Here is a 51624-nt window from a genome sequence, read left to right as displayed (position 1 = left end):
TCTGTGTGTTCACCGTTGTCTACCTGATGGGGACCATTTAAATGGCTAATTCACATCATTCTCATGACGATGCCAGTCACGGCAGCTTCAAGTCGTACATGGTCGGTTTCGTCCTGTCGATCATCCTGACCGCGATCCCTTTCGGTCTGGTGATGTTCCCGACGATCTCGAAGGTTGCGACCCTGTGGGTCGTCCTGATCTTCGCAGTCGTGCAGGTTCTGGTTCACCTGGTGTACTTCCTGCACCTGGATCGTTCCGCGGCCCAGCGCAACAACGTGATTGCGTTTGCATTCGCCACGTTGGTGATCTTGCTGCTGGTGGGTCTGAGTGTCTGGATCATGTTCAGCATTCACACCTTCATGATGGCGAAGTGAGGAAAACCTGATGTCACTGAAGCACTTTATCCAAATCACCAAACCGGGGATCATTTTCGGTAACGTGCTTTCGGTGGCTGGTGGCTTTTTCCTCGCATCCAAGGGACATGTCGATTTCGGCCTGTTCCTGATCGCGATGATCGGTACTTCGCTGGTGGTGGCCTCCGGTTGTGTGTTCAACAACTGCATCGACCGCGATATCGACCTGAAGATGGAACGCACCAAGAACCGTGTTCTGGTTCAGGGCCTGGTTTCGGTGAAACTGGCCCTGGCCTACGCCACGGTCCTGGGTGTCGTCGGTGTTGGCCTGCTGTACTTCAAGGCCAACCCACTGGCGGCCCTGTTCGCAGTGATCGGTTTTGTGATTTACGTCGGCTTCTACAGCCTGTACCTGAAGCGCAAATCCGTTCACGGCACGCTGGTCGGCAGTCTGTCGGGCGCGATGCCTCCGGTCATCGGCTACGTTGCCGTCAGCAACAGCTTTGACCTCGCAGCGCTGACCTTGCTCGTCATGTTCAGCCTGTGGCAGATGCCCCACTCGTACGCCATCGCGATCTTCCGTTTCAATGACTACCTGGCTGCTTCGATTCCGGTTCTTCCGGTCAAGCGCGGTATCCGGGTGGCCAAGCGGCATATCCTGATCTACATCCTGGCGTTCTTGCTGGCGACCTTGATGCTGACCTTCGGCGGTTACGCCGGGCTCAACTATCTGGCCGTCGCGGCTGCTATGGGCATGTACTGGTTGTACATGGCCTGGACAGGGTACAAAGCCAAAGATGACACCGTTTGGGCACGCAAGCTGTTCGTGTTCTCCATCTTCACCATCACGGCCTTGAGCGTGGCGATGTCGCTGGACTTTCAGGTAACCAAAGAGCTGCTGGTGACATACGCAGCCCCTTGATCGCCTGAACTGAAACACAGAAAACCCCGTGACGCTTACGAGCCACGGGGTTTTTTGTTGGGTGCGAGTTAACGGCTTGTAGGAATATTCGCTTAGTGGAGGCGGTAAAATCCGCAATTTGGGCTTTTCAGGCTCTAATCAGCCCATGACAAAGCCCACTGCTTTGCCGCATCATGTCTTTGTTTTGTACAAGGATCGTATCGAAATGCATCCGATCCAGTCGTAGAGATACAACAAACAGAATTATGACTGAGCACATCACTCCAGACATTCGGCCCAAAGATGATTCGATGCCGCTCGTATCGATCATTGCGCCCTGCTACAACGCAGAAAAGTATCTGGACGTTGCTCTGGCGAGCATCTTCGCCCAAGACTATCCGAACGTCGAAGTCATCATCGTCGATGACGGGTCCACCGATAACAGCGTGCCGATGCTCCGGGCGCTGCAAGGTCAATACGATTTCCAGCTTTACTCCCAGGCCAATCAGGGCGTCAGTGCGGCGCTGAATCACGGGTTGCGGTATGCCCGCGGTGAGTATGTGTGCACACCTGATCTGGACGACATCATGCTGCCGTCGTCCGTACGCCTGCGTGCCGATTACCTGAATCAACACCCGGAAGTGGGCTGTGTCGGCGCGCTGATCATTTACATGGACTCAGAAGGCAACGACACCAAGTCGCAGAAGCTGGCCGGTATTCAGAAACTCAGCTTCGACGAGATCCTGGGTGATGCGCTCGTCGTGGGTGCCCCCGTTTCGCTGTACCGGATGGACGCGTTGAAGACCGTGGACTTCTACGATCCCGAAATCAGGGTGCAGGATTTTCAGATGACCCTGAAAATCGCCAGCAAGGGTTATGAGGTACACGTGCTGCCGGTGAGCGTCACGCGGTATCGACGCCACCCGAACAACCTGTCGCGCCGCTACAAAGTCCTGTTTGACGCCGACATGCGCACCATTGCGCCTTATCGCTCGCACCCGGCCTACAACCGCGGGCTGACCGCGATCATCAACAAGGCATTGAAATATGCCGTGGTCAGCGACAAGAAGTACGCCTGGACGCTGCTCCGCTCGATCCCGTTGAGGCAGTTCAACCGAACCACTTTTCGCCGCTTCAAGCGTCTTCTGTTGCATCGCCAGAGCAGTTGATCCGCCCTTGTCGTGCCCGCTTCAGCTCACGGACCCCGCATGAAATTCTTCGAACTCCTGAAAACCCGTAAAACTCGAAAGCACTTGCGCAGCCTCGACAAACTCGAGCGCGCTCCGGAAAAGATTCGCCTTCGTTATCCGCACTATGTCGTGGGCACGGGCACCTACGGCATTCCGGAAGTCTTCGAGTTCGGCGACGACACTATCCTGCGGATCGGTTCCTACACCTCGATTGCGGCGGGCGTTAAGATTCTGCTCGGCGGTGAACACCGCACCGACTGGCTGACCACCTATCCATTCCCGGCCATGATGAAGGGGCTGGAGGACATCAAGGATTACGCGCCCAGCAAAGGCGACGTCGTCATCGGCAGCGATTGCTGGATCTGCGCCGACGCCACCATCCTGTCCGGTGTGACCGTTGGACACGGCGCGATCGTTGCCGCAGGCGCGGTGGTCACCCGCGATGTCCCGCCCTTCGCCGTCGTGGGCGGTAACCCCTGCAAGTTCATTCGCTGGCGTTTCGAAGAAGACGTGCGTGAACAACTGCTCGAAGCGGCCTGGTGGGACTGGCCGATGGAAGAAGTGAAGTCGGTTGCCCGACACCTGTGCGGACCTGATCTGGATGCCTTCCTCTCATACGCCAAGGCGCGCAAGGCCGCGTGAAGGGTTGAAAGACGAAGACCTTTTCTCCCCGGGAGGGTACAGGTGTTCCGGGTTTAAAGCTTCGGCACCGCGTCGCCCGTAGAACCGGTGTCATCCTTGTTCGGGGTCGCTTCCTTGGCGGGCCCCAGCACGATGGCCAGATGCCTCAAGTCGTCTATTTCCACGCTGACGCTTTTGCCCGACGGGCTGGCTGCCAGCGTGCCCAAGGCGAACACGGTAAAAAATCGCACCTCGTCCGCGTGGCTGAGCAACTCGCTGATGTAGCGACTGGAGCGGTAAGCCTGCATCTGGGCGGGCGAAACATACAACGTCACCTGCTTGCCCTGCAGCCGATCGAAGAACTTGAACTTGAACCCCGTGCCATAGCGCTCCACCAGACCCCCGCCGTACAGCACGCGTCGCTCATCCTCCAGCTTGGCAAACTTTATGTGGCGGAACCAGGAACGCAGCGTCACCTCGCCCTGACCCGGAATGCGCAACGTCAGCAACGCGAACTCTTCCTTGCTGAGTGTGGCCTGGGCCTGTCGGAAACTGTCGACCAGACGCTCCAGGTTGTTGGTACGGGATTCGGTGGGCTGTTTGGTGATCGAGGTGGTTGAAGAGGGTGTCGCGCTCGTGGGTTTTTCTTCAGGCGATGGTTCGGGTTTGTCCGGGGAGGAGGCCGGCCGGGTTCTTTCCTTTAGCGCTGGGTCGAACACGTCGATGTAATCGTCCAGCTTGCGCTTGACCTTGCGCAGCGCGGTTTGCGCCTCGGTTTCCTCCGGGGCGGGCTTGTCCTCGGGCAAGTCAGCCTCGTCGACCCACTCGCAATCGGCATGGTGCTCGTAATTGGGGTTGGCCCGGAAGTGCGCCGCCACAAAAGTCGGATGCTCCTGTGGCTTCACGTCATAGCGCACACCCGTGATCTTCACGCCCTGCGCCCGACATGGCTCTGACGAACACAGGAAGTTGAACCGCGCGCGCGGTGGCTCCTGAGAGAAGTATTCTCGACGCGCCGCCACGATCGACAGCTCCTGCTGCAACTCGACACAGAACGCGCGGGTGATGCTTTTGCGGGTCTTCATGACAGCGGCCGGGTCCTATGCCGAGGGTTCATGCCGGGATGATGCTGAATCGCCAGTGATTAGCACAACCCCAACACGACATTACTGTCCCGGAACCGCCAGCCATTCGCCCACCACCTTCTGATAAGCACCGGTTGCCTTGCTCAGATGCAACCACTGATCGACGTAGCTTTTCCAGGTGACATCGTCACGCGGCAGCAAATACGCCTTTTCGCCATATTGCATGTAACGGGAAGGGTTGACCGTGCACAGCCCCGGCGTGCGCTTCTGCTGGTAGAGCGCTTCCGACGCATCGGTGATCATCACGTCGGCCTTCTTGTCCAGCAACTGCTGGAAGATCGTCTTGTTGTCATGAAAGGACAGCGAAGCCTTGGGCAAGTAAGCCTTGGCAAATGCCTCGTTCGTGCCGCCCTGAGGCTCAATCAAGCGCACGTCGGGCTGGTTGATCTGCTCGACGGTCTGGTACTTCGACTCATCTTCACACCGCACCAGCGGCACTTTGCCGTCGATGTCCAGCGTGCTACTGAAGAACGCCTTCTTCTGACGTTCCAGCGTCACCGAAATACCACCGACCGCGATGTCACACTTGCCCGCCGTGAAGTCCGGCATCAGGTTTTTCCAGGTCGTCGGCACCCACTGCACCTTTACGCCAAGACTCTGAGCCAGCGATTGCGCCAGCTCGATATCGATGCCCTCGTATTGCCCATCCGGCTTGAGGAACGAATACGGCTTGTAATCGCCCGTGGTACAGACCGCGAGCTCACCTTTCTGCTGGACCGCGTCCAGGTGTGACGCCGTCTCGGCGGCCTGAGCGTGAGTGACGCTGGCCAATCCCAGCAACAGGCTGGCGGTTAAGCATGTCTTCATCGTGTTGATCCCTGTGAGTTCGCTCCGCGAGCGGCTTTGACTTTAGCCCGATGATGGCGATACAACGCCACCCCGGCGGCCAATACAACCACACCGATGAAAATCGGCAAGCGGTAAGGCTTCAGATTCCCCAGTAGATGCTCCAGCGCCTCGCCGGCCCAATAACCCGCCATCACGAACAGCGTCGCCCACACAGCGGCGCCCAGTAGATTGATCAGCGCGAAGCGGACGGGGGAGAGGCGACTCGCACCGATCACCAGCGGGCCGATGAGGCGCATGCCGTAGAGAAACCGCACCGAGAAGACCGACGCGGTGGGGTAGCGCTTGATCAAGTCGGAAACCCGGTCGATGGCCGATTGCTGTCGGTGCAGCTTAGGCAGGATCCGGGGGCCAAAGTAACGCCCGGTCCAGAACAGAATCTGATCTCCCAGCATGCCGCCCAGCGTGGCGATGAGGATGACGTGCGGCAATTGAAGGGCCGTCTGGTGAGCCGCCAACCCTCCCAGGATCAGCATGGTTTCGCCTTCCAGCAGGCAGCCGATAAATACAGCCCAATAGCCGTAGTTCGCCAGCAGATAATTGATGTCGACGTGTTCGAACATGAGCTCCAGCGGCCTCAAAAGGGGATTAGCCGCAGGGTCATCCGGCGGAAGGCATGCCGTTCGACCAAAGCTGTACGCCAACAGTTCTATCGCGCTTCAACGTCGCGCAGGGTCACTCGCTGTACTCGGCTTCCAGGGCCGCCAGGTCTTTCTCGATCACCTTCATCAGCATTTCCCACTCACCCTGAGTGCGTTTCAGCGCCTCCCCTTCGCGGGAGTAGAGGAAGTCGATAATGTTGGCGGTTTCCTTGGCCTTGGTGGTCGGGCGGAAGGCGTCCATGCTCAGCACGCGCGCCAGCATGTCCAGTTCCGTGGCGTGGTTGACCCACTGCCAGTCGTCCTTGATCACCACCTTGTCGATGAGGATGCACTGCTTCTTGAAGCTGCGCAGGCTCGCGCCAAACGGGCTGGCCGCCAGCAACGAGGTAATGCGCGACCCTTCGCTGTTGGCCTTGTCCACCGCATTTGGGCCGAAGAACCACTCGTTGAAACTCAACTCGATTTCGCGAAAGGCGACATTGGCATCCCAGATGATGCCCAGCGCCTTGTTGTGAATGATCTCGTTCTTCCACGCTCGGTAGGCCTTGAACGCCAGGCCCACCAGGCCTATCGCCGCGAGCGCCTGCACCAGCGCGGAACACGAATTGATGACGTCATACGCTCGTGCCGACCCTGAAAAGCCGGCACCCGTGTAGGACTCGTAGAACACCGCGCCTGTCATCGCTGCAAGAGCGAACAAGGCGCAATAAAACCCGAACGCATAGGGATCTTTCATTGTTGTTTTTATCCGATCAGCGAGGTTAAACGTTTGGTCCATTCGCTCTGGATCAGTCAATTTTCAGGCTAGTTGAGAACTGGGGTTTTGCAGGGCAAGGGGATGAAAAAGGGCGTGTGGTTGAATTCGGGCTTACGGCTTTTGATGCTGGCTGAAAGCTTCGCGCTCTGCTGATCAACTCAATTAGCTCTTGATTCTGCCCGGAGGCCGTAGGAGCGCGCTTGCCCATGATCTGCCGGGAACGCCCGAGTATCGGCAAGCCGAACTCCCACGGCCTTTGCCCAGAATCAAAAGCATGACCGTCGCGCGATCCCGCTTCTGCCCGGAGGGCGCAGAAGCAAGCTTGCCTGCTATCTGCCAGGAACCTCAGATCGTCGGCAAGCCGAACTCCTACGGGCTTCGCCCAGAATCAAAGCAGGGCCGTGACGCGATCCCGCTTCTGCCCGGAGGGCGGAGACGCGCGCCTGCCCGCGATCTGCCGGGAACCCCATATGGTCGCCAAGCCGAACTCCCAAGACCTTCGCCCAGAATCAAAAGCATGACCGTGGCGCGATCCCGCCTCTGCCCTGAGGGCGTAGGAGCGTGGCTTGTCCCGCGATCTGCCGGGAACCGGCAGCAAAACCAATCCACTTGTTCCTTCCAGGCAGACCTAGATCCAAAGGTATTTGTAGGACGTTTCTGAATTTCCACCGCCGGGTTTTCGACGAATAATGCCCACGTTAGCCTCCCCACCGTCGTTGTGATCAGCGACCGGATTTGACGATCTGAGACTAAGGCGCACAGCGCTCCAACTATGCTTTGAGCTATTACGCTTGCAGCACGTGTTATGGCAGCTGTGCGTCGGAGACCTTCGGGTCTGCCGGTAGCCTTAGGCCGGTTCGTCAACCTTCGCACAGCTGCTACCCATTGTTTGACGACACTGGAGTCAGCGTTAACTAAGGAGCTTCACCCGTGCAGGTATCGCATCAACCCAAATCCCCACCCCCATCGCTAACCCGGAAAGGGAAACGAGGCGATGACCGACTGCTTCGAACCTCAAATCTTCATCCGCCACCACCGCCAACTCCGCGCTCTCCAACTCGAAAGCCAAGCCTGGTTCTGCCTCCAGGACACCGCCCGCCTCATGGGCAAACCCCTCGACGAACGCGCCACCTACAAACTCGATCCAGACCAGCGCCGCACTGCCTGGCTAAACAGCAACGGCCAATGGAGCAAACAACTCCTCATCAGCGAATCCGGCCGCTTCGCCATACTGGTCCACCACTACGTCCCCGAAAACCGAGCGTTGAGGCATTGACTGACCCACGAGGTATTGCCGGCGTTGCGCGACAAGGCCGAGCCGCATTCGCCCAGTGTGAACGCTATGAAATCGGCAGGATGTTCGGTGGGGTTTCGGCAGCTGCTGTAGAGGAGTAACCACGTTTGAGCTCGTTGATGTCTACGGAGCCGGTATCCACGCTGAGTTGCTCGACCCCCATGAATATCCCCATTTCTCGGCTAGAGTAAGCGCTTGAGAGGATCAGCTCGTTCCTAGGTCCACGGTAGCTATTCACTGCTTCTGCTACCGCGCCCAACGCACTATGCAATTCAGGTTGCTTTGTTCTCATGGCTTTCTGAACAAAGTATTCCCTCCCATGGCCTCATATTTTTCTGAAGGTCCCAGCAAAGAAACACCAACCAATTGATGTGCCCGATCCACCAACTCAATTACCCGAAGCACGAAGTTTTCGAAGTGGTAACGATAGATACCTGTGTACTCAGACAGAGGTTGAGAGAGCCGACGGGCGGTTGGGGTACGTCTAAGAACGGTGGATTGAATGAGCACTGTTGGCGTCGCTTTTAAATAGGTAGAGCCTTTAATAACAAGTACGATGAAACAAAAGACGTGCGACAGTTCACTCATGCTTTTATCGTAAAGCGCGCTTTCAGCGCTCTGCTGTGTGGAAGAAAAACTGTGAGGGGGGCCGGACAAATTACACGATTTTAATGATCCAGATCAGGACGATGCCAAGGGTCAATGTGGGTCATCAGGTTTAATACACGATGCCGGCGCATTACATTTTCGCGAGCGGCCACGGCGATGGCATGGCCTTGTTCCACAGTGATGAACGCGTCCACTTCGATATGTGCATCCACCACAATCATGTCCCCCATTTTTCGCGTGCGCAGGTCGTGCACGCCTCTGATACCGGGCGTTTGCTGCAGGGTGTCGAGGATCGTCGCAACTTCCTGCTCGTCTGCGGCACGATCCATCAGGTCATGCAACGATCCCCAGGCAAAGCCCCAGCCCATTTTGGCAATCATGCCGCCCACCACCAGGGCCGCGATGGGGTCAAGGATGGGATACCCCGCCAGGTTGCCAGCGATGCCCAACCCGACCACCAGCGAGGAGGCGGCATCGGAGCGCGCGTGCCAGGCGTTGGCCACCAACAGGCTGGACTTGACCTTCCTGGCCACTGAGAGCATGAAGCGAAACAAGGCCTCCTTGGCGACCAAGGCGGCGAATGCGACCCACAGCGCGGCTGAATGCACCGTCGGGATGTCGGCGGGAGTCTCAAGCTTGAGCACCGCAGAACCGATCATGCCCATACCCACCGCCAGCAGCAGCAGGCCCAGCACCATAGAGGCGGCCGTGTCGAAGCGCAGATGCCCGTACGGGTGGCGTTCGTCTGCGGCTTCTTTGCTCTTATGGCTGGCGAAGAGCACGACAAAGTCCGCCACGAGGTCGGACAGCGAATGAATGCCATCGGCAATAAGCCCTTGGGACTTGGAAAACACTCCCACGACAATCTGAACCAGCGAGAGCATGAGGTTGACCCCTACGCTCACCCATGTGCAGCGCGAAGCCGCCGCAGCGCGCTCGCCCGGGCTGAAAGCCTCATCTTCCGGGTCGTCAAAGGCCTCTTGTCTTTCCATCTTCCTGCTTCCTGTTGGGAATAATACTTATCACGCCGGATCACAGCATGATGACGGCACGGTATTTAATTCGTGGGGGCAGGGTAAAGTTCAAGTTGAAAGTGTGCAACACGTATTGACCACTGCTGGACAGCCAACTTTTTTATCAGCGCTCAATTATAAAAATGTAAATACCAATGTTTCCCATCACTTATTCCGTTGCGTTAAACCATTCCCCGTATTCGCTTGCAAACTATCAAGGGCGCTTGCGCAATTGATGCTTATTCAGTTTCAACACTCGTTTGCAACTTCCCTCCAACAACTGAAATCTCCCGGAGTTCCTGACCCTCCCTGACGATGAACAAGGCGTCCATACGGCGCTGGCGGGCAAGGTTCACCCCTTGCGTTTCACCCAGCACCATCAAGGCTGTTGCCCAAGCGTCAGCGAGCATGCAACTGCTGGCAATCACGCTGACGGAGGCCAGATTATTGCTCGCAGGTAAACCACTGACGGGGTTCATGGTGTGTGCATAAGAGCGGCCCGCCACATCGACCCAATGGCGATAGTCGCCTGAAGTTGCAACGGCCGCGTCGGCCAGCTCCATCACACCCATGACGTCGCGCATACCCCGGCACGGTTTCTCCACCGCGATCACCCATGGCGTGTGGTCTGGTTTAACCCCGCTCGCTCGCATTTCGCCATCGATGCCGACCAGGTAACGGGTGATGCCCGCTTCGTTGAGGCAGCGGGCCATTTCGTCCACCGCGAACCCCTTGGCGATCCCATTGAGGTCGAGGACCAAGGGTTGATGTTTACACACCCGGTTGCGTTCTAGGTCGACGACAAGTTCTGCTCTGCTCACCCGCATTACAGACCTGGGCAATGGCTCGAGGGTCTCAGCGGTTATCGTCGGCGCGTTCGGCCCGAAGCCCCAGGCGCTGGACAGATCACCCACCGCGATGTCGAAGGCACCCTCGGACTCGTGCCTGACCCGTTCGGCGCAGGCCAGGACACACGCCAATTGACGAGGAACGTCTACCCAGTGTTGCAGGTCTGCTGCGTTCAATTGGTTGAGATTGGAGTGCGGTCGCCACGTGGACATCTGCTCATCCACCTGGGTCACGGCCTGCGACAGACGGCGGGCGATGACTGCAGTGTCGAAGCCAGCCGGGCCATAAAAAACGGCTGTGTAACGGGTGCCCATGGTTTCGCCATTGAGGCTGTAGCGCTGCGCTTCAATACACATCTTCACGGTATCGTCCTTGGGCCTTGAGAATCAGAACGCTGAGGTTCAGCGGGCCGAGTATTTCATCGACTGCGTGCATCACACCCTTGGCCATTTCACGGCCCCCGCACACCATGATCTGAGCGTTTTTACCGATTAGATGGCGCAAATGCGCAGCATCACCGATCAACGTGTCCTGCACGTAGTGGCACTCGTTGGCTTGCGAAAATGCTGCGCGCAGGGCCGTCAGACGGTTATCGGCCAAGTAGTTCTTGAGCTCGGGTTCGTAGAGGAAATCGGATGCGGGATGCCGGCCTCCCCAATACAAGTGCATGGGTGCGCGCGCGGTGTTGTGTCGTATGAAGCCGGCCAAGGGCCCAATCCCGGTTCCCGCGCCGATCAGGATGAGGGGATGCGCTCCCGACGCTGGCCGGAATTGCGGGTTAGGCTGAATGAAGGCTTGCACTGGCTCGCCCACTTGCAAGGCGTGAAGGTAGCCCGAGCAGACGCCCTGTTCATGCTTGCGCACGCAAATCTCCAGCACGCCATCTTCGGTGTTGCTGGCCAGGGAGTAAAAACGTGGCACTGATTGACCAAGCGGCAGAATACCCAGTAGGTCCCCGACCTGATAGCGCGGCAGGGCGGCCCCGTCGCTTTGGCCATCGGATCGGAATCGCAGAATATGAGTGGGGGCTCCCACCTGTGCGCCATACGCCGCACGCTCCACTAATATCAAGCAGCGCGTGGCGGGCCCCTGAACCTTATGCTGCAAGCGGATTGGCTGCCCTAATGCCTCACCGAGTGCATCGCCCCATCGGGTGAACGCCTGGGCCGATTGACGATTGATTCGCTCTAATTCCAGCAGCGGTGAGCCGCCTGCGCCGACCAATGCCTGCTGCACGTCTTCGGCAAACTGGCAAAAGCCGGGGAATTGTCGGTCGCCAAAGCCCAGCACCGCAAAACTAATGCCCGGCATGAAGCCCGAGCGAGCCAGACGAGGTAAAAACTGGTTGGCGCACGCAGGAGCGCCGCCCTCGCCATGGGTGGCTGTCAGCACGATAACCAATCGAGCAGCACGATAGTCGTTGGCTAACTGATTCATTGGCGCGCTGTGCACCCTGTAACCAGCCTGAATAAGGGCCTGGTGCAAGGTATGGGCGAACCCCCAGGTGGTATTGTTCTCGCTGCCCACTAACAGCACGCAGTCCGCAGAGTCCGCCGCACTGTTAATCAATGAGGCTGGCAGGGCTGAGCGCCGTCGCCACCATATGAGCATCCCGGTCACGCTCATCAGCGGCACACTCAAGGCGCAAATGCCCAGGATCAAACCCACCCACCACAGGCCGTCGCCTGTGTGCAGAAGATAAATCCATTCATATACCCGCTGGCTCGCAGTATGGGCCTGGTAAGCGAGCAGCGCTCCGTGAGTTCGGTCAACGTAACCGTCCCCGTCAGCCGTTTCCAAGGTAAACATGGCCTGCGGGTCGCTGGAGAGTGGGTAGATCAGTTCTCGCAGATCGTTGAGGTCGAGCTGCTGCAAGGCCGCCAGATGCTCGACCGGTAACACCGGCCCATTATCGATTGGCGCAGGCATGGGCAGTTCGTTCTGTATGCCATCGCTGATCACCCCGCACGTCACAGCGTAGAGGTACACCCCTGTCACACTGGTGAGCAGGAGACCTACGATTGCCAGGCGCCCGACTTCGCTGTGCCACCGCTGATTGAAGCTACCGCGCAATGGCCGCAACAGCTTGCGCCAGCCACCTTGGCGACGGGCCAGCAGTAAGGCGCCGGACACTGATAACACCAACATGAATACCGCGCCCAGGCAGGCCACGAAACGTCCCGCCGAACCCATGAGCAGCGAACGGTGCAGATCCTTGACCACGCGCAAAAACGGTGAGGGAACGTCTGCGGCCAACGCAGAGCCGGTCGAGGGATCTACTTGATCGGCGCCGCTTTTCCCGTCGCGGGTGTAGGAAACGATCACAGCACCGGAGGGCTTGCGCTGGATTTGCTCCACACCGGTAAAGTGCTCGGCTACGCGTCCGGCCAATTGCGCAACATTGATTTGCCCGGCGCTGTACTGAGGCGCACCCAAGCGCTCCAGCGCCGGAGTGGTCGAAAGGATCACTCCGCTGATCGACAACACCATGACCAACAAGGCGGCGATCAGACCTGGCAATGAATGGAACTGGCGCAGCATATTCAGCCTCCGGGCACTGGCGGGTTACAAGTCGTAGACGAAAGACTTCACATAAACGGTGCCGCTGGACGTTTTTCCTGCGCCGTCCCTGGTCAATGGAACGGTGATCTCTGATCGCCCCTCGCGCTGGCTTTCCACCGCGCTGTCGATACGGACCTGGTAACCGGCGTCGATTAATGTGTCTGCCAATTCCACGCTGACCTTCAACGTGCGCCCACTGCCCACGCTAGCGCCCGTTACGCCATCGAACTCGCTGTGCACCAGCCCGCCGGCACGCGCCCAGTCTGAGAGGTGGCGGTAATACTTGGCCTTCTTGCCTGCCACCCACAAGGTTCTCTGGTAATGACCGCCGGCATCGACGACGTAGATCGCGAGGTAGGCATCATTGCCGCCATAATCCTTTAGTTGCGTGGTCATGGTCACTTCACGCGCCAAGGCAAGGCCCGGCAGTGCCAAGGCACCCACCAGGCAGGCAGCGGCGATTGTCTTATTCATGGTGGCCTCCTGTTCTATCGTTGAGACCAGAGACTGAACCTTGAACCTGACAACCACCTGAATATTCAGATTCTCCTCATGTAGACCGTTCAAGGTGCTCTGCACATCGACATAAGGGAGTTGCCATGAGGGTATTACTGGTTGAGGACGCGGCGGGGCTGGGTGAGGCTGTCCGTGAACAGATTGCCGACGATGGTCATGCCGTGGACTGGGTACAACGTCTAACCCATGCCCGCAGCAGCATGGGCACCACACCCTACGACCTCATACTGCTCGACCTCATGCTGCCGGACGGCAGTGGCCTGGACTTCCTGCGGCAGCAACGCATGGCTGGCGTTGCCACCCCGGTGATTATCCTCACGGCGCAGGATCGCATTTCCGATCGCATCGACGGCTTGAACGCCGGTGCTGATGATTACCTGGTCAAGCCGTTCGACTTATTTGAACTCTCGGCAAGGGTGGCGGCGGTAGCAAGACGCTACAGCGGCAATCCGAACCCGCAAATAAACGTCGCAGGGCTGCAGATTGACATGAGCGCGCGCACAGTCTCGCGTCAGGGTGACAGCATTGAGCTCACCGCCCGCGAGTGGGCCTTGTTTGAAGCGTTCATCCAGCGGCCCAGTGCATTGCTGTCCAAGACACAGCTTGAGGAGCGGCTTTACGCGTTTGGTGCGGAAATCGAGAGCAACACCATCGAGGTCTACATCAGTCGGTTGCGCAAGAAGCTCGGCCGCGATTTCATTGAGACCGTGCGTGGCATGGGTTACCGGCTCATTCCGACATGAAATCTTCGACGAGCCTGCAAAAGCGGCTTAGCCTTGGGCTGACCTTAGGGATCACCTTGTTATGGCTGGGAGCAACCTTGGCCACTTGGTGGGTGGTGCGCCACGAGCTGGATGAGGTGTTCGATAGCGCGTTAGAAGAAACGGCCCGGCGTATTCTGCCACTGGCTGCGCAGACCGCAGGCCACGAGCACATAGACTTGCCGTCACTGCCCGAGGAGGGGCCCGGCGTGCGAACGGAAAATCTGGCCTACCTGGTGCGCGACGGGAATGGACACGTCGTGATGCAGTCCCATGACGCTGATCGGGAAGACTTCAACCCGCAGCCGGTTGAAGGCTTCACCAACACGACTCACCACCGACGTTATTCGGCCGTGATGCCGGACGGCAGATTCACTATCGAAGTCGCACAACCGCTGTCTCATCGTGATGAAGCTGCGCGCGAAGCCTTGCTGGCCCTGCTGCTGCCGTTGCTGGCGCTGGTGCCGATCAGTTGGCTTGGTACGCTGTTGATTGTGCGAGTGAGCCTGCGCAGCGTGTTGGCCTACCGCCGAGCGATCGAAGCACGGGGTGCCGGGGACTTATCCCCCGTGCGTGCTGCCAAGTTGCCGGCCGAATTTGATCCGCTTGCCGAAGCGGTCAATCATTTGCTTCAGCGCATGCGCAAAGCGCTGGAAGCCGAACGCAGCTTCACCGCCAACAGCGCCCACGAATTACGCACCCCGTTGGCGGCAACGCTTGCTCAGGTACAACGGCTGCGTCACGAAGCGCCGCAAGCCTTGCAGACACGAATAGGGAAAATAGAAGGCTCGCTGCACGACCTTGCCAGGCTGTCCGAAAAGCTCATGCAGTTAGCCAAGGCTGAAGGCGGCGGCTTGTTATCGCAGGCCCCGAAAGACCTCATCCCGTTACTGGCGCACAGCGTAGAAGAGTGGAACGGGAGTCACGGCCAGCGGATCATGCTGACGCTACCGGCCCGGCACAGTCTGTACTCGGCCATCGACCCCGACGCCTTCGGCATTCTGTTGCGCAATTTGATAGAGAACGGACTTAAATACGGGGCCCAAGATCAGGCCATACAGGTCAGCCTTGATGACGAGGCCGTGCTGCGTGTTACCAACAGTGGGGCCGTTGTACCGGACGTCGTGCTGCAGCATCTCACTGAGCGGTTTGTGCGCGGCAACACGGATGTCAGCGGCTCGGGGTTGGGCCTTGCGATCGTCAATACGATCGTTCAGGGCGTCAAAGGCAGCCTTATGCTGGTATCGCCCGCACCAGGCAAGGTCGACGGGTTCGAGGCCATGGTGCGACTGCCCTTGGTCGAGTGCTCTTCGCCGTAGGGTGATGAGTCTGTCCGTCATCGGTGCAAAACAGAAGACCAATACCCGAATTGTCAACGAGCGAGCACGTATGGCTTGTCCGTCGGGAAGCAGGTTTTTATCTGCAAGGCGGTAAGGTGCATATCCGTAAGGTCCCATTCTTGCGTCAGAAACAGCAGGGGAACTGCACTCAGTGGGAGTGGGCGGTGAGGGGCGGGGATGGAACCCCAGAGACCAAAAAGCCCGCAGTTAGCGGGCTCAAGGGTGTGTTTCGTAGACGCTGATAGTCGTCTATGTACTGCAGATGGTGCCCCGAGGGAGACTCGAAAAACAATGAATTTGCTGGGCTGCGAGTGCATTGTTTTTCGAGCCATACACGCCACCATACAAAAAATGTGGCGCTGTGCTGAGGGTCACGCAACGCTCCTTGCATCCATCTGGGCCTGAACCCATGCCTCGATCTCCGACTGTACGAAATAAACCGGAGCCTGGCGAGTGGTCCCTTCTTTGATCGGGCGCGGGAAGGTTTTGTCGGCGGCGATCTTGCGGGTGAGAGTACTCCGGCTCACGCCAAGGAGTTCGCAAGCGGCGTCAAAACGGATGCGCGCGCGTGGGCTTACGGGAATGTTGGCTTTGCTCATGGTGTCTCTCCCAGCTCATTTTCAGTGGACGCCTGACGCGTCAGATTTTGCGTATGCATGGAAACTGTCGCGTCACGGCTCTGCGTAACGCTGGTCTTGCGATAGCACTCCGTTGGAAAGCCATACTCGGCACAGGCGCATACTTCGCCGCAGCGTTCTTTCACTTCGTGGACCGTCAGCACGCCGCAGCGCACGCCAATGTCTTGAACATCGGCGCCGTCCAGATATCCTCCCTCGAACGCCACGCCGAGCATTTCATTGCTGAACTTGCGAAGGATCTCGATCATGGTCTTAGCATCCTTCAGCTCCCGGCGAGCCTCATCACCTGCATCAGCCTCAGCCTGTGCGCCTTGCCGATAACCTTCCAGCTCAGTGAGAAGGCTTTGTGCACAGGCGTGAAACTGACGGCGGGAAAGCTCGCTGGACATCGCCAGCTTCAGCGGCATACCGATGACCCCTCTGGTGATTTCGCTCATCACGCCTCCAGGTCCCAACACAGTTTTGGATTGATCGGCGGCGTGCATTCCAGGCTGACCAAGTTGATCAGCGTGAAGTGACCTCGGTCATTCGGTAGCCATGCGCCCGTGTCGATGTGGTAAACGTTGCCCAGCACCGCCGGCTGGCGGGTAGGTGTGTGGCCAACCATCACTGCGCGCACGTCGCTGACACCGTTGTAGTTATCCGATGTGATTCTGGTACGCGACCACTGGGCAGCGGCCTGCAGATGATCCACTTCACTCGGCCCAGCGTTTTCCAAAGCCCAGGTGAACTCCTTCCAGCTCTGATAGGCGCAGTCGGCGTGAACAATCCCTACCACCCCGGCGGGGTTCATGACCTCGATCACCAGCGGCAGATCGGCCAGCAGATCGGCAAAGCTGCCCATCTCGCTCGAGCTTCGGCCATAGAGCCATGCGCCGCCGTTGGCCAAGTGCATGTCACGCATGCCGCCGCCCGGATCGAAGCGCCGGGACTCAATCACCATTTGTTCGTGGTTACCGCGCACGGCGTGAAACCACGGCTTGGCCAGCCAGACGTCCACCTCATCGGATTCAGGCCCGCGGTCGACCAGATCGCCGACCGAGAACAGGCGATCAACCGCCTGGTCGAACTGGATGGAATCAAGCGCTGCCTGGAGCTTGGTGAAATGGCCGTGGATGTCACCGACAGCGAAGTCGCGGCCGGTGGCGTTGATGTCGAAGCGCTGAATCATGCTCATGGTTGACTCCCGATCGCGGCAAGCGCGGCCACCAGTTCATCGGTGCGGCCATAGAAACGCCCGGTGTCCTCGTTTACGAAACGCTCTAGCACTTCGGCAACCGCCGGGCTCGCGGACAGTCCTGAAAAATCCTGCGCCACGTTTTCCGCGTCCGCGTTTTGTGGCGCGTGAATGAATGGCGTTTCTTTGATCGCCAATATCTTCACCGGGCGGATGCCGTTGCAGCCTGAAACCCAGTTAGTGTCCGGGATGGCCCACGGGTACATGCTCATAAGCCAGGCCGTAGCGGCGTTTTCCTTCTGCGTGCTTGACCAGTACCGGGTCTGCTTGAAGGCTTGCGGAGCCCCAGCGGCCATGCGGTGGTTCCAATCTGGGAGCTGCAGCAGGTTGGAGCGGATCACCTGCAGCTCTTCAATGGCCGGGATATGCCAGCCCCAGGAACCGCGGATGTTCATGCCCAGCACCTTCGCGGCAATCGTACAGCCCTCTTTGCTCATCGCCAGGGTGTTGGTCATGCCATCGAAACGGGAGGTGGCATCACGAATGCGCGGGCGCGGGCCGGAGTGATCCCACCAGTGGGCGGCGGTCTCGTACTCCTGCCCTGAGTCGATCAGCGCGTATTCGGCTCCGCCGAAGTAGATCCGACCAGCGTAGAAGCCGCCAACGAATGGCTGGCCGATCGCAGGAAGGGCAGCCGCGGAAATTGCGCGGCGCTTGATCATGGCTGTTCTCCTGATTCGACCGTGGCCCGCAGGCGAAGACTGATGCCGCAGGCGTTAGCCAGCCTGGTGAGTTCTGCCACTGTCGTGGCCTCGCTTTGCAAGGCCTGGCCGAACCGAACAAGGCGGTGACCCAGACTTTGAAACTCTGTGAGCTTCCCACCTGGTTGACCTGCTTGTGGGGTGGCACCCGAGATCTGCTGAGTCATAGCTGAAACACCTCTTCATCCTGTCGTTGGGTAGGGACGCTCGCGGGTGCTGGTCGCTCCTTATTGTGATCCTGCGTCACATTTGGCTGGCGCAATTGGCCGTCAGGCAGGCATGAAATGCCGGTTCCGGGAATGATCCAGCACGTAACCTGGCGGTGGGCATCATGCTGAACGTCGATCACTTGCTGGGGTTGGTCCGCATACACCGACGCCACGAAAACGAGCAGCAGGAGGGTGAGAATCAGTCCGCGCATGGCGTCTTCTCCTTGTCACCGAAGGCCAAGTCCACGATGAAGAACGAAGTGATAAAGCAGGATGCCGCCAAGAATGGATGGTCGGTGGCGATCAGGGCATAGATCTGGAAAGCGCTGCTCAACGCGCTGATCCAGCAGTACTGACGGATGCGCGCGGCTGCCTCACCTTTGATCACGCCAGCGAATATCCCGACCCATGCGAAGGCGTTGAAGAACACCAGCACGTAAAACCCGAATGTAGCTGCTGTGTAGCTGCCGATCAGAAGGCACAGGCTGAGAGCAGTGCTGATTGCGGTTGAGGTGATGGTGCGGATCATTGGTCAATCCCCTGTGCTGCGCGGAAGCCGGAAAGGAAGATCAGGTAGTCAGCGTGGGTTCGCTCGTCGACGAACCCGCGCCGGCCCTGCTCCAGTTCATCAGCACTCGCACCGATTGGGTTGATGCTGGCAAAGAGGTTGCGAGGGTCGAGGTTGGCGGCAGCTTCCTTGATCCGGGCATCAATGCAGAACTCTTCACTGCCAAGACTGGTTTCAAGCACATCGCGGTCGCTGGCGCCGGCAATGATCGCGACACCGGTGCCGACAGCAACCGGGGCGCCCAACAAAATGTGCTGTAGGAGCGGAGCAAGCGTCTCGCCCGGTTTGGCCCGCAGTACCAATGTCACACGCTCAATTGCTTGCATGGGCCACCTCGACAGGACCGGCAGCCCGCACCAACGCCTCAAGCAACAGATCTTGACGGTTTTGTTTGTCCAGGTACTGGCGGATGGCGCGAACAAAGATGGTGTTCATTGAAGTGTCAGCAGCATCTGCGGCCGCATCAACTTCCTCCCGCAAGCCTTCTGGCAGCCGCACGACGAATTTTGGAGCGAGACGTGAATCAGAAGTTTTCGACATGGTAATTCCTCGGGTGGAGGGCGCATTTGCTGCGCCGCCCCCTTTACTGTTTGTCTTGCGCTTTGCCGGCCAGCAGCACGATCAGCAGGAGCGTGACCAGAATCAGGTCACCCACCATCGAAAGCAGACGGCTGGCCGAATCAACGAACACCACACCACCGGCCAGCCCGAAGGCTGCCCAGCGGCGGGCGCGGTCGCTGAACCGGCGAAACATTTACAGGTAGTCTTTCAGCGAAAGGCCCATGAGCTTCGCCGCCTTTTCCAGCACAGTCATTTCCTTGTCGTCGATGTCGCCCGAGGCCTCGGCGATGGTCAGCATCACGTTGATTACGATCTGCGCCTCCTCCGGCGAATGAGCCAGGTCTTTCAGCTCCTTCTCGGCGTTCATACGCAGGATGCGGTGCCCACCGTCATGGAAGTCTTTCTCGGCGCGATCCATGGTATTGGAGAGTTCCGGGCCGAAGCCTTTGAGCTGGGGCGTGTTGGCGATCAGCTTCTCCGCCTTCTTCAGCTCGTCCTCGCTGATTTCGCCGTCGGCAGCAGCCACGTAGAAGGCGCCGTAGACGATCGCCTGCATCAGGTCGCGGTTTTGAATGACGCCCATCGCTGCGCGGGCTTCACGGCCTTTCTTGCCAAACAGTTTTCTGAACATAGGTAAATCCTCTTTTTCAGGCCGAACGAATCCCGGCCGCGTTGTTGGCTTTCGCAAAAATCAGTTGGGGTATGGGTCAGTCGACGCTGATCACCGGACTGCGCTCGCGCACAAGCGCACGCCGCTGATCACGCGAGGAATACGCCATCGTGAGAATCCTGATCGTGGTTCTGCTGTGGGGAAGGGGTCATGTTGCAGGAGAAGCCGATTAGCCCAAGTCGCATTGCTTCAGCGACGAGTGCTGCTCGCTTGAAGACGCCCAGCTTGTGCATGGCAGACTCAATGCGGCCTTTGATGGATCGAGGAGAAACGCCATCGCGCTTAGCGACTTCTTTGTCGGTGTCGCCGTTGGCGATCGCTAGGAGACACTGAAGCTCGCGCTCGGCGAGTATGCTTCCCAGCTTTCCGAAGAGAGAACCGTACGTGACAAATTCCATGATGTGAAGCTCCAGATCTCGTAGAAGATGGAGCTATAGTGCTGGCGGGATTTATTGGTGTCAATCCTTGCGGGATTATTTTTTTACAAGCCGGGTATTCTGGCATCCACTACCCGACCAATGATCTCCCAGTTTTCATCCATTTCAACCGTCTTGAAACTCGTATTGAGCGGCACTAGATAGTCCCACCCGGCATCGTGAACATACTGTTTGAAGGTCGCCTCACCGTCTGAATGCTGAGCGACATAATACTTGCCGCTCACAACCTCAAACCCTTCCGGCTGCACCAAAATTCGTGTCCCTTCCGGGAAGCTAGGATTACTAGCAGCTGTCATCGAAGCGCCTTTTACTTCGAGCCAGAATCCGTGATTACCGGCATTCTCCGTCGATTCGTAATATTCCTCCGCTCGTTCCGGCACCAGGTTCGTAGGCGATTCAGCGCGCGCTCCGGCGGCCACCCAACTGATCATTGGATAGCTCCTGACAGGTCTCCAAGGCATTGTCGCCGGCGTGATGTTTGAAATTTCGTTTGGATCGGCTTGATAGATCCGGCGAGCTTCCCTGGTGGCCATCTGGACGCCCTGCAGCGAGATCGACAAGGCATCGATCATCTCGGCTAACCGCGTGCTGAAAGCAGAGACGGGGACTCCAAAGAGAACAGCTGCCCTGGAAGCGAACTCCAAATTCAGTGCATTACGCCCATTAAGGTAATGACTGAACGATCCTTGGTTCATACCAAGCATTTCGCCGGCTTTTTCTTGCGTAAGTCCGAGCTCGTCCTTCTTCGCCATGTAGATGGCTTTGAGAGCGGCGCATTCGGCGAGTTGTTCTTCAGTAAGCGGTCGTTTTTTCATGATCAAACCATATGTCTGGCGGGACTAAAAAACCAATGCCGCTGCCATTGACATTGAAAAATCCCGCAAGCACTATTTAAAAAGGTCATAAATCTGGAGACAGCCAAGTGCATCGCATTCCACTTGCTGAATTTGCGGCGAAGCGACATGCCTGGACCGCTACACGCCTTGGCATGAGCCAAGGAGCTTTGAGCAAGGCGATTCGCGAGGGTCGCTCAATTTACGTCGTTGACCAAGGTGAAGCCGGTATTTCCGCTGTTGAGGAGAAGCCTTTCCCAGGTCAGCGCCGGAGCGGTAGCCCCGAACCGCAAAACAATAATAATCCCTTAGGCACTGAGCCATCAGCGCCAGATGTACCTGTTCGCCTATCCAGTAGCCATCAGGCGGCGCCATGACTGCCTGCCAATCCCTATTTTTATTGTCCGGCTGACTTTTCGCAGGCAATAAAAAACCCGGCTTCGCAGGCCGGGTCTTCTTCCCAGTTCGTTCGCAGCGAATGGGTTTAACACTTCTTCGTTCCAGGAGAACGATATGTCACGTCCAGAAAATACCACCGGAATTAACCTCGCGCAACATTTGATGACCGTCGAGAGTTGTTTTGGCAACACGCCAATCGACAACCGCGGGCTCATGGTTTTCAACGTCGCGGGCGGCACCAACATTGAAGACGCGCTTGAGACTGCGAAGACTTTGTCTTCTGGGTTGGGGCAGATCTGCGATCACCTGCACGACTCGCTGAACATGGGAGAAATGGCCTATTGCGACGGCGTGAAGACGCTGGCGTTCATCGCAGAAGCGGTAAGCGCACTCGTCTGGTCGGTTCAGCGTGGGATGAAGCCAAGGGCAGAAGGGGAGGTTCGCCAATGACCTCGCCAATGTGGAGTCAACTGCTGGTGGATGTTGAGCGCGAATACCCGGCGGCATCCAAGCCTGGCGCGAAGCTCACAACGGATCAAGTTGAAGGATTGCAGGCGGTCGAGAACGCCGCCGAATCCTTCGGCATCACTATCGGTCACGGTCTTGCTGCTGTCGGCGAATTGCTGGCGCATGCAGCGCTTCACAAGGAGCTCACTGACGAGCTGGCGCTAAGCGCGGGATGGCTTATCAACTCCTTAGCACTGCTAAGCATGACGATGACTGAAACCGGTGCCGCGGCTACCTACAAGCTGGCGAACATCCCACATCAAGGGGGCGGAAAATGAACAGGCCACTCCCAACGATGCAAGAACTGGCAGCCGAGGCCGAGTTTCAAATGCTCGCGGCCATTGATGTCCTCAACTGGTTGTCAGTCCTGGCGGGCGCCATCCAGCTCGACCATCTGCATAACAGCGGTCGCGGGGCAAGCTATCTCGCTCAGCTCGCTCAGTATTTGTCGGACACCGACTCAGGCGGCGTGCGCTTGGCAATGGAACAATTCAAGGAGTTGAGCGAGTCCGCGCCACAAAACGCCGAGGTGCCGAATCCTGGCGCGGAAGCGGAGGGCGCGCAATGAAGCATCTGATCCCGTTCAACTTCAAAGGCGCCGACATTCGCGTAATCACCGATAGCCAGGGTGAGCCGTGGTTCGTGGCTGGTGATGTTTCGACTGTCCTCGAGTACAGCGAAGCATCTGCGATGACACGTCACCTCGATGAGGACGAAAAGGGTCTGTCAATTGTGCAGACCCTTGGCGGCGATCAGGAAATGGTCGTCATCAGCGAGTCTGGTCTTTATTCCGCCGTACTTCTGAGCCGGAAACCTCAAGCGAAGCCATTCAAGCGGTGGGTGACAGGCGAGGTTTTGCCATCAATCCGAAAGACCGGCAGCTACCAACGCCCAATGACGCCGGGTGAGCAACTGCTGGCAAACGCCCAGGCAGTGATCACCATCGAGCGGCAGCAGGCTCAACAGCAGGTCGCCTTGGAGCGCATCGAGCGCCGCGTTGAAGATCTGAGCCAAACGACGGTTTGGGACCACTGCCCACAGAACTGCCAATCGTTGACCCGCATCAAGGAAACGATGCTCAAACGCCATGGACTGTCCGGGGCCGTGGTCGACTTCGTGCTGAAGCAGTGGCCAAGCCAGCCGAATCCTGCCGGCATGGTGCGTAACGGTCACGAAGAGGCGCTTGGTTCGCAGTACTTGGTTTGGTCGAAAAGCCATGTCACGGCTGCGTTTCACCGATTCGTTTCCGAATCGACGATGGTCACCGCCACCCAGGCAACCCACCCGTATTTTGAGGGCCGGTTCCGCCTGGTCCAGAAGGCCAAATCATGAGTAACGTAGTGGACTTTACCCCTCCTGTAGTTGAAGTGATCGACGAAGAGAACTACGAAAAGCACGCCGACGCGGCGTTGCTGCTCAAGTGCTTCGAGGTCGTAAAAGACACACTGGATGTGATCAACGAGCCCGAGTACTCGATTGAGAAGGAGGACGACACCCATATCGATCTGATTCGGGCCTTCTATGCGCTCAAAGTGCTGTTTAAGCGCAAGACCGGTCATGACGCCGCTCAAGTTGCCAAGGACCACTGGGAGGCGATGGGGCGCTATTTGCTGGAGGGAGGGCCTAAACCAGACCAGTTCATTCCGGTCATCAGATTTCCGGTCGAGGCCTTGCCGCCCGAGGCGTTCACTCACTTGTCTCTCCAGGAGCTTGCGTGCGCGGCCTTCAACTACAGCGACCGAGTGCAGCGTCTGATTCTCGATCACTCTCCTCAGGCTCTGGCAATGGATGAGGCGCGGGTCTTCTCGATTGACGCCACCACCGCGCTGCGCCAGTTGGTCCTTCGTCTCTCGGGAGGTTCGCTGGAGGCCATGGCCGCGCAGATCAATCGCAAGCATGGGGAGACTCTGCAATGACCTTCCCCAATAACATCACCGCTGTCCGACCAGAAACCAGCGGTCCATTCGTGATCGCTGGCCCGTGGCCAAGCTATTCGGCCTACAAGGATCTCCCGGAGCAGGCCCGCTGGATGCTCTACCGCGATGCCAAGCTGCATCGGATCGCCTTGGAAGATGCAGGTTTTCAGTTGAGCGAGAGCTATGACCAGTTCATCAAGCGAGTAACAGAGGAGCTCGACATCTGATGGCCCGTGCAAGAAACATCAAGCCTGGGCTCATGGAAAACGAGCTCTTGGCTGACCTGAGCCACGGACATCGGCTGCTGTTTATCTACCTTTGGATGCTTGCGGATCGTGACGGGCGGATTGAGGACCGACCCAAGCGCATCAAGGGCCAAGCATTTCCGTATGACGATGAAATGGACATCGACGGGATGCTATCTGACCTCGCAAATGCTGGTTTCATCCTTCGTTACAGCACTGCCGAGGTCAGTGCAATTCAGGTGCTGAACTTTGCCAAGCACCAGACTCCACACGTCCGAGAGAAGGCCGGGACATTGCCTGCCCCGGTGCTTGATCAGGTAGAGGAAGTGCCAAGCACTATCCAAGGCAGTGCAGAGCATGACCAAGGTAGTGCCATGGCATCGCCAAGATCGCCTGATTCTCTGATTGAGGATTCTCTGATTGAGGATTCTCTGATTCCTGATTCTCTGATTGGGGACGCAGATCAAAAACCTCTTGGCGTTTCTGACGAAACACCGGCCGAGGATGACCTTGTTGAATCAGGTGATCAGGAGGCTGGCTCACAAACCGCCAAACCCGCAAAGGCCTACTCGGATGAGTTCGAGGCGTTCTGGCGTGAATACCCACGTCGGCATCGTGCATCGCCGAAGCCGGACGCCTGGAAGAAGTGGCGGGCCCGCCTCAAGGCTGGGGTTTCGCCTCAAGACCTGATCACCGCAGCTACCAACTACCGACTTGAGCAGGAAGCGTTCGGCAAGCTGGGCACCGAGTTCGTGAAGCAGCCTTCCACGTTCTTGGGTGCTGGTGAGCACTGGACACCGTATGTCGGCACTCAACCCGCGCTCAAATCTCAAGGCGCGCAGGCAAGCGCCGTGCTGTCCGTCCCAAAGCATTCGCAGGAGATGTACCCCAATGACAATTTCTAAATTCAGCCCTGCGCCGCGCGTTGCCGAAAGCCGGATGCGTTCCTGCGGGGTTCCTGGCCACAACCAGTTCATGCAAGGCTTGGTCGAGCAGTTTGATGGAACCTGGAAGCTCAGCACCTGCTCGGCGTGCCGCTGGCAGGCATTGCACAACACGCCGAAGGATCAAGAAACCCACCTGAGCGCGGTGGCGGATGACATGGCCGAGGACCTGAACGCCGCTTTGCTGGCTACCGGGATAACGCCGCGCTTCCGCACATGCAGCTTCGACAGCTACGTCACCGGCGAGGATGCTGCCAAGCAGCGCGTACTCAACATCTGCCGCAAGTACGCGGAAGGTTTCGAAAAGCATTTCAAGGATGGCCGGGCGCTGATGCTCATGGGGGAGATTGGTTGCGGCAAGACGCATCTGGCGTGCGCGATCCTGCAGCACGTTGTCCGGTATGAGGGGCGAACTGGTCTGATCGTCACCGCTGAATCGATCACCCAGGCTGTGACCGATAGCTTCCGCAGCAATGCTGGTCCGTCGAAGTCCGAGCTGATTGCCGACCTGGCCAGCGTCGATCTGCTGGTGATCGACGAGGTGGGGTTTCATACCCCGAAGCCCGGCAAGGACTTCACGCCCAGCCTGTTGCACGAAGTGATCGACGCCCGCTATCAGCGTGTACTTCCGACCATCGTGGTGAGCAATCAGACGCCGGACAAGCTTCAGGATTTCATCGGCCCTCGTGCTGCTGACCGTTTGCGGGAGAATGGCGGGTTGCTGGCGCCGTTCACCTGGTCATCGGCACGGTCGGGAGGTGCGGCATGATGGATTATCCAGACATTGCCGAGTCAACTTACCGCGAAGTGCCTCATTCGGCGCTGTATAGCCACGATGCTGAATACGCCCTGATCGGTAGCATGATTCACCAGCCTGATCTGATCGACGATGCAGGGGCCAGACTGACAGCGGGTGATTTCCATCATCCGGCCTGCGCTGAGCTTTTCGAGATCATGCTCGCGATGCGCTCGAAGTCGCTGCAGATCGACGTCGTGACGCTTTCCGATACCCGATCACACCTGGCCGACGGCCAAAGCACTCTGGGCGTGGCTGCCCATATCGCACATAACACGCCCAGCGCAGCGAACTTCACTGCCTACAGCAAGATCGTCAAGCAGCGGTCGGTCGCCCGCCGAGTGATCGCCGCCGCGCAGATCATGAGCGAGCGGCTGCACGATGGTGACGCGCTCGATGAGGTGCTGAGCCAAGGACAGCAAGCTTGGATGGCGCTCGAAGCCGAGGGGCTTGATGCTCGGCGCCGTTATCGGTTCATTGGTGAGATCCTGCCGGAAGCCGTGGACGGCATCGACCGGCGCTTCAACCGGGAGGTCAGTCTCGGTTTCGACACCGGCCTGGCCTCGCTGGATGAGTTCATTCCCGGTCTTTGCCCTGGGCATATGGTCGTGGTCGCGGGTACTCCCGGAAGCGGGAAAACCACGCTGGGACTGAACATTGCCGAGCGCGTGGCGCTGGTCAAGGAAGTGCCGGCGCTGGTGTTCTCGATGGAAATGACCGATGTCGAACTGACGAACCGGTCACTCGCATCGGTCGGCAGCGTCCAGCTCAAACATATCGCCGAAGGTCACTCTATGGCCGATGGGGAATGGCCGGGCCTGACGAAGGCTGTCGGCCAACTCAACGACGCGCCGCTGATTTTCTGTGATGACTCGACGTTGACCCTGCGAGATATCCGCCAGATCTGCCGTACTGTGAAGCGTGAGCATGGGTTGGGCATCGTCGCCATCGACTACATCGGCCTCATCAACGGCGAGAACAAATCATCCAGCCGGTACGAGCAAGTTACCGACATCTCAAAAGGGCTTAAACGCCTTGCCAAAGAGCTGGGTGTGCCGCTGTTGGTGTTGGCGCAGTTGAACCGAGGGCCAGCCAGTCGAGCCAACAAGCGCCCGACCAAAAGCGACCTGCGCGATTCAGGCCAGATCGAGGCTGACAGCGATGTCGTGGTGCTGGTGCATCGGGATAACGAGTCGGAAGCCGGGCAGGCAGGTGTCACCGAATTGATCGTCGACAAGAACCGCCACGGCCCGACTGGCTCGTGCCGCGTGCAGCACCAAGGTGCATATCACCGGTTCGTTGAGTTGATCCCCGGCTCCTTCACCGACGAAGACGTCGAAATGAATCGTCCGTCCACCGGGCGCAAATACGGCAAGGGGAGGCCTGACCATGCGGCTTTTTGACTGGCTGAAACCATCGCGCACGCCCGTAGAGCTGACGCGGGACTACGTGAATATCAATACCTCGGCGCCGGCGCAGATTCTGGATGGTGGCAACGCAGTGGTCCTCGATCAGGGGCAGACCTTCGTAAAGCTTGCGGAGGCGAAGTACCCGGAAGCGCAGCGCATCGCCGACTCGTTGCGCGAATTCCCGGATGACTGGGCATGGCGCCACAAGGGCTATGAGCTCGAGCACGTCCCCACTGGGTTCTGCATGTGGGTGGCGAACAAAGACTACGGCCTGGCCGAGCTTACCAGCCACGGCGGAAAGCATGAGTTCAACAAGGCAGAGCAGCTGACCATATGGCCTGCCGTTGAGGCTTGGCTTGCGCGCGGCAAGGTCGGCTTCACTGGTCGACTGCCCAAGGTACAGATCACCGGCAAGCGCGGCACATACTGGTGCGTTGCTGACGGCCACCCATGGGCTGGCGTTGGGGATTCCCCTGCGCAGGCCTATGAATCTTGGGCGAAAGCGGTGTCTGTCGAGCATCGCCGGACCAACCCCGACAAAAAACTGGCTGTGTGGAGTGCACCGCAATGAGTAACGTAACTGTGGCACTGCCGCGCAAGAGCCTGACCCAGGTGGAATGCAAATTCCTCAAGGTGGGCAATCGGATGCTGCTGGAGCAGACCAACGGGCGAATCGCCTCGGCGGCTCTGATGGACATCGTTGCGGACTGGCATGGCACACCCGGCCATATCGGGTTCGAGGCCTACGCGAAAGCGTGGGTACTTGAGGGCAACGCCAAAAACAAACACGCCGACAAGATGCTTCGCGACCTGCTTGGCCTGAACAACGAACCAGATCCGAGGAAAGCGGCATGAAAAAACGTACCTACACCGACAAGCCGCTGGGTGACACCGAATACCTGTTGGAACAGTGGGGAAGCTGGCGGATGTCGGGGATGGGCGTGCCGCGCTATGTCTCTCCACTGGCAGCGCTCAAGAACCAATGCTGCCCTGAGCCAAGCGCCATGAGCTACGTGATTACCGACGATGCTGCAATGGTCGTCGATTCGATCATTGCCCGTCTCATCAAGCGCAATCAGCAGATGGGTGAATTCATCTGGTGGTACTTCGGCGCCAAGTGGACGATGGTTCGCATCGGCGAGGCTCACAAGATGTCTGAGCGCTCAGCCCGTGAAGTCGTGAGGCAAGGTGTGGCGTGGGTTGATGCTGCTTTGGAGACTTTTCGCGAGGTAGCGTAAAAAGTTCTTTCAGGCCGGATAAACACCTGTTTTCATGGCACGGTGTTCAACGCATTCAGCGCGACACCCCAGACAAAGACCCGACCATTGCGTCGGGTTTTTTGTGTCTCGAATTTGCCTGCGAGCGTGATTCTCGCGGCCTGGCTTGCTCGTGATGAGCTGGCCGACCCGCTTTGGCGGGATTTTGGAAGGTGGCGCCCAGTGGTGGGCAATCCGGTTTGAACCCGGAGCTATCGGTAACGGTAAGAGTTCGACTCTTTCACCTTCCGCCAATCACCTGATGGGTGCGTGGAGCCATAGTCAGGGTGGGCCTTCGGGCAGGGCCTGGACGCGGTATAGCCGGAAGTCACGCGTACGGAAAGAACACCGGCAGTTGAAGCGCCTCATTCCTCTTGTGTGCTGGGGGCGGCTTTGGCGGACTGATGGAAAGACATCACTCATTTCGAGCCTCGGCATTTGCCGGGGCTTTTTCGTTACTGGAGCACACGATGCAGAGCCATGACTACGTGCCGGGTGTCTCCGGCTGGAAGATCGAAGACGGTCGTTTCGAGATCAATGCTGCCACCATTAAGGTGGGTGGCTTGTCCCCAGAGCCGCAGTTCATCACGATCACCGCTGCTGAATGGAATGAAAGCGATATCCCGCATATTGCACTGGAGCGCTGCAGATTCATCCGTGACGCGATAAATGCTATCCCGGATCAGTATCGGGGCAACGCTGAATTTTCGACTGAAGACCGTTCGTTTGAAGGTAACGGGTCGGACTTGCGAACCTTGCTTACGTACCGCCGCGCAGAAACATCCGAAGAAGCAGCAGCGCGAGTCGAGCGTGCCAAGGTCGCTGGTACCAGGGTCGTTCACAAGAATGGCTGCATGACAATCATTCATGACGGGGTCGTGCGCGTGCGGCTCGGCAATCTGGAGCAACCTTTCGTGGTTGAGGATGACCAGTTGTTCATCAGTGAGGCTGCGGTAGAAAACGGCACCGTGACCAACAACAAGGTATCGCCGCAGTGGTCGATCAAGCTGGAGGTACGCAACGGACAATACGTCGCTGCCGGCATCGGTATCGGATCGCAGTTGCTGACTTCGGCAGACAAATTCGCCGTTAAGGATGAGCAGCCGAAGTCTGAAATCGAGCAGGCCATCGCAGAGGGCAACGCGCAGAAGATCCTCGACTTGATTGCCGGAACCATCAGCGAGACAGAGCTTGGGAAAAGCATGATCGCCGAAGGTGAGCCTTTTGCCGATCGAGTGCGTGCCGTTATCCGCGACGAGCTTCGCGCAGGCGGCTTACTGCATCGCATCTGATCTAAGCCCCGAACAACCATCCCCGTTGCAAGCGGGTTTCTATTTCCGCTCCCTCCAAGGGAGGACAGTCGGATGCAACTCATGCCCGATAAAAACCCTGAGTTCTGGGCCGCAGTCTGGCTGGCGTTAAGCAATCCACTATGGCAGGGCGCAATCATGGCCTTCGTTATCTCGCTGCTTCGCATCATTTGGGAAGCCAAAGAGACCAGTGTTCGCCGGGTGCTCGCTGAGGCGCTGATCTGCGGCGGCTTGAGTCTGTCTGCCAGCACGTTGATCGACTGGATGGGATGGCCCGCGAATCTGTCCATCGTTGCAGGTAGTGCGATCGGGTTCATCGGCGTCAGCGCGGTTCGTGAGCTGATCATTCGATTCATTAGCCGCAAGGTGGACTCGCTATGAATACGTTGAGATCGATTGCCCTTGCCGGCGTGATCTTGATCGTCGGGCTTCTGTTGGTTGGTATCCAGCAGTACCGAGTTATCGCGCTTCGAGGTGAGGTCGCGATCGAGACGAAGGCCAAGACCGACGCGCTTGCCGCCAATGTCGAAAGCCAGGCCACGATCACCACGCTACGTGCCGAGGCTGCACGGAACATTGCCTATCAGGCTGACCTCAATAACCGGCTCAAAGCCAGCGAACAGAAAGCCCTGAAGGCGAGGAAAGACTTTGAAGACCTCAAGCGTAAGAGCCCGGCTGTTCGTAAGTGGGCTGATCAGCCTCTGCCTGACGGCCTGCGCGGCAAACCAGCCAGCACCGGTAAAGACAACAACGGTAAGGCTCGAACCCCCTGAACTGGTCCCTTGTGAACGCATCAGCGAGAGCGATGAGGACGTCGCACTCAATGGCGACCTTTGGGCGTTGAAGGATCGGGCAGTGAATCTGCTCGACACCTGCGCCGACCAGGTCGACGCCCAGATCCAACGCAGCAAGAGCAAGTAGAGGTAGGCAATGAAGATTGGACCTTTGACGCTGTTCTCTCACAACCCCACCGCGCTGTTGATTGCTGCGCTGCATTGGCAGGGTTCGATCACCTGGCGCTGGGCGCTCAATTGGCGTCACACGAATCAGCTGATCCCCTACGGGTTCGGCTCGACCCGACACTATAAGTCGTCACCGGGCTGGAATGGGGTGCTTACCCTGAATCTGCCTGTTCTCGGTTATTTCCACCTTCAGGCCCAGCCGAACAAGTTCCAGCCAGGCTGGAAGGCGTACAGCTAACTCGCGCCACAAATTCAGATGCGTTCATATCTGGACGCAACTCGGAGTGACCATGAAGCTGATCTTGAAGCAGATCCCCTCCCGGATCGACGTAACCGCGCTCGGTGACGAGCAGGGCCTGACGGTGCCCGGAAAGCCAAATGCGCATGCTCTGTTTGCTCTGTTCACCGAAGCGGGCGATTTGCTGCCCTGCCAGGTAAGCACGACCTTGCATAGTGAGGCTGGTCGCGGCATTCCCCAGCTCACCGTGACATTCAACGTCGACGGCAGAGATTTGATCGTCGAAGGCCATAGCGCTTAGCTCCACATTTTCAGATGCGCTCGTTTCGTGGCGCGGCAGGAGACAGCATGAAGATCACCGTCAACAACGTATTGGGCGCTGTAGTTATTGAGCTGCTGTCCGGTCGCCGTGTTGTCCACCGCGAGCGGTTTGAAGGAAAGACCACAACGCCGTACACCAGATCGATTCGCCAAACCATAGCGTTCGACTCGCATCGAGCGGTGACGAACCTCAACCGTGATGACCTATTCACTTACGGAGTGGAAGCGTGATGGCGATCAGCACTATCACATTCACGATCAAGTGGGCCTGGTGGGTCATACCCTACCTGCAAGCCGTGACCTGGTTCAGCGAATGGACTGGTCTCGACCCTGACGTCGATAAGGTCGTTGCTACTGCCATGCGCGGTCTGCGGTTGGAGCTCGATTGATGGCCTGCTCTGGATGTGCGGCACGGCGTGCACGAGCAGCCAAGTGGTTCGCCATTGCCGCTGACCGGGCTCGGTCTCTGATCAACCCATCACCCAAGGTCGAACCAAATGCCAAGGCTGAAGACGCTGGGAAGCAGGGTGAAGACCCAAGGTGAGCGGCTGACCATCGTCAACACCAACTCATGGCGCGCAACCAAGACGACTGCACACCAGCGTGGCTACGGCTACAAGTGGCAGAAGGCGCGCGAGGGTTGGCTCAACGCTCACCCGCTCTGCGTGTACTGCCAGCGTGATGGTCGCGTGACGTCGGCCACCGTGGTCGACCATATCGTGCCGCATCGCGGCGACATGGCGATCTTCTGGGACAGGACCAAGTGGATGTCCCTGTGCGCCAGCTGCCACTCCTCAGTGAAGCAGCGTGAAGAGAACGCAGATCGATTCAGGTAATCATTATGGAAACGATCCAGAACCAGCCGGACGACAACTGCCGCGTCACTGGATGCAGCGGTGCGGCCAACAGGAAAGGCGCTGGCCTGTGCGAGAAGCACTACATGAGGCAGCGTCGGCATGGATCGACGGATAAGGCATTGGTGTTGAGGCCTGGCCTCATCGACCACAGTCACGGCTACAAGCTGGCTCATGCGCCTGACCATCCGCTGCGTCGAGCATCCAGCAACCGAGTTTATGAACATCGGGTGGTCTACCACGCTGAGCATGGTGATGGCCCGTTCCTCTGCCATTGGTGCTCAATGATGGTGACGTGGGATGACATGCACGTCGACCACCTGAACGATACGAAGGACGACAACTCCCCAGACAACCTGGTGGCGAGCTGCGCGGTCTGCAATCCGAAGCGTGGCTTCGACAAGATGGCTGCAACTCACAGGCTCAGGTCGGAACGCCGTTACACCGCGCACGGCAAGACGATGTGCCTAATCGAGTGGGCTCGCTACCTGAACCTCTCGCGTAACGCGATCGAGTACAGGCTCAGTGCAGGCTGGAAGATCGATGACGTGTTCTCGCCTCGCAAGGGCAGGTCAGGTCCGGCCAGTCGCAGGCATCAAGAGGTAGGGACCGCAGCACGACCGCCTGTCGGTTATGAGATCGATTCTCATCAGATGCGCACCGAAATGGTGCGTTAGGCTGGCTCTATCAGGGGGGGGGTCTAAATATAGGGGGTCGATCGCTTCCAGACCGCGCCCGATCCCATCCGCACTTTTTTTCCCGACCCTAAGGTTTTTTGTTAATGGTGTTAACAGACAAACAACGACAGTTTGTTGACGCTAAGGCCCGAGGTGCGTCCAACAAAGAGGCAGCCGAAGCCGCAGGATGTAAGGCTTCAACCGCTGCTGCAGCCGGTTCCCGCTGGGCGAACGACCCAAAAATTGCGGCCGCAATTCTTGCCAAGCGTCAGGAGCTGACTGTTAACCCCGAGCGCAAGCGTAAACAACGCGCTGATCCTGATGAGGCGGTTACGGAAGAGGAAGACCAAGGCGGCGAGTACCTCGATTGCCTTCCCGACACGGACGACCCACTTGTCTGGCTTCTGGCTCTGATGAACGAGCCGAAAGCGAAAGTCTTCGATCGCCGCAATGCCGCTCAGACGGCTGTGCCCTACGTGCACGGCAAAAAAGGTGAGGCTGGCAAAAAGGAGCAGAAGGCCGAGGCATCCAAGGAAGCCAGCAAGGGCAAATTCTCTGCGGGTAAGCCGCCGCTCTCCGTTGTGAAGGGGTGATCAATGCTGTGGACCACTGCCTGCCCTGACTGGTGGCGGCGTCTCTCCGCGCGCGAATCGATCATTCCGGAGCCGCTGTTTCCTGCTGAAGCTGATGAAGGCCTCGAGGTCTTCCGCTCACTCAAGATTGTGGACGCGCCAGGCAGTCCCACGATGGAAACGGCTTGCGCCCCTTGGGTATTGGCGTTTGCCGGTGCGATTTTCGGCAGCTACAACAGCGAAACCGGGCAGCGGCTGATCAGCGAATACTTTCTGTGTATTCCAAAGAAGAATTCGAAATCAACCATTGCGGCCGCGATCATGCTGACGGCCTTGATCCGCAACTGGCGGCTCGAAGCCGAGTTCATCATTCTCGCGCCGACCAAAGAGATTGCTGATAACTCGTTTAAGCCTGCAGCGGCGATGATCAAGCATGACGAAGAGCTGAGCGCGCTCATGCACGTTCAGCCCCATATGAGGTTGATCACGCATCGCGAAACTGGCGCGACGCTCAAGGTTGTGGCGGCAGATAGCGACGTCGTCGGTGGTAAAAAAGCAGTCGGAGTGCTGATCGACGAAGCCTGGCTGTTCGGCAAGAACGTGAAGGCGCCGGACATGATTCGCGAAGCCACAGGCGGACTGCTGTCCAGACCTGAAGGCTTCATCATCTGGCTGACCACGCAATCGAACGAGCCACCAGCGGGCATATTCAAGTCGAAACTGAGTTACGCGCGCGGCGTGCGCGACGGCCGTATCGATGATCCACGCTTCCTGCCGGTCATCTACGAGTTTCCGCCGGAGATGATCAAAAGCGGGGAGGCGCGTCTCCCGCAGAATTTCCACCTGGTGAACCCGAACATGGGTTACTCGGTGGACAGGGCAACCCTTGAACGGCTGTTTATGCAGGCCGAAATCGACGGTGAAGCCGAGATTCGAGGGTTTTTAGCCAAGTTCCTGAACATCGAGATCGGCCTGGCGCTGATGTCCGACAGCTGGGTTGGCGCGGACTTCTGGGAACCTCAGGCAATGGCCGGGCTTACCCTGGATTCTCTGCTCGAGCAGTGCGAAGTCGTCGAAGTTGGTGTCGACGGCGGTGGCCTTGACGATCTTTTGGGGTTGGCCGTCATGGGGCGTGTTCGAGAGTCTCGGACATGGCTGCACTGGGCACACGCCTACGCACACCCATCCGTGCTGGAGCGGCGCAAGTCCGAGGCGCCCAGGCTGATGGATCTTGCCGCCGCCGGCGACCTGACTTTGGTGAAAAAGATCGGGGATGACGTCGAGCACCTGGCCTCGATCGTCGCGCGAATCAATCAAGCCGGTTTACTCGATAAGGTGGGGCTCGACCCTGCCGGGATCGGTGCTGTGCTCGATGCGCTGGCTGATGTCGGCATCGAGGAAGACCAAATCATCGGTATTTCCCAAGGCTGGAAGCTCACCGGTGCGATCAAAACCACGGAACGCAAGCTCGCGGAAGGCGCGTTGCTGCACTGTGGCCAAGCGCTAATGGCGTGGGCCTGCGGTAACGCCAAGGGCGTACCGTCAGCGAACGCATTTCTCATCACAAAACAGGCTTCGGGAACCGCGAAAATCGACCCACTCATGGCCACGTTCAACGCCGTATCGCTGCTTTCTCTGAATCCAGAGGCGAAGGGCGGCATGGACGACTACCTCAACAACGGATTCTTCGGATTAGTAGGCTGACCATGGCATTTCGTTGGTACAACCCAAGCACTTGGAGCTTCTTCGGCTACACCGATCCGGCGACGGGTAACTACGTCGAAGTTGATATGGAAGTTGGAGGAAAAACCACCAAGGCAGGCGTCAAGGTCACCACCAAGACCGCGCTTTCAATAAGCATGGTTTGGTCCTGCGTAAAAATCCTTTCCGAATCGCTCAGCGGTCTCCCGCTGAAGCTTTACGACGACGGGAAGGACGGCCGCAAGCAGGTAGTTGGTAGCGATCGGGCTTTGAAGCTGCTCCGAAAACCGAATCCGTACATGACGATGCTGAATTTCCTGAAATTCGTCGTGGTGAACATGGCGATCCGCGGAAATGCATTCGCGCTGATCGAGCGTAACGTTCATGGCGAGCCGATCGGATTCGTGCCGCTGAAGTACGACACTGTGAAAATCGATGTCGAAGACGGGTTGATTTATGTCGTAACGCCCGCGGAAGGAGCTCCTTTTCCGGTCTCGCCTGAAAACATGCTCCATTTCAAGCTCTTCAGCCTTGATGGAATCGTCGGCCTCTCACCAATTGAGTACCAGGCCGAGACCATGGGCCTCGCCAAAGCCGGCCAGCAGTGGTCGTCCCGCTTCATGCGCAAGGGCGGCTTCACCGGCGGTTACGTGATCTACGAGAACTTCCTGAACAAGCAGCAGGAAGCCCAGATCATGGCCAAGTTTCCGGACGTCCGCAAAGGTGATGCGGACGACATCGGCAAGATGGCCATTCTGCAGGGCAATCCCAAGATCGTGCCCGCGGGGCTCAGCCAGAAAGACGCCCAATTCATCGAGTCCCAGCAGTTTCAAGAAGAGGCCATGGCTGGCATCTACGGCGTGCCGCTTTGGCTGGCCAACCGTGCTGGCAAGACATCGATCATGGGCTCCAACCTGGAGCAGCAGCTCACGGGGTTCATCACCTTCGGCTTGAAACCCTACATCGACGTTGTTGAGGACGAGTTCAACGACAAGGTCTATGGCAGGTACACGCGCTTCGTCGAATTCAAGGTCGAGGGCCTGCTGCGTGCCGACAGCGCTGGACGCGCCTCCTATTACCAGGCCGCGCTCGGCGGGTCTGGTGGTTCGGGATGGATGACGATCAACGAAGTTCGCGAGAAGGAAAACGAATTGCCGCTGGAAGGCGATGAATACAACCAGGTTACCCGGTGGGAGATCCAGAAAAATGCTCAGCAAGCTTGATTGCCCATTCGAGGTGAAGGCGGCCGACGACGCCGGCAACTTCGAGGGCTACGCCGCGGTGTTTGAAAACGTCGACCTGGGCGATGACGTCATCGTCAAGGGTGCGTTCACCAGCGTGAAGACGGCGCGCAACGGTAAGTTGAAGCTGGCGCTGTACCACGACCTGACCCGACTGGTTGGTACCGCTGATTTCAATCAGGACGACCACGGCCTGTACGTAAAGGGCCAGGTAAACCTGAAAGTTAGTTACGCACGGGACGCCTATGAGCTGATGAAAGACGGCTCTCTGGACAGCATGTCCATCGGTTTCAACACGCTGGAAGCTGATTTCCAGCAGCGCGCCGGCCGACAAGTGCGCGTCATCAAGTCCGCTGAGCTGTGGGAAGCCTCGTTCGTGCCGTTTGGCATGAACCCAGATGCCCAAGTCCTCAGCGTCAAGTCGGACATCAGGCTTTTCGAGAGCGCCCTGCGTGAACGCATGGGCCTCTCGCAGAAGGAAGCGGCAGCAGTCGCTTCGCTCGGCTACCCCGCACTACGCCGTGACGGCGGCAGTGAGGCCACGGCGATCGTGGAAGAGCTGAAAGACATTTCCACCCTGTTTGCCAACCATTTCGGAGTATCGCCATGAGCGAAGTGAAAGAACTGAAAGAATCCCTTGATCAGCAGCTGAAAAGCGGCTTCGAGGGGCTGCAAAAGAAATACGATGCCGCTATGGACGAAGTCCAGAAAGGCAACAAGGTCACCGGCGACCTGAAGAAGCAGATCGAGGACCAAAAGGGCGAGCTGCAAAAGGTCATCGATCAGGTTCAAGACCTTGAACAGAAGGGCGTCAAACTGCGTGGCGGTCCGGGCGAAGGCAAGTCCTTCATCGATATGATCAAGGGCGACGACGCTTACAAGGCGCTCAGCCAGAAATCGGCTAACCGCGCGGAGATCGAAGTCACCAAATCCGATCTGGCGAGCATGAAGGAAGTCAAGGTCACCAGCGCCGGCATTGTCGCGCCGATTTACGACCCGGTTATTCAGCCAGGCATTCGCCAAGAGCTGCGTATCCGTGACCTGCTGACCGCCATCCCAGTCACCGGCCAGCAGTACACCTACTTCCGTGAGCTGCTTCACACTCGCGGCGCTGCTCCAGTGGCAGAAGGCGGCACAAAGCCAACCAGCGACGTGACCTTCGAACCAGCAACCGATCGCGTGAAAAAGATCGCGGTCTGGATGCCAGTCACCGAAGAAGCGCTGGACGATGTCCCGCAAATGCAGGGCTACATTCAGGAACTGCTGCGTTATGACCTGAAGCTGGAAGAAGAAAATCAAATCCTGAAAGGCGACGGCACCGGCGAAAACCTGAACGGTTTGATGACCCAGGCCACCACCTACAGTGCAGCTCTGACGAAGGCCGGCGACACCTCGATCGACATCGTTCGCCGCGGTATCTACCAGGTGCGCAAGCAGTCCAAGTTGTCCGCCGATGGCGTTGTGATGAGCGAACTCGACTGGATGAACATCGAGCTGCAGAAAGACGGTGAAAATCGCTATCTGTTCGCCAACCTGCAAGGCTTGGTGACCCCAGTCCTGTGGGGCCGTCCGGTCATAACGTCTGACAGCATGGATGAAGGTGATGTCGACACCGGCGGTGAGTTCCTGATCGCGAACTTTGCCCGCGCAGCCATCCTGTTCGATCGTATGACCTACCTGTTCAAGATGGGCCTGATCAACGACATGTTCATCAAAAACCAAATCGCGCTTCTTGCTGAAGAGCGTCTGGGTTTGGGAGTTCGTCGGCGCGAGGCGCTGGTAAAAGGCACGTTCCCGGCTGCTGCCTAACTTCCATCCCTGATCAAGGCCGGCGATAAGCCGGCCTTTTCGTTTCTGGAGGCAACATGAAAATCAAAGCTCTGTGGGGCTTCGTCGGTAATGCCGCATTGCTCGGCGCCGGCGTTGAATCGCCCAAGGTGACACGCGGCCAAGTGTTCGAAGATGCTGACGACGAATATGCCCACACCCTCCTGGGTAAGCAGTTGGTCGTTGAGCTCGGCGCTGACGGGAAGCCGAAGGTCACCAAACCGAAGGATTCGAAACCGGCCGCACCGAAAGAGACCAAGTGATGATCGAGTTATCTCTGGTGAAAACGCACCTGCGCGTCGATCACGACGACGAAGACGCCTTGATCCAGGGGTATCTCGATGCCGCGCAGGTTCACGTCGAGCAGCACTGCGACCGTGTAATTGTGGAAACCCCGCTGTTGCCAGAAGAAATGGGCCTTACCAAGGATGTTCAACAGGCGATCCTGCTGCTGGTTGGCCACTGGTATGCGAACCGTGAGGCAGTTGCGAGCGGGCTCACGGAAGTCCCTCTCGCAGTCGGCCGGCTGCTCTGGTACAGGAAGCGATTCTGATGAAAGCGGGCGATCTTCGGCACCGAGTGACGTTCGAGCAGAAGGTCACGACCTACGATCCGGTCTCCAATGAGCCGCTGGTGAGATGGGTAGAATTTGCCACGGTTTGGGCGGCGATCAAGGATCTGAGCGTGCGCGAGTTCATCGCCGCGCAATCCACCCAATCGGAAGTCACCTGCAGGATCGTGACGCGCTACCGTGACGGTTTCGACGCCTCGATGCGTGCACGCCATGACGGCAGGATCTACAACTTGCACGGCGCTCTGCGCGATCCGGTGTCCGGCAAGGAGTATCTGACCTTTCCGGCTAGCGAGGGCGTCAACGATGGCTGATTGGGTTGAGTACAAGCTCACTGGCGCCGATGAACTTTCCGCGAAGTTTCGCGGCCTGGCCGAGGAAATGCGGCGCAAGGTCGTGACGCCGGCGGCCAAGGATGCGATGGCATTGGTCCTGGCCGACGCGAAGAACCGGGCAGCGCGGATCGACGACCCGGAAACAGCGAACTTCATTCCGAAAAACCTCGCGATCGTTGAGCGCAAGGCCATCGGCGTCGAAGTTGGCGCCGTCGTGATGTCGGTCGGTGTGCGCAAGCGCAGCAAGGGTCAGGGCGGCGGCAACACCTTCTACTGGTGGTGGGTCGAACTTGGCACCGAGAAGAACAGAGCCAAGCCGTTCCTGCGCCCAGCGCTGGCGAACAATCGAGAGGCCGTGTTCAAGGAGTTTTTGAACTCGGCCAAGTATCAGCTGATCAAGCTCGGGGTGAATTGATGCTGGCTCCCATCGTGGCAGCATGTAAGGCAGCGCCGGCAGTCACCGCGTTGCTCGGCGACAATCCGATTCGCCTTTATCCGCATGGTGACGCCCCGCAAAGCGTGGCCAAGCCGTATGCGGTCTGGCAGGTGGTCAGCGGCTCGCCGATCAACTACATCAACGGGCGGCCCGATACTGACCGCTACGGCCTGCAGATCGATGTTTACGCGGATACCGCGACAGCGGCTGACGCCGTCGTGACGGCTATGCGCAAAGCAATCGGCCGGTACGCCTATATCACCGGTTTCGGCGTCGACACGCGCGACACCGAAACCAAGAATTACCGCAAAGGTTTCGATGTGTCCTGGCTGGTGAGTGCTTAGCCGGAAAACCTGAAAGAACGACCCGCTTCGGCGGGTTTTTTTATGCCCGCCAAACAGTGATTTCGCAGGAAATCGGGGAGTTTTTGAATTGGCTAAGAACACCATTAATGTCCAAGGCACCGAGCTTTTCGCCATCGATCCGGCCGACAACAGCGTGCTAAACGTGGGCTGCTTCACCACGCTCGACGGCATCGACACCTCAGTCGCCCAAGTTGACGTGACTTGCACAACTTCAAAGGGACGCGAATACGAAGCGGGCCTCGCTGAGCCCGGCTCTGCCTCTTTCGGCTTGAACATCGATCCGAAGAATCCGGTTCACCTGCGCCTTCATCAATTGAAGACCGCAGGCACCAAACTCAAATGGGCCGTGGGCTGGTCGGACGGTTACAACTTCGATACCGAGGAAGGCATTCAGCCCCTGATTGGCACGCCGGGTGCTCTGGCGGCGCTGGTACTGAACTCGGCGGGCACCGGCTACACGACCGCTCCTGCGGTCGCCATCACCGGCGGCGGTGGCTCGGGAGCTACTGCCACTGCGGAGGTCTCGGGAGGCAAAGTCACCGGGTTTACCATCACCAATGCTGGTTCTGGCTACACCAGCGCGCCGACCGTGGCGCTCACCGGCGGCTCTGGCACTGGCGCAACCGCGCGCGCGGTGGTTGAGGACGAAATCGACTTCGACCTGCCGAACACCCGCACCTGGCTCACCTTTGAAGGCTACATGAACAGCTTCCCGTTCACCTTCGGCCTGGGCGACGTCGTCAAATCCACCGTTGGCATTCAGGTATCGGGCGAGCCCGTGCTGATCGCCAAGACCTCCGCTTAAGGAAGCCCCATGGATCTGAGTATTGCTTCGTTGCAAGCCGCTGGCGCGTTCATCGCGCCGCCGGTGAAGAAGGAGATCACCTGGCACGCCAACGGAAAGGCACAGACGGCAACCGTCTACGTACTCCAGGAGTCCTTCATTTCGCTGACGCAGCGCTGGGATGCGCAGGATCGCGGTGGCGATTTGGCCGCTCAGCGGATTGCCTCCTGCATCACCAACAAGGACGGTGTGCCGGTGTTTACGGTCGATGACATCGTCGGCAGCGCGGAAGCCGGTCACGGCCCTCTCTGCGCTGAGCTGGCGATCGTGCTGCTGGCGGCCATTGGGGATGTAAACAAAGTTCCGGAGGGCACCCTCGAAAAAAAATCCAACCCGAGGAAGAGCTCTGGCACGAGCTCGCGATCATCCTCGGCGCGACCATCGCGGAAGCCAAGCAAAGAATGACCTACGTCGAGGCCATGGACTGGATGCGGTACCGGCGACAAACCGGGCCGTTGAATCTGGGCCTTCGCCTCGAGGATGGGTTTGCGATGTTGGCCACGGTGTTCAACAACGTCATGGGCGGCAAGGCCAAGTACTCGGACTACATGCCCGATCGCGGTTTCAACGTCGAGCCGAAGAGCGCCACGCCGCAAGAAGTTCTGGCACTGCTGAAGCGTGTGAAGGGGTGATTTATGGCTGTTGATTCGCTTGGCCAGTTGACGGTCGACCTAGTGGCCAACACTGGCGGCTTTGAAAAAGGCATGGACCGGGCCCAACGCGCGCTGAAGGCTGCCACCAAGGAAGCGGCCTATCAGGCTGGCCAGCTCGACAAGCTGGTTGGGCAGATTGATCCGGTCGTGGGTGCTTATGGTCGCCTCGACAAGATGGAAGAGCAACTGCGCAAGCACCGGGCAGCTGGACGCCTGGAAAAGAGCGACTTCGACGAGTACCTGAAAAAGCTCAACGAGCAGCGCGAGGCCATTGGCAAGACCGACGCGGTCATGGCCAAGGGCGCAATGTCGGCCAAAGCCTACAACGCGGCATTGCGCGGTGTGCCTGCTCAGTTCACCGACATTGCGGTGTCGTTGCAAGGCGGCCAGGCACCGCTGACCGTGTTCCTGCAGCAGGGCGGCCAGCTCAAGGATATGTTCGGCGGAATCGGGCCAGCCGCAAAAGCGCTCGGCGGATACGTGCTGGGTCTGGTCAATCCTTTCACAGTTGCTGCTGCGGCAGCCGCTGTGCTGGCTTTGGCGTACAAGCAAGGCAGTGACGAAGCCAGCGCTTATCGTCAGGCGCTGATCCTTACCGGCAGCGCATCCGGCGCGACAGTCGATGGATTGGAGACGCTGGCCAAGTCCGTCAGCGGCACCACCGGTACTGTTGGTGCTGCATCGGAGGTGCTGGTTCAGCTGGCCAGCTCGGGCAAGATCCCGGTAAGCAGCTTCGACTCGATCGCCGTTGCTGCACTGAAAATGCAGGAGGCGACCGGTAAGGCCGCGTCGGAGACAGTTGCCGACTTTGAGAAAATCGCCCAAGACCCGGTCAAGGCATCGAAGGCGCTCAACGATCAACTGCACTACCTGACCGCTGCTACCTACGAGCAGATTGATGCCCTGGTGCGTCAGGGCGATCAGCAAGGCGCTGTTTCCCTCGCGGAAGAGGCCTACGCCCAGGCGCTCAGCGGCAGGGCTGACAAGATCAAAAGCAACCTCGGCTCGATCGAGAGTGGCTGGAACACCGTTAAAAGTGCTGCCAAAGGCGCATGGGATGCGATTCTCGATATCGGACGTGAGAAGACGTTCGAGGAGAAAATGGCGCTGCTTCAGGAGCAATTGGCAAACGCTGGGCGCATCGGCAGCGGTCCGCGTGGCGGCGGTGGGCGCGGGACGTCCCAGGTCCAATCGGATATCACCGACCTCGGCTTGAGCCAACAGGAAAAGCTGAACCGGCAAGCTGCGCAGGCCCTTTATCAGAGCATTCAGGACAAGGGCATCAAGGGGCGGGAAAGCTTCAATAAGGGCTTGGAGGACACGGCGTCTAAAGCGGAGAAAATGGCCGCTGAGCTGAAAAAGGCCCGCACCGAGATTGAAGACATCAACCGTGCAGCCAAGGTCAATGGCACTGCCGGAGTGAGTGATGCTGACGCTCAGCGCCGCCTTGATGGAATTCGAGAAAAGTACAAAGAAACCGGCCCGAAACCCAAAGCCTACACGGAAGACGCCGGTATCAAGGCCCTCGATTCGGCCCGGCAGCAATATGCGGCACTCCAGCAGCAGGGCGCGCTGATCGGCGACCAGAATGCTGCAAGCCAAACCCTGGGCGCCAATGCGAAAAAACTGGTCGAGTGGGAGCAGCAGCTCGCCGACATCAAGACCAAGAAAACACTGACCGCTGACCAGAAGTCGCTGCTGGCCAGTCAGGATCTGATCACCGCGCAGCTGAAACGCAACGCGGCGCTGGAAACTCAGAACACCCTTTCGGAGAAGGCGCTCGAAACCCGCCGCAAGCTGGCGGCCTTCGATGAAAACCTGCAAAGCCAGCTCGCCAGCGCGAAGCAGGGGCTGGACAACAACCTCGCTGGCGTTGGCCTGGGGGATTTGCAGAAGCAGCGCCTGCAGGAGCAGCTCAGCATTCAGCAGTCGTACCAGTCGCAGCTGGATAAGCTGACCTCCGACTACAACAAGAGCAACAAAGACCAGTTCAGCACCGAGCTTTACGACAAGGAAACGGCCTCGCTCAAGACCGCGTTGGACCAGCGTCTAGCCTACCAGAGGCAGTATTACGTCGATGTCGACAAAGCCCAGGCTGATTGGACCAATGGCGCGTCGTCGGCGTATCAGGATTATCTGCAGAGCGCCAAGGACGTGGCCGGACAGACCAAAAACCTGTTCTCCAATGCGTTCAGCGGCATGGAAGATGCAATCGTCAATTTCGCTTTGACTGGTAAGGCTTCTTTCGGAGATTTTGCCAAATCCGTCCTTGCTGACCTGGTGCGGATCGAGGCTCGTCAGGCGACATCGTCAGGGCTCAGCGCTTTGTTCGGGCTGGCATCCTCGGCAGCAGGCGCTTATTTCGGCGGCTCTACATCAGCTGGCTCTACGCAGTCTGGATACACCGGTGCGGCTTACCAAAGCTGGCTTTCCTCGCAGCATTGGGATGGCGGCTATACCGGCGACGGCGGCAAATATCAGCCGATGGGCGTCGTTCACGGTGGTGAGGTTGTCATCCGCAAGGAAGTCGTTCAACAGCCTGGAATGCGTCAGTACCTGGAGCGCCTGAACAAAAACGGCAAAGGCTATGCCGATGGCGGCTACGTCGGTCTTTCGTCCAGCGGTTCTGGATCGTCAGCGCCGGCGGCCGCTGGTGGCTCGATTGTCATTCAGCAAAACTTCACGGTCGACGGTTCTGGCAACAACACTTCTGACCGCGATATGCAGGCTGTCGGCCAGGCTTATGCCGATACCGCGAAGCGGGGCGCCCAGCAGGCGATCGCGGAAGAGCTTCGGCCGGGCGGCGCAATTTGGAGAGTGGTAAATGGCCGTTGAGACATTCACCTGGTGCGAGCGGCTGGGCGTAACCAGCTCGCCCGAATACCGCACCCGATCAAGCAAATTTGGGAACGGCTATGAGCAGGTCGTCGGTGACGGCCCGAACAACAAGGTCGAGGTATGGCCTCTGACGTTCGTGGTTCGCGAGGCGGTGGCTTTGGACATCAAGGTCTTCCTTGATCGTCATGCGGGGTTCAAGTCGTTCTTCTGGACGCCACCGCTCGGCGAACTCAGCTTCTACCGCGCAACGGCGCCGTCTATCTCGCCGAACGGGGCGGGGTTTTACACGCTGACGACCACTTTCACCCAGTCATTCCTCCCATAGGTTTCAGATGCCATTGATCAAAGACATCCAGGTGCTTGAGCCTGGGAGTGAAGTGCTGCTGTTCGAATTGGACGGATCGGATTACGGCGCCGACGTGCTGCGGTTCCATGGCCACGCCATTCCTTACACGGCTGCAGAACTGCTCGCCGCTGGCGCCGATGCCGATCAACTGCCCGCCAAGGCTATTTGGTGGCAGGGCAATGAGTACGGAGCTTGGCCCATGCAGATCGACGGCATTCAGGCCACCGGCGACGGCACGGCGGTCCGCCCAACGTTGTCAGTCGGCAACGTGAACGGACGTATCACTGCACTGTGCCTCGCGTTCGAGGATCTGCTCGAGTTCAAGCTGACGATGCGGCACACGCTGGGCACCTACCTTGATGCGGTGAACTTCCCGGCCGGCAATCCTGATGCTGATCCGGCGCAAGAGTCGATCGAGGTCTGGTATCTGGACCAGAAGACTTCCGAAAACGGCTCAACCGTATCTTGGGAGTTGGCCAGCCCGGGCGACGTCGGCGGCGAATCTATTGGCAGGCAGATGACCACGCTATGCCACTGGGCGCTGACTGGCGGGTACAGAGGGCCTGACTGCGGCTACACCGGCCCTTACCGGGACAAGGACGGCAACCTCACTGACGATCCGGAAAAGGATGAGCCGGACGCTACGTTAGCGCGCTGCTGCGTTCCGCGCTTCGGGGAGGGGAACCAACTGCCGTTCGGTGGCTTCCCGGCCGTTTCCTTGATCGCCAGGAGCTGACCATGCTTAAACACATCCTGAAAGCGGTGCAGATCCATGCGGCCGCCGAATATCCAAATGAATCCTGCGGTGTGCTGATCAGCATCGGCCGAAAGCAGAAGTACATCCCGTGCCCGAACACCGCAACCGATCCCAGCGAAGAGTTCCGGATTGCTCCGGAGGATTACGCCGCGGCTGAGGATGAGGGCGAGGTGATCGGCATTGTTCACTCCCATCCTGACGCGACCAGCAGGCCGTCCCCGCGCGACCTGGCGATGTGTGAAGCCACCGAACTGCCTTGGCACATACTTTCATGGCCAGAAGGGGACCTCCGAACCATCGTACCCACCGGTCACACGCCGCTGCTGGGGCGCCCGTTCGTGCACGGTGCCTGGGATTGCTGGCAGGTCTGCGCTGACTGGTACAAGCGCGAATGGGGGCTGGAATTCGATGCCTTCAAGCGCGAGGACGGCTGGTGGGAACAGGCCGAAGGCCCAAGCCTCTATGAGCAGGCCTACGAGGCTGCTGGTTTTGAACGCGTCGGCACTCCGCAGCGCGGCGATATGATCGTCATGGAAGTAGGGCGCACCAAGCATCCGAATCACGCGGGCATTTACTTGGGCTCTGATCCGGCACTGCCAGGCGAGTCATCGGCGGTGCATGGCGCCGGACCATTCCTACTCCACCACATGTACGGTAAGCCCTCCGAGATCATTGTCTTCGGCGGGCCGTGGCATGACAGAACACGCCTGATCCTCAGGCACAAAGACGCCAAACATTGAGCGGCGAGGCCGCAGGAGAAACTTATGAGTCAGCCAGATCCATTCGCCCCGGTCATTGCTTGGCGTCGTTGGCGCAGCCATCCAGAACGCGAACCGGTTGAGGTCGATGTCCAGGATGGGCGCGCCGAGTACCAACTCAGCGGCCCATATCGCATGAGCGAAGGATCAAAGATCGAAGTCATCGGGGGCAAGGTTGTTTGGTCAGGCTCAAGCAGCCGCCATCAGACGATATGACTTAGGGTCTGACTGAGCGCTGCATTTGAGGTCTGGTAGGCGACGTTGGAGGTTTGCACAAGGCCGAACTCCTTGCTTGCCGCTCGAAGCAGTACTTCCAGATCGCCAAAGGTTGTGTCGGACAGGAAGGCGTGAATGCCTTCTTTGTTATGGACCATTTCCAGGTCGACGGACTGCTGCAGCGCAACCATGATCGCATTTTCATCAGTGGAGATTAGCAAGTAGCTGAATCGTGTAGGTTGCATATCGACCTCCTAGGTCACATTACCCCGGTCCATGGGCTTGCAGGCAACGGACCGAGGCGGTTCGTTGAAGGCGCAACGCTACTACGGCCTGTATCGGTTTCGTTACTGATCGTTTGTCCAGCGCTGGATGGGCAGACAGGCCGGTGCTACCCTCGGAACTTTCTCAGTGAGGGATCATCATGCGAATTTTGATAGGGGCACTGGCAGTTGCCCTGCTGACGGGGTGTACAACTCCATCCGATCTAAAAAGTGGTAGCCCAGTTTTCACATCCTCAACGCAGAAAAGCCCTAAGCAATACGCTTTGTGTGTGTTCCCTAAATGGCAGGACCTGAATGCTGGCGCGACGATGAGCGAAACGGAAACTGGGTATCGTTTGGTGATGGCAAATCCGGGAGTAGGCCAAACCGACGAGATCTTGGAAGTTACCCGAACACAGACAGGATCCTCGGTCAGGCATTTCCAGAGAATCGCCTGGCAACAACTTGGACGTAGCGGCGTGTCGGATGCCGTCAAGTCATGCATCTGACCAACCTCTATTTCTGAAAACCGCCCTCAGGCGGTTTTTTTATACCTGGAGATTTTATGGACGGCTCTGCGATTCGCTACGAACCTATGACCACTATTGAATTGTGGGGGGCTCTCGGTAGAAAGCTCGGAAAAATTCACTCCAGACTGCTTGATACGGGAAAGTCATGGGAAGTGTTCAAGGCGCTTGAAGTCTCGTTGCCAGGATTCAAGGAGGAGGTGAGTAGATTACACAGGCTTGGGATGCGTTTTGCGATCTTCAGAAATCATAAAAATGTCGGGGAGGAAAACTTTGATTTAGGTGGCACCAGACACTTGCGAATCGTACCGGTTATTTCTGGTAGCAAGCGGGCAGGTGTTCTACAAACGGTTGTTGGACTTGTGTTGATTGTGGCCTCCTTTTTTGTTCCGGGAAGTACTCCCGGTGCTTTGGCTGCGTCCTCAGCGCTGCTTAGCGGCGGGATTGCGGCCACTGCTGGTGGTGTCATTCAGATGCTAAGTCCGCAGGCCAAAGGGCTCAGCCAAAGCGCTTCACCTGCCAACTTACCGAGCTACGCGTTTGGCAGCGCCAAGAACACTGTAGCCAGCGGCAACCCGGTCCCGATCTGCATCGGCGAGCGCCGGTGGGGCGGTGCGATCATCTCTGCTTCGATACTCGCTGAAGACAAAACCTGATCCTGAACTGGAAGACCCGACCGCCGATTGGCGGTTTTTTTATGCCTGGAGAAAAGCATGGGCGCAGCTGAGAAAATCGACATCACCGGCGCCAAGGGCGGCAGCAGCAGCCCCAAGGCTCCGACCGAGGCCACCGACAGCCTGCGCTCCACGAACCTAGCAAAGATCCTGATCGCCGTGGGCGAGGGTGAGTTTGACGGTGTTCCCACTGCTGCTGACATCTACTTGGACAATACGCCGATCAACGATGCGAGCGGCAACGTCAATTTTCCGAACGTGAAGTGGGATTGGCGCTCGGGGTCGGTGGATCAGGATTACATCCCTGGCATTCCTTCGGTCGAAAACGAGACAACCATCAACGTTGAGCTGCGCAGCGATGCCGCGTGGGTTCGATCCATCACCAACACTCAGCTGTCGGCGGTGCGCATTCGCTTTGCATGGCCAGCGCTTCAGCAGCAGGACGACAATGGAAACGTCGGCGGCTATCGAATCGAGTATGCGGTAGACATCGCCACCGATGGCGGGGCTTACCAGCAGGTGCTTGACGAGGCTGTCGATGGCAAGACGACCACTCGCTATGAGCGGTCTCGGCGGATTGATTTGCCACCGGCAACCTCGGGCTGGCAGATCCGCGCGCGCCGGCTGACGCCAAACCAGAACACCAACAGAATCGCGGACACGATGCTGGTGGCAGGCCTTACCGAGGTCATCGATGAGAAATTGCGCTATCCGAACACGGCGCTGTTCTACATCGAGTTCGATGCCGAGCAGTTCAGCAACATCCCGGCCGTCACCATCAAGTGCAAAGCGCGCAAGTGGCAGGTGCCGAGCAACTACGATCCAGTGGCCCGCAGCTATACCGGGGTATGGGATGGAACATTCAAGCAGGCCTGGACCAACAACCCGGCGTGGGTGACCTACGGGATCTGCACCGTTGACCGGTTCGGATTGGGCAAACGCATCAAGCCCTTCATGGTCGACAAGTGGGAGCTCTATCGGATCGCCCAATACTGCGACCAGTTGGTAAGCGATGGCGCTGGCGGTCAAGAGCCACGGTTTCTCTGTGACATGAACCTGCAGGGCAAGCCCGACGCCTGGACGTTGTTGCGTGATATCTCCGCGATCTATCGAGGCATGACCTACTGGGCGCAGGGCCAGCTCGTGATGCAGGCGGATATGCCGCGCGCGCAGGATTTCGACTACGTCTTCACCCGGGCCAACGTGATCGACGGCGAGTTCAATTACGGAAGCGCCTCAGCGAAGACTCGCTACACCCGCGCGATCGTTAGCTATGACAACCCGAGCAACAATTACGACACCGACGTGACCGCCTATGCGGATCTGGCTCTGCAACGTCGCCTTGGTGATAACCCTGTCGAGATCAGTGCGATTGGCTGCACGCGCGCCTCGGAAGGGCAACGCCGCGGGAAATGGGTGGTAACGAGCAACAGCCAAGATCGCACCGTTACGTTCAAAACTGGTATGGAGGGCGTTATCCCGCTCCCGGGCTACATCATCCCAGTGGCTGACTCGCTCCTGGCTGGTAGGGAAGTCGGCGGCCGCATCTCTGCCGCTGCCGGGCGCGTGGTGACGCTTGACCGTGACACACTGGCAAAGGCTGGAGATCGGCTGATCATCAACCTGGCAAGCGGCAAGGCGGAAGGGCGAACTGTGCAGTCGGTGGCGGGGCGTGCAATCACAGTCACTACGGCGTTCAGCGAGACCCCGACGCCTCAACTTCAGTGGGCGCTCGATGCCGACGACCTGGCGATTCCGCTGTATCGAGTACTCAGCACTAAGCGAACCACCGAAGGCGACTACGAAATCTCAGCGTTGCAGTTCGAGCCGAGCAAGTTCCCCTTCATTGACACCGGCGCGCGCCTAGAAGAGCGGCCGATCAGCGTCATCCCGATTACCGTGGTTCCGGCGCCGGCCAGCGTCACGCTGACGTCGACCATTGCTATTGCTCAAGGCTTGGCCGTCACCACGATGACCATTACCTGGCCTGCGGTGAATGGCGCCGTGGGCTATGACGTCGAGTGGCGCAAGGACAACGGTAACTGGATCAAGGTGCAGCGCACCGGTTCGACCAGTGTCGACATCACCGGCATCTATCAGGGCGCGTATCTGGCCCGGGTGCGCGCGGTGAGTGCCTACGACATCTCGTCGATCTGGCGCACCTCGATCCTGACCCAGCTCAACGGCAAGGAAGGCCTGCCGCCGGCGGTAACCTCGCTGACGGCCACACCGCTGATCTTCGGTATTAACCTGAAGTGGACTTTCCCACCAGGTGCGGATGACACGCAGCGCACGGAAATCTGGTACGGGCCGACGACTGATCTCGCCGCCGCAACCAAGCTCAGCGACCTGGCCTACCCGCAGTCCGAGTACAACATGCAGGGCCTGCTGGCGGGCGTGACGTTCTTCTTCTGGGCGCGGTTGGTGGACCGGACTGGCAATATCGGCCCGTGGTATCCGACCGGCATCGGTGTGATGGGGCAGAGCAGCTCAGAAGCTGGCCCGATCCTCGACATGATCGCGGGTCAGATCGGGGAGACAGAGCTTGGTCAGGAGCTACAGGACAAAATCGACAAGATCGACGACCTGCAGGATCAGATCGACGCGCTGGATGGGCTGAAAGCGTATGACCCGGGTCAGACCTATCTGAAAGGCCAGATGATCGTCGTCGATGGGCGGATCTTCCAGGCGGAGCAGGATGTTCCTCTGAACACACCACCACCGAACTTGGCGTACTGGGAGGACGTGGGCGATCTGCTGGAGACAGCAAACGGCCTGGCCGAGCAGGTGTCGACGAACACCACCGACATCAGCGATCTGGATGGCGTTGTTACAGCGCAGGCCTCAAGCCTTGAAGCATTGCGGGCATCCGCCCGGGATGACAACGGCGAAGGCGAACTTGCGGATGCGCTGAAGGGCTGGAGCAGTACCGCGAGTATCGTCACCGAATCGACAGTCAGGGCCACGCAGAATCAGGCAATCGTCCAAACCGTCACCCAGCTGAACGCCACTGTCGGCGAGAACTCGGCGCAGGTGACAGACCTGCGTCAGGTGGTTGCAGATGAGAAACAGGCAACGGCTACAGCGCTCCAGCAGGTCGGCGTCAAGGTTGACGGTAACACTGCAGACATCCAGACCCAGTCCCAGGCAATTTCCACCATCGACGGCAAGGTTTCAACGTCTTGGTCGGTGAAGATGCAGGTCACTGCGAACGGGCAATACGTGGTGGCAGGGATAGGGCTTGGCATTGAGAACGGCCCGGCCGGGTTGCAAAGCCAATTCGTGGTGTCGGCTGATCGGTTTGCGGTGGTTAACACGATTGCCGGAGGCGCGATTTCCGTGCCGTTCGCTGTTCAGGGCGGTCAGGTCTTCATCAACCAGGCGTTTATCCAGGACGGCACGATCACCAACGCCAAGATCGGCAGCTACATCAGTTCGACGAATTACATTGCCGGTCAGCAGGGATGGATCCTGAACAAGGATGGCACGCTGGAAATCAACGGTGTTATTCCAGGGCAGGGCCGGCTGGTAATCAACGCGCAGAACGTTTCTGTATTCGATGCGAATGGCGTGCTGCGTGTTCGCCTTGGATATCTGGGGTGATTCATGGCTTATGGGATGCGGGTATGGGACGCTTCGGGAAACCTGCGCAT

The 51624-nt window shown here is 58.4% G+C and carries 72 protein-coding genes, 1 tRNA gene and 1 pseudogene (1 of these 74 only partly in view); 52 read left to right on the top strand and 22 right to left on the bottom strand.

All coding sequences use genetic code 11. From position 1 onward, the window contains the following. From BLS87_RS22850 to BLS87_RS22830, 5 genes are all read left to right on the top strand, one after another. On the top strand, window positions 1-41 hold the final stretch of the coding sequence (locus BLS87_RS22850; protein ID WP_074755936.1) for a cytochrome o ubiquinol oxidase subunit III. The gene continues 592 nt to the left of window position 1, outside the view; only the last 41 of its 633 coding nucleotides appear in the window; its start codon lies beyond the left edge, outside the window; it ends in the stop codon at window positions 39-41. Beyond that, window positions 42-374, top strand: a complete 333-nt coding sequence (gene cyoD, locus BLS87_RS22845; protein WP_074755934.1) for a cytochrome o ubiquinol oxidase subunit IV — start codon at window positions 42-44, stop codon at window positions 372-374. It abuts the gene before it with no gap. A 10-nt stretch (window positions 375-384) separates the two neighbouring features. After that, window positions 385-1275 carry a heme o synthase gene (gene cyoE, locus BLS87_RS22840; RefSeq protein ID WP_074755932.1) on the top strand — a complete coding sequence of 297 codons (891 nt, stop codon included), beginning with the start codon at window positions 385-387 and terminating at the stop codon, window positions 1273-1275. 245 nt (window positions 1276-1520) lie between these two features. After that, window positions 1521-2423, top strand: coding sequence for a glycosyltransferase family 2 protein (locus BLS87_RS22835; RefSeq protein ID WP_074755930.1), 903 nt, complete (start codon window positions 1521-1523; stop codon window positions 2421-2423). A gap of 39 nt (window positions 2424-2462) precedes the next feature. Beyond that, window positions 2463-3086, top strand: a complete 624-nt coding sequence (locus BLS87_RS22830; RefSeq protein ID WP_074755928.1) for a CatB-related O-acetyltransferase — start codon at window positions 2463-2465, stop codon at window positions 3084-3086. Window positions 3087-3139: 53 nt separating this feature from the next. Here the strand turns inward: BLS87_RS22830 and BLS87_RS22825 are convergent, their stop codons facing one another. The 4 genes from BLS87_RS22825 to BLS87_RS22810 form a co-directional block, all read right to left on the bottom strand. Next, window positions 3140-4150, bottom strand: a complete 1011-nt coding sequence (locus BLS87_RS22825; RefSeq protein WP_074755926.1) for an ATPase — start codon at window positions 4148-4150, stop codon at window positions 3140-3142. 81 nt (window positions 4151-4231) lie between these two features. Next, window positions 4232-5017 (bottom strand): transporter substrate-binding domain-containing protein, encoded by a 786-nt coding sequence (locus BLS87_RS22820; protein WP_074755924.1) that lies wholly within the window; start codon window positions 5015-5017, stop codon window positions 4232-4234. Further along, on the bottom strand, window positions 5014-5619 hold the full coding sequence (locus tag BLS87_RS22815; RefSeq protein WP_074755922.1) for a DedA family protein: 606 nt from the start codon (window positions 5617-5619) through the stop codon (window positions 5014-5016). Before BLS87_RS22815 ends, BLS87_RS22820 begins: the two co-directional genes overlap by 4 nt. Window positions 5620-5731: 112 nt before the next feature. Next, window positions 5732-6394, bottom strand: a complete 663-nt coding sequence (locus tag BLS87_RS22810) for a hypothetical protein (protein ID WP_074755921.1) — start codon at window positions 6392-6394, stop codon at window positions 5732-5734. A 1015-nt stretch (window positions 6395-7409) separates the two neighbouring features. On the opposite strand from BLS87_RS22810, the pseudogene BLS87_RS22805 reads away from it, so the two are divergent. Beyond that, window positions 7410-7688 (top strand): annotated as a pseudogene (locus BLS87_RS22805) (BRO-N domain-containing protein); the annotation flags it as partial. Between the two features lie 309 nt (window positions 7689-7997). Here BLS87_RS22805 and BLS87_RS33850 read toward each other — a convergent pair. The 5 genes from BLS87_RS33850 to BLS87_RS22785 form a co-directional block, all read right to left on the bottom strand. Beyond that, window positions 7998-8297: a hypothetical protein gene (locus tag BLS87_RS33850; protein WP_143024459.1), complete on the bottom strand. Its 300-nt coding sequence runs from the start codon at window positions 8295-8297 to the stop codon at window positions 7998-8000. Window positions 8298-8377: 80 nt separating this feature from the next. After that, the gene (locus BLS87_RS22800; protein WP_074755918.1) at window positions 8378-9310 is read right to left on the bottom strand and encodes a cation diffusion facilitator family transporter; all 933 of its coding nucleotides are present in this window, start codon (window positions 9308-9310) and stop codon (window positions 8378-8380) included. A 260-nt stretch (window positions 9311-9570) separates the two neighbouring features. After that, window positions 9571-10536 (bottom strand): FAD:protein FMN transferase, encoded by a 966-nt coding sequence (locus BLS87_RS22795; RefSeq protein WP_074755916.1) that lies wholly within the window; start codon window positions 10534-10536, stop codon window positions 9571-9573. Continuing rightward, the gene (locus tag BLS87_RS22790) at window positions 10526-12721 is read right to left on the bottom strand and encodes a PepSY domain-containing protein (protein WP_074755914.1); all 2196 of its coding nucleotides are present in this window, start codon (window positions 12719-12721) and stop codon (window positions 10526-10528) included. The genes BLS87_RS22795 and BLS87_RS22790 overlap by 11 nt, the downstream gene beginning before the upstream one ends. 24 nt (window positions 12722-12745) lie before the next feature. Beyond that, window positions 12746-13216 (bottom strand): DUF2271 domain-containing protein, encoded by a 471-nt coding sequence (locus tag BLS87_RS22785; protein ID WP_074755912.1) that lies wholly within the window; start codon window positions 13214-13216, stop codon window positions 12746-12748. A gap of 125 nt (window positions 13217-13341) precedes the next feature. Between BLS87_RS22785 and BLS87_RS22780 the strand changes: the two genes are divergently transcribed. Together BLS87_RS22780 and BLS87_RS22775 are read left to right on the top strand one after the other, a co-directional pair. Beyond that, complete coding sequence (locus BLS87_RS22780; RefSeq protein ID WP_074755910.1) at window positions 13342-14001, top strand: response regulator; 660 nt, start codon at window positions 13342-13344, stop codon at window positions 13999-14001. After that, entirely contained in the window at window positions 13998-15338 is a 1341-nt protein-coding gene (locus tag BLS87_RS22775; protein ID WP_074755908.1) for an ATP-binding protein, read from the top strand. The genes BLS87_RS22780 and BLS87_RS22775 overlap by 4 nt, the downstream gene beginning before the upstream one ends. 392 nt (window positions 15339-15730) lie before the next feature. On the opposite strand, the gene BLS87_RS22770 is transcribed toward BLS87_RS22775, so the two are convergent. The 12 genes from BLS87_RS22770 to BLS87_RS22715 form a co-directional block, all read right to left on the bottom strand. After that, window positions 15731-15958 carry a helix-turn-helix transcriptional regulator gene (locus BLS87_RS22770; protein WP_074755906.1) on the bottom strand — a complete coding sequence of 76 codons (228 nt, stop codon included), beginning with the start codon at window positions 15956-15958 and terminating at the stop codon, window positions 15731-15733. Next, complete coding sequence (locus BLS87_RS22765; protein ID WP_074755904.1) at window positions 15955-16434, bottom strand: hypothetical protein; 480 nt, start codon at window positions 16432-16434, stop codon at window positions 15955-15957. The genes BLS87_RS22770 and BLS87_RS22765 overlap by 4 nt, the downstream gene beginning before the upstream one ends. Further along, window positions 16434-17174: a metallophosphoesterase gene (locus BLS87_RS22760; protein WP_074755902.1), complete on the bottom strand. Its 741-nt coding sequence runs from the start codon at window positions 17172-17174 to the stop codon at window positions 16434-16436. Before BLS87_RS22760 ends, BLS87_RS22765 begins: the two co-directional genes overlap by 1 nt. After that, window positions 17171-17896 carry a hypothetical protein gene (locus tag BLS87_RS22755; protein WP_074755900.1) on the bottom strand — a complete coding sequence of 242 codons (726 nt, stop codon included), beginning with the start codon at window positions 17894-17896 and terminating at the stop codon, window positions 17171-17173. The genes BLS87_RS22760 and BLS87_RS22755 overlap by 4 nt, the downstream gene beginning before the upstream one ends. A 202-nt stretch (window positions 17897-18098) precedes the next feature. Next, window positions 18099-18356: a hypothetical protein gene (locus BLS87_RS22745; protein ID WP_074755896.1), complete on the bottom strand. Its 258-nt coding sequence runs from the start codon at window positions 18354-18356 to the stop codon at window positions 18099-18101. Then, complete coding sequence (locus BLS87_RS22740; protein WP_074755894.1) at window positions 18344-18673, bottom strand: hypothetical protein; 330 nt, start codon at window positions 18671-18673, stop codon at window positions 18344-18346. The genes BLS87_RS22745 and BLS87_RS22740 overlap by 13 nt, the downstream gene beginning before the upstream one ends. Then, a complete protein-coding gene (locus BLS87_RS34455) occupies window positions 18670-19038 on the bottom strand; it encodes a hypothetical protein (RefSeq protein ID WP_074755892.1) in 369 nt (122 codons plus the stop codon). The genes BLS87_RS22740 and BLS87_RS34455 overlap by 4 nt, the downstream gene beginning before the upstream one ends. Continuing rightward, window positions 19025-19252: an Arc family DNA-binding protein gene (locus BLS87_RS22730; protein ID WP_074755890.1), complete on the bottom strand. Its 228-nt coding sequence runs from the start codon at window positions 19250-19252 to the stop codon at window positions 19025-19027. The genes BLS87_RS34455 and BLS87_RS22730 overlap by 14 nt, the downstream gene beginning before the upstream one ends. A 43-nt stretch (window positions 19253-19295) precedes the next feature. Beyond that, entirely contained in the window at window positions 19296-19466 is a 171-nt protein-coding gene (locus BLS87_RS34245) for a hypothetical protein (RefSeq protein ID WP_167362095.1), read from the bottom strand. Beyond that, complete coding sequence (locus BLS87_RS22725; protein ID WP_074755888.1) at window positions 19467-19904, bottom strand: tellurite resistance TerB family protein; 438 nt, start codon at window positions 19902-19904, stop codon at window positions 19467-19469. A gap of 128 nt (window positions 19905-20032) precedes the next feature. Next, window positions 20033-20341: a helix-turn-helix transcriptional regulator gene (locus BLS87_RS22720; RefSeq protein WP_083370740.1), complete on the bottom strand. Its 309-nt coding sequence runs from the start codon at window positions 20339-20341 to the stop codon at window positions 20033-20035. 83 nt (window positions 20342-20424) lie between these two features. Then, the gene (locus BLS87_RS22715) at window positions 20425-21195 is read right to left on the bottom strand and encodes a LexA family transcriptional regulator (protein WP_074755884.1); all 771 of its coding nucleotides are present in this window, start codon (window positions 21193-21195) and stop codon (window positions 20425-20427) included. A 107-nt stretch (window positions 21196-21302) separates the two neighbouring features. Here BLS87_RS22715 and BLS87_RS22710 point away from each other — a divergent pair, with 107 nt between their 5' ends. From BLS87_RS22710 to BLS87_RS22520, 42 genes are all read left to right on the top strand, one after another. After that, window positions 21303-21590, top strand: coding sequence for a Cro/CI family transcriptional regulator (locus BLS87_RS22710; RefSeq protein WP_143024458.1), 288 nt, complete (start codon window positions 21303-21305; stop codon window positions 21588-21590). A 136-nt stretch (window positions 21591-21726) separates the two neighbouring features. Beyond that, a complete protein-coding gene (locus BLS87_RS22705; protein ID WP_074755882.1) occupies window positions 21727-22062 on the top strand; it encodes a hypothetical protein in 336 nt (111 codons plus the stop codon). Further along, window positions 22059-22397 carry a hypothetical protein gene (locus BLS87_RS22700; protein WP_074755880.1) on the top strand — a complete coding sequence of 113 codons (339 nt, stop codon included), beginning with the start codon at window positions 22059-22061 and terminating at the stop codon, window positions 22395-22397. Before BLS87_RS22705 ends, BLS87_RS22700 begins: the two co-directional genes overlap by 4 nt. Then, window positions 22394-22687: a hypothetical protein gene (locus BLS87_RS22695; protein WP_074755878.1), complete on the top strand. Its 294-nt coding sequence runs from the start codon at window positions 22394-22396 to the stop codon at window positions 22685-22687. Before BLS87_RS22700 ends, BLS87_RS22695 begins: the two co-directional genes overlap by 4 nt. Next, window positions 22684-23451: a BRO-N domain-containing protein gene (locus tag BLS87_RS22690; protein ID WP_074755876.1), complete on the top strand. Its 768-nt coding sequence runs from the start codon at window positions 22684-22686 to the stop codon at window positions 23449-23451. The genes BLS87_RS22695 and BLS87_RS22690 overlap by 4 nt, the downstream gene beginning before the upstream one ends. Beyond that, on the top strand, window positions 23448-24035 hold the full coding sequence (locus BLS87_RS22685) for a hypothetical protein (RefSeq protein WP_074755874.1): 588 nt from the start codon (window positions 23448-23450) through the stop codon (window positions 24033-24035). The genes BLS87_RS22690 and BLS87_RS22685 overlap by 4 nt, the downstream gene beginning before the upstream one ends. Continuing rightward, the gene (locus BLS87_RS22680) at window positions 24032-24262 is read left to right on the top strand and encodes a hypothetical protein (RefSeq protein ID WP_074755872.1); all 231 of its coding nucleotides are present in this window, start codon (window positions 24032-24034) and stop codon (window positions 24260-24262) included. The genes BLS87_RS22685 and BLS87_RS22680 overlap by 4 nt, the downstream gene beginning before the upstream one ends. After that, window positions 24262-25185, top strand: a complete 924-nt coding sequence (locus BLS87_RS22675; protein WP_074755870.1) for a hypothetical protein — start codon at window positions 24262-24264, stop codon at window positions 25183-25185. The genes BLS87_RS22680 and BLS87_RS22675 overlap by 1 nt, the downstream gene beginning before the upstream one ends. After that, window positions 25172-25993, top strand: a complete 822-nt coding sequence (locus BLS87_RS22670) for an ATP-binding protein (RefSeq protein ID WP_074755868.1) — start codon at window positions 25172-25174, stop codon at window positions 25991-25993. The genes BLS87_RS22675 and BLS87_RS22670 overlap by 14 nt, the downstream gene beginning before the upstream one ends. Next, window positions 25990-27423, top strand: coding sequence for a replicative DNA helicase (locus tag BLS87_RS22665; protein ID WP_143024457.1), 1434 nt, complete (start codon window positions 25990-25992; stop codon window positions 27421-27423). Before BLS87_RS22670 ends, BLS87_RS22665 begins: the two co-directional genes overlap by 4 nt. Then, complete coding sequence (locus tag BLS87_RS22660; RefSeq protein ID WP_074755866.1) at window positions 27410-28000, top strand: hypothetical protein; 591 nt, start codon at window positions 27410-27412, stop codon at window positions 27998-28000. The genes BLS87_RS22665 and BLS87_RS22660 overlap by 14 nt, the downstream gene beginning before the upstream one ends. Further along, window positions 27997-28284 carry a hypothetical protein gene (locus BLS87_RS22655; protein WP_074755865.1) on the top strand — a complete coding sequence of 96 codons (288 nt, stop codon included), beginning with the start codon at window positions 27997-27999 and terminating at the stop codon, window positions 28282-28284. The genes BLS87_RS22660 and BLS87_RS22655 overlap by 4 nt, the downstream gene beginning before the upstream one ends. Further along, window positions 28281-28667 carry an antiterminator Q family protein gene (locus BLS87_RS22650; RefSeq protein WP_074755863.1) on the top strand — a complete coding sequence of 129 codons (387 nt, stop codon included), beginning with the start codon at window positions 28281-28283 and terminating at the stop codon, window positions 28665-28667. The genes BLS87_RS22655 and BLS87_RS22650 overlap by 4 nt, the downstream gene beginning before the upstream one ends. Before the next feature lie 186 nt (window positions 28668-28853). Next, window positions 28854-28939, top strand: a tRNA-Ser gene (locus tag BLS87_RS34240). 216 nt (window positions 28940-29155) lie between these two features. Beyond that, window positions 29156-29977: a phage tail tip fiber protein gene (locus BLS87_RS22645; protein WP_074755861.1), complete on the top strand. Its 822-nt coding sequence runs from the start codon at window positions 29156-29158 to the stop codon at window positions 29975-29977. A gap of 72 nt (window positions 29978-30049) precedes the next feature. Then, complete coding sequence (locus tag BLS87_RS22640; RefSeq protein WP_074755859.1) at window positions 30050-30376, top strand: phage holin, lambda family; 327 nt, start codon at window positions 30050-30052, stop codon at window positions 30374-30376. A 5-nt stretch (window positions 30377-30381) separates the two neighbouring features. After that, the gene (locus BLS87_RS22635) at window positions 30382-30768 is read left to right on the top strand and encodes a hypothetical protein (RefSeq protein WP_074756149.1); all 387 of its coding nucleotides are present in this window, start codon (window positions 30382-30384) and stop codon (window positions 30766-30768) included. Continuing rightward, entirely contained in the window at window positions 30671-30916 is a 246-nt protein-coding gene (lysC, locus tag BLS87_RS34725; protein WP_244165888.1) for an Rz1-like lysis system protein LysC, read from the top strand. Before BLS87_RS22635 ends, lysC begins: the two co-directional genes overlap by 98 nt. 9 nt (window positions 30917-30925) lie before the next feature. After that, entirely contained in the window at window positions 30926-31195 is a 270-nt protein-coding gene (locus BLS87_RS22630) for a hypothetical protein (protein WP_074755857.1), read from the top strand. A 52-nt stretch (window positions 31196-31247) separates the two neighbouring features. Further along, window positions 31248-31496 carry a hypothetical protein gene (locus BLS87_RS22625; RefSeq protein WP_074755855.1) on the top strand — a complete coding sequence of 83 codons (249 nt, stop codon included), beginning with the start codon at window positions 31248-31250 and terminating at the stop codon, window positions 31494-31496. 47 nt (window positions 31497-31543) lie between these two features. Continuing rightward, complete coding sequence (locus tag BLS87_RS22620) at window positions 31544-31747, top strand: hypothetical protein (protein ID WP_074755852.1); 204 nt, start codon at window positions 31544-31546, stop codon at window positions 31745-31747. Continuing rightward, window positions 31747-31905, top strand: a complete 159-nt coding sequence (locus BLS87_RS34235) for a hypothetical protein (protein ID WP_167362094.1) — start codon at window positions 31747-31749, stop codon at window positions 31903-31905. The genes BLS87_RS22620 and BLS87_RS34235 overlap by 1 nt, the downstream gene beginning before the upstream one ends. 108 nt (window positions 31906-32013) lie before the next feature. Continuing rightward, window positions 32014-32352, top strand: a complete 339-nt coding sequence (locus BLS87_RS22615) for an HNH endonuclease (RefSeq protein ID WP_074755850.1) — start codon at window positions 32014-32016, stop codon at window positions 32350-32352. Window positions 32353-32357: 5 nt separating this feature from the next. Then, a complete protein-coding gene (locus tag BLS87_RS22610; RefSeq protein WP_083370739.1) occupies window positions 32358-33047 on the top strand; it encodes an HNH endonuclease family protein in 690 nt (229 codons plus the stop codon). A 104-nt stretch (window positions 33048-33151) separates the two neighbouring features. Continuing rightward, window positions 33152-33640 (top strand): terminase small subunit, encoded by a 489-nt coding sequence (locus BLS87_RS22605; RefSeq protein ID WP_074755848.1) that lies wholly within the window; start codon window positions 33152-33154, stop codon window positions 33638-33640. Between the two features lie 3 nt (window positions 33641-33643). Next, on the top strand, window positions 33644-35323 hold the full coding sequence (locus BLS87_RS22600; RefSeq protein WP_074755846.1) for a terminase large subunit: 1680 nt from the start codon (window positions 33644-33646) through the stop codon (window positions 35321-35323). Between the two features lie 2 nt (window positions 35324-35325). Beyond that, window positions 35326-36543 carry a phage portal protein gene (locus tag BLS87_RS22595; RefSeq protein WP_074755844.1) on the top strand — a complete coding sequence of 406 codons (1218 nt, stop codon included), beginning with the start codon at window positions 35326-35328 and terminating at the stop codon, window positions 36541-36543. Then, window positions 36527-37171 (top strand): HK97 family phage prohead protease, encoded by a 645-nt coding sequence (locus BLS87_RS22590; RefSeq protein ID WP_074755842.1) that lies wholly within the window; start codon window positions 36527-36529, stop codon window positions 37169-37171. The genes BLS87_RS22595 and BLS87_RS22590 overlap by 17 nt, the downstream gene beginning before the upstream one ends. Continuing rightward, on the top strand, window positions 37168-38370 hold the full coding sequence (locus tag BLS87_RS22585) for a phage major capsid protein (protein WP_074755840.1): 1203 nt from the start codon (window positions 37168-37170) through the stop codon (window positions 38368-38370). The genes BLS87_RS22590 and BLS87_RS22585 overlap by 4 nt, the downstream gene beginning before the upstream one ends. 56 nt (window positions 38371-38426) lie before the next feature. After that, a complete protein-coding gene (locus BLS87_RS22580) occupies window positions 38427-38651 on the top strand; it encodes a hypothetical protein (RefSeq protein ID WP_074755838.1) in 225 nt (74 codons plus the stop codon). After that, entirely contained in the window at window positions 38651-38941 is a 291-nt protein-coding gene (locus BLS87_RS22575) for a head-tail connector protein (protein ID WP_074755836.1), read from the top strand. Before BLS87_RS22580 ends, BLS87_RS22575 begins: the two co-directional genes overlap by 1 nt. Continuing rightward, window positions 38941-39273: a phage head closure protein gene (locus BLS87_RS22570; RefSeq protein ID WP_074755833.1), complete on the top strand. Its 333-nt coding sequence runs from the start codon at window positions 38941-38943 to the stop codon at window positions 39271-39273. Before BLS87_RS22575 ends, BLS87_RS22570 begins: the two co-directional genes overlap by 1 nt. Next, on the top strand, window positions 39266-39709 hold the full coding sequence (locus tag BLS87_RS22565; RefSeq protein WP_074755830.1) for an HK97-gp10 family putative phage morphogenesis protein: 444 nt from the start codon (window positions 39266-39268) through the stop codon (window positions 39707-39709). Before BLS87_RS22570 ends, BLS87_RS22565 begins: the two co-directional genes overlap by 8 nt. After that, complete coding sequence (locus BLS87_RS22560) at window positions 39709-40074, top strand: DUF3168 domain-containing protein (RefSeq protein WP_074755828.1); 366 nt, start codon at window positions 39709-39711, stop codon at window positions 40072-40074. The genes BLS87_RS22565 and BLS87_RS22560 overlap by 1 nt, the downstream gene beginning before the upstream one ends. Before the next feature lie 88 nt (window positions 40075-40162). Continuing rightward, window positions 40163-40900 (top strand): phage tail tube protein, encoded by a 738-nt coding sequence (locus tag BLS87_RS22555; RefSeq protein WP_244165884.1) that lies wholly within the window; start codon window positions 40163-40165, stop codon window positions 40898-40900. Between the two features lie 9 nt (window positions 40901-40909). Further along, complete coding sequence (locus BLS87_RS22550; protein ID WP_074755825.1) at window positions 40910-41344, top strand: phage tail assembly chaperone family protein, TAC; 435 nt, start codon at window positions 40910-40912, stop codon at window positions 41342-41344. Further along, window positions 41341-41571 carry a phage tail assembly protein T gene (locus BLS87_RS22545; RefSeq protein ID WP_074755823.1) on the top strand — a complete coding sequence of 77 codons (231 nt, stop codon included), beginning with the start codon at window positions 41341-41343 and terminating at the stop codon, window positions 41569-41571. The genes BLS87_RS22550 and BLS87_RS22545 overlap by 4 nt, the downstream gene beginning before the upstream one ends. 3 nt (window positions 41572-41574) lie before the next feature. Beyond that, the gene (locus BLS87_RS22540) at window positions 41575-44427 is read left to right on the top strand and encodes a phage tail tape measure protein (protein ID WP_074755821.1); all 2853 of its coding nucleotides are present in this window, start codon (window positions 41575-41577) and stop codon (window positions 44425-44427) included. Further along, window positions 44417-44755, top strand: coding sequence for a phage tail protein (locus BLS87_RS22535; protein ID WP_074755819.1), 339 nt, complete (start codon window positions 44417-44419; stop codon window positions 44753-44755). Before BLS87_RS22540 ends, BLS87_RS22535 begins: the two co-directional genes overlap by 11 nt. A 7-nt stretch (window positions 44756-44762) precedes the next feature. After that, window positions 44763-45512, top strand: coding sequence for a phage minor tail protein L (locus BLS87_RS22530; RefSeq protein ID WP_074755816.1), 750 nt, complete (start codon window positions 44763-44765; stop codon window positions 45510-45512). Between the two features lie 2 nt (window positions 45513-45514). Continuing rightward, the gene (locus BLS87_RS22525; RefSeq protein ID WP_074755814.1) at window positions 45515-46273 is read left to right on the top strand and encodes a C40 family peptidase; all 759 of its coding nucleotides are present in this window, start codon (window positions 45515-45517) and stop codon (window positions 46271-46273) included. A 24-nt stretch (window positions 46274-46297) separates the two neighbouring features. Continuing rightward, window positions 46298-46507: a hypothetical protein gene (locus tag BLS87_RS22520; RefSeq protein WP_074755811.1), complete on the top strand. Its 210-nt coding sequence runs from the start codon at window positions 46298-46300 to the stop codon at window positions 46505-46507. Here BLS87_RS22520 and BLS87_RS22515 read toward each other — a convergent pair. Next, the gene (locus BLS87_RS22515) at window positions 46495-46752 is read right to left on the bottom strand and encodes a hypothetical protein (RefSeq protein WP_074755808.1); all 258 of its coding nucleotides are present in this window, start codon (window positions 46750-46752) and stop codon (window positions 46495-46497) included. The two genes, BLS87_RS22520 and BLS87_RS22515, sit on opposite strands and share 13 nt — an antisense overlap. 583 nt (window positions 46753-47335) lie before the next feature. On the opposite strand from BLS87_RS22515, the gene BLS87_RS22505 reads away from it, so the two are divergent. Beyond that, entirely contained in the window at window positions 47336-47953 is a 618-nt protein-coding gene (locus BLS87_RS22505; protein WP_074755803.1) for a tail assembly protein, read from the top strand. Window positions 47954-48010: 57 nt separating this feature from the next. Continuing rightward, window positions 48011-51574: a TipJ family phage tail tip protein gene (locus tag BLS87_RS22500; protein WP_074755801.1), complete on the top strand. Its 3564-nt coding sequence runs from the start codon at window positions 48011-48013 to the stop codon at window positions 51572-51574. The last annotated feature ends 50 nt before the right edge of the window (window positions 51575-51624 follow it).

The organism is Pseudomonas abietaniphila, assembly GCF_900100795.1.
GTDB classification, from domain to species: Bacteria; Pseudomonadota; Gammaproteobacteria; order Pseudomonadales; family Pseudomonadaceae; genus Aquipseudomonas; species Aquipseudomonas abietaniphila.
This window is presented reverse-complemented; position numbering and strand designations above follow the sequence as displayed.

What these genes read in the sequence shown, in the direction of transcription:
- cyoD (WP_074755934.1), top strand. Translation starts at nt 42, where the DNA reads ATGGCTAATTCACATCATTCTCATGACGATGCCAGTCACGGCAGCTTC.
- cyoE (WP_074755932.1), top strand. Translation starts at nt 385, where the DNA reads ATGTCACTGAAGCACTTTATCCAAATCACCAAACCGGGGATCATTTTC.
- BLS87_RS22835 (WP_074755930.1), top strand. Translation starts at nt 1,521, where the DNA reads ATGACTGAGCACATCACTCCAGACATTCGGCCCAAAGATGATTCGATG.
- BLS87_RS22830 (WP_074755928.1), top strand. Translation starts at nt 2,463, where the DNA reads ATGAAATTCTTCGAACTCCTGAAAACCCGTAAAACTCGAAAGCACTTG.
- BLS87_RS22825 (WP_074755926.1), bottom strand. Translation starts at nt 4,150, where the DNA reads ATGAAGACCCGCAAAAGCATCACCCGCGCGTTCTGTGTCGAGTTGCAG.
- BLS87_RS22820 (WP_074755924.1), bottom strand. Translation starts at nt 5,017, where the DNA reads ATGAAGACATGCTTAACCGCCAGCCTGTTGCTGGGATTGGCCAGCGTC.
- BLS87_RS22815 (WP_074755922.1), bottom strand. Translation starts at nt 5,619, where the DNA reads ATGTTCGAACACGTCGACATCAATTATCTGCTGGCGAACTACGGCTAT.
- BLS87_RS22810 (WP_074755921.1), bottom strand. Translation starts at nt 6,394, where the DNA reads ATGAAAGATCCCTATGCGTTCGGGTTTTATTGCGCCTTGTTCGCTCTT.
- BLS87_RS33850 (WP_143024459.1), bottom strand. Translation starts at nt 8,297, where the DNA reads ATGAGTGAACTGTCGCACGTCTTTTGTTTCATCGTACTTGTTATTAAA.
- BLS87_RS22800 (WP_074755918.1), bottom strand. Translation starts at nt 9,310, where the DNA reads ATGGAAAGACAAGAGGCCTTTGACGACCCGGAAGATGAGGCTTTCAGC.
- BLS87_RS22795 (WP_074755916.1), bottom strand. Translation starts at nt 10,536, where the DNA reads ATGTGTATTGAAGCGCAGCGCTACAGCCTCAATGGCGAAACCATGGGC.
- BLS87_RS22790 (WP_074755914.1), bottom strand. Translation starts at nt 12,721, where the DNA reads ATGCTGCGCCAGTTCCATTCATTGCCAGGTCTGATCGCCGCCTTGTTG.
- BLS87_RS22785 (WP_074755912.1), bottom strand. Translation starts at nt 13,216, where the DNA reads ATGAATAAGACAATCGCCGCTGCCTGCCTGGTGGGTGCCTTGGCACTG.
- BLS87_RS22780 (WP_074755910.1), top strand. Translation starts at nt 13,342, where the DNA reads ATGAGGGTATTACTGGTTGAGGACGCGGCGGGGCTGGGTGAGGCTGTC.
- BLS87_RS22775 (WP_074755908.1), top strand. Translation starts at nt 13,998, where the DNA reads ATGAAATCTTCGACGAGCCTGCAAAAGCGGCTTAGCCTTGGGCTGACC.
- BLS87_RS22770 (WP_074755906.1), bottom strand. Translation starts at nt 15,958, where the DNA reads ATGAGCAAAGCCAACATTCCCGTAAGCCCACGCGCGCGCATCCGTTTT.
- BLS87_RS22765 (WP_074755904.1), bottom strand. Translation starts at nt 16,434, where the DNA reads ATGAGCGAAATCACCAGAGGGGTCATCGGTATGCCGCTGAAGCTGGCG.
- BLS87_RS22760 (WP_074755902.1), bottom strand. Translation starts at nt 17,174, where the DNA reads ATGAGCATGATTCAGCGCTTCGACATCAACGCCACCGGCCGCGACTTC.
- BLS87_RS22755 (WP_074755900.1), bottom strand. Translation starts at nt 17,896, where the DNA reads ATGATCAAGCGCCGCGCAATTTCCGCGGCTGCCCTTCCTGCGATCGGC.
- BLS87_RS22745 (WP_074755896.1), bottom strand. Translation starts at nt 18,356, where the DNA reads ATGCGCGGACTGATTCTCACCCTCCTGCTGCTCGTTTTCGTGGCGTCG.
- BLS87_RS22740 (WP_074755894.1), bottom strand. Translation starts at nt 18,673, where the DNA reads ATGATCCGCACCATCACCTCAACCGCAATCAGCACTGCTCTCAGCCTG.
- BLS87_RS34455 (WP_074755892.1), bottom strand. Translation starts at nt 19,038, where the DNA reads ATGCAAGCAATTGAGCGTGTGACATTGGTACTGCGGGCCAAACCGGGC.
- BLS87_RS22730 (WP_074755890.1), bottom strand. Translation starts at nt 19,252, where the DNA reads ATGTCGAAAACTTCTGATTCACGTCTCGCTCCAAAATTCGTCGTGCGG.
- BLS87_RS34245 (WP_167362095.1), bottom strand. Translation starts at nt 19,466, where the DNA reads ATGTTTCGCCGGTTCAGCGACCGCGCCCGCCGCTGGGCAGCCTTCGGG.
- BLS87_RS22725 (WP_074755888.1), bottom strand. Translation starts at nt 19,904, where the DNA reads ATGTTCAGAAAACTGTTTGGCAAGAAAGGCCGTGAAGCCCGCGCAGCG.
- BLS87_RS22720 (WP_083370740.1), bottom strand. Translation starts at nt 20,341, where the DNA reads ATGGAATTTGTCACGTACGGTTCTCTCTTCGGAAAGCTGGGAAGCATA.
- BLS87_RS22715 (WP_074755884.1), bottom strand. Translation starts at nt 21,195, where the DNA reads ATGAAAAAACGACCGCTTACTGAAGAACAACTCGCCGAATGCGCCGCT.
- BLS87_RS22705 (WP_074755882.1), top strand. Translation starts at nt 21,727, where the DNA reads ATGTCACGTCCAGAAAATACCACCGGAATTAACCTCGCGCAACATTTG.
- BLS87_RS22700 (WP_074755880.1), top strand. Translation starts at nt 22,059, where the DNA reads ATGACCTCGCCAATGTGGAGTCAACTGCTGGTGGATGTTGAGCGCGAA.
- BLS87_RS22695 (WP_074755878.1), top strand. Translation starts at nt 22,394, where the DNA reads ATGAACAGGCCACTCCCAACGATGCAAGAACTGGCAGCCGAGGCCGAG.
- BLS87_RS22690 (WP_074755876.1), top strand. Translation starts at nt 22,684, where the DNA reads ATGAAGCATCTGATCCCGTTCAACTTCAAAGGCGCCGACATTCGCGTA.
- BLS87_RS22685 (WP_074755874.1), top strand. Translation starts at nt 23,448, where the DNA reads ATGAGTAACGTAGTGGACTTTACCCCTCCTGTAGTTGAAGTGATCGAC.
- BLS87_RS22680 (WP_074755872.1), top strand. Translation starts at nt 24,032, where the DNA reads ATGACCTTCCCCAATAACATCACCGCTGTCCGACCAGAAACCAGCGGT.
- BLS87_RS22675 (WP_074755870.1), top strand. Translation starts at nt 24,262, where the DNA reads ATGGCCCGTGCAAGAAACATCAAGCCTGGGCTCATGGAAAACGAGCTC.
- BLS87_RS22670 (WP_074755868.1), top strand. Translation starts at nt 25,172, where the DNA reads ATGACAATTTCTAAATTCAGCCCTGCGCCGCGCGTTGCCGAAAGCCGG.
- BLS87_RS22665 (WP_143024457.1), top strand. Translation starts at nt 25,990, where the DNA reads ATGATGGATTATCCAGACATTGCCGAGTCAACTTACCGCGAAGTGCCT.
- BLS87_RS22660 (WP_074755866.1), top strand. Translation starts at nt 27,410, where the DNA reads ATGCGGCTTTTTGACTGGCTGAAACCATCGCGCACGCCCGTAGAGCTG.
- BLS87_RS22655 (WP_074755865.1), top strand. Translation starts at nt 27,997, where the DNA reads ATGAGTAACGTAACTGTGGCACTGCCGCGCAAGAGCCTGACCCAGGTG.
- BLS87_RS22650 (WP_074755863.1), top strand. Translation starts at nt 28,281, where the DNA reads ATGAAAAAACGTACCTACACCGACAAGCCGCTGGGTGACACCGAATAC.
- BLS87_RS22645 (WP_074755861.1), top strand. Translation starts at nt 29,156, where the DNA reads ATGCAGAGCCATGACTACGTGCCGGGTGTCTCCGGCTGGAAGATCGAA.
- BLS87_RS22640 (WP_074755859.1), top strand. Translation starts at nt 30,050, where the DNA reads ATGCAACTCATGCCCGATAAAAACCCTGAGTTCTGGGCCGCAGTCTGG.
- BLS87_RS22630 (WP_074755857.1), top strand. Translation starts at nt 30,926, where the DNA reads ATGAAGATTGGACCTTTGACGCTGTTCTCTCACAACCCCACCGCGCTG.
- BLS87_RS22625 (WP_074755855.1), top strand. Translation starts at nt 31,248, where the DNA reads ATGAAGCTGATCTTGAAGCAGATCCCCTCCCGGATCGACGTAACCGCG.
- BLS87_RS22620 (WP_074755852.1), top strand. Translation starts at nt 31,544, where the DNA reads ATGAAGATCACCGTCAACAACGTATTGGGCGCTGTAGTTATTGAGCTG.
- BLS87_RS34235 (WP_167362094.1), top strand. Translation starts at nt 31,747, where the DNA reads ATGGCGATCAGCACTATCACATTCACGATCAAGTGGGCCTGGTGGGTC.
- BLS87_RS22615 (WP_074755850.1), top strand. Translation starts at nt 32,014, where the DNA reads ATGCCAAGGCTGAAGACGCTGGGAAGCAGGGTGAAGACCCAAGGTGAG.
- BLS87_RS22610 (WP_083370739.1), top strand. Translation starts at nt 32,358, where the DNA reads ATGGAAACGATCCAGAACCAGCCGGACGACAACTGCCGCGTCACTGGA.
- BLS87_RS22605 (WP_074755848.1), top strand. Translation starts at nt 33,152, where the DNA reads ATGGTGTTAACAGACAAACAACGACAGTTTGTTGACGCTAAGGCCCGA.
- BLS87_RS22600 (WP_074755846.1), top strand. Translation starts at nt 33,644, where the DNA reads ATGCTGTGGACCACTGCCTGCCCTGACTGGTGGCGGCGTCTCTCCGCG.
- BLS87_RS22595 (WP_074755844.1), top strand. Translation starts at nt 35,326, where the DNA reads ATGGCATTTCGTTGGTACAACCCAAGCACTTGGAGCTTCTTCGGCTAC.
- BLS87_RS22590 (WP_074755842.1), top strand. Translation starts at nt 36,527, where the DNA reads ATGCTCAGCAAGCTTGATTGCCCATTCGAGGTGAAGGCGGCCGACGAC.
- BLS87_RS22585 (WP_074755840.1), top strand. Translation starts at nt 37,168, where the DNA reads ATGAGCGAAGTGAAAGAACTGAAAGAATCCCTTGATCAGCAGCTGAAA.
- BLS87_RS22580 (WP_074755838.1), top strand. Translation starts at nt 38,427, where the DNA reads ATGAAAATCAAAGCTCTGTGGGGCTTCGTCGGTAATGCCGCATTGCTC.
- BLS87_RS22575 (WP_074755836.1), top strand. Translation starts at nt 38,651, where the DNA reads ATGATCGAGTTATCTCTGGTGAAAACGCACCTGCGCGTCGATCACGAC.
- BLS87_RS22570 (WP_074755833.1), top strand. Translation starts at nt 38,941, where the DNA reads ATGAAAGCGGGCGATCTTCGGCACCGAGTGACGTTCGAGCAGAAGGTC.
- BLS87_RS22565 (WP_074755830.1), top strand. Translation starts at nt 39,266, where the DNA reads ATGGCTGATTGGGTTGAGTACAAGCTCACTGGCGCCGATGAACTTTCC.
- BLS87_RS22560 (WP_074755828.1), top strand. Translation starts at nt 39,709, where the DNA reads ATGCTGGCTCCCATCGTGGCAGCATGTAAGGCAGCGCCGGCAGTCACC.
- BLS87_RS22550 (WP_074755825.1), top strand. Translation starts at nt 40,910, where the DNA reads ATGGATCTGAGTATTGCTTCGTTGCAAGCCGCTGGCGCGTTCATCGCG.
- BLS87_RS22545 (WP_074755823.1), top strand. Translation starts at nt 41,341, where the DNA reads ATGACCTACGTCGAGGCCATGGACTGGATGCGGTACCGGCGACAAACC.
- BLS87_RS22540 (WP_074755821.1), top strand. Translation starts at nt 41,575, where the DNA reads ATGGCTGTTGATTCGCTTGGCCAGTTGACGGTCGACCTAGTGGCCAAC.
- BLS87_RS22535 (WP_074755819.1), top strand. Translation starts at nt 44,417, where the DNA reads ATGGCCGTTGAGACATTCACCTGGTGCGAGCGGCTGGGCGTAACCAGC.
- BLS87_RS22530 (WP_074755816.1), top strand. Translation starts at nt 44,763, where the DNA reads ATGCCATTGATCAAAGACATCCAGGTGCTTGAGCCTGGGAGTGAAGTG.
- BLS87_RS22525 (WP_074755814.1), top strand. Translation starts at nt 45,515, where the DNA reads ATGCTTAAACACATCCTGAAAGCGGTGCAGATCCATGCGGCCGCCGAA.
- BLS87_RS22520 (WP_074755811.1), top strand. Translation starts at nt 46,298, where the DNA reads ATGAGTCAGCCAGATCCATTCGCCCCGGTCATTGCTTGGCGTCGTTGG.
- BLS87_RS22515 (WP_074755808.1), bottom strand. Translation starts at nt 46,752, where the DNA reads ATGCAACCTACACGATTCAGCTACTTGCTAATCTCCACTGATGAAAAT.
- BLS87_RS22505 (WP_074755803.1), top strand. Translation starts at nt 47,336, where the DNA reads ATGGACGGCTCTGCGATTCGCTACGAACCTATGACCACTATTGAATTG.
- BLS87_RS22500 (WP_074755801.1), top strand. Translation starts at nt 48,011, where the DNA reads ATGGGCGCAGCTGAGAAAATCGACATCACCGGCGCCAAGGGCGGCAGC.